Here is a 56,512-nt window from a genome sequence, read left to right as displayed (position 1 = left end):
CGACACGCCGCCATCAACTGCAGTCACGCTGGCTCCGTTACCGATGTGGCAAGTGATAATCTTCAGTTCGCCCAGCGGACGGTCCAGATAATCTGCAGCAGCTTTGCTGACGAAATCATGGGAGGTACCATGCGCGCCGTAGCGGCGGACTTTGTATTTGTTGTACAGCACTCTCGGAATGGCATACATATAAGCCTTCTCAGGCATCGTCTGGTGGAAGGCAGTATCGAATACAACAACCTGAGGCACACCTGGCATATTAATTTCAGTCGCTGTAATCCCCATCATAGCAGCCGGGTTATGCAGCGGCGCAAGGTCAAACAGCTGGCGGATCTTCGTCTTCGCATCTGCATCTACAAGTGCGGAAGCCTTGAAGAATTCTCCCCCGTGTACTACGCGGTGCCCTACGGCATTGATCTCGTCGGTGGAAGCAATTACGCCATGTTCCTTGTCAGTCAGACAAGCAAGCACTTTGCGGATTGCCGTGTTGTGTTCAAGAATTTCGCTTACTTCAGTTACTTCCTGTTTGCCGGTTGGCTTGTGGTTCAGAATGGAGGAATCCATCCCGATACGTTCTACCAGACCTTTGGCCAGTACAGATTCATCTGTCATGTTGTACAGCTGGTATTTCAATGAAGAACTGCCGGAGTTAATAACTAAGATATTCATACACGGTCACCATCCTTGTCATACTTGAAGAAGCCTTCGCCCGATTTCGCACCCAGTTGTCCTGCACGTACCATCTTCTTAAGAATCGTGGAAGGACGGTACTTGAGTTCGCCGTATTCACGGAACATGTTCTCAAGTGCAGCAAGAACAGAATCCAGACCGAAACGGTCTGCCATTTCAAGCGGTCCGTTCTGGAACTGGTAGCCAATGCGCATAGCATCATCAATATCTTCAGGAGAAGCGACACCTTCCTGCAGCACATGCATAGCCTCGTTAATGAACAGGCAAATGAGGCGTGAGGTTACAAATCCCGGGGATTCATAGATCATTACGCCTTTTTTCTCAACGATCTCATCAACAAAGGTTTTGGTATCTTCAAAGGTGCTGTCGGAAGTTTTCAATCCGCGCACGATTTCAACCAGATCAACCTTCGCTACAGGATGTATGAAGTGCATGCCGATTACGCGTTCCGGATACATTGTCGAGCTTGCAAGCTCAGTCAAGCTTAAAGTTGACGTGTTGCTGGCAAGGATAATGTGGCTCGGACACACCTGATCGAGCTGATTGAATACCTTCTGCTTCGCTTCCAGATCTTCAACGATGGTCTCAATGACCATATCGCAGGAGCTCAGTTCAGCAAAATGTGTCACTTTTTGGATACGGCTAAGAATCAGTTTCTTCTCCGCTTGGGTAATGGCCCATTTCTCCAGCTGTTTGTCGAGACTGGTCTCGATCATTTCGTAGGAGTAGTTCAGTCTGTCTGCAGTTTTCTCCACCAGCATTACATCCAGGCCCTTGGCTGCCAGCATTTCAGCAATCCCTTGTCCCATTGTGCCACCGCCGATGACACCGATCTTTTTAAAATTCATTTAAAAGTCTCCATCCTTTCAGGTATCTATACTTTTGTATTGTACCTTGTCTGTCGAAAAAAATATGTAGCCCGACATATAATGATATCTTAGCATGTCTGAAAAGTAAAAAAAAATAACCGGCATAAAGAATTATGCCGGTAAAAGGACACTGTCACGAAATTGACAACGAAATTGCTCCCCGGAGAGAACTTCTTCCTTCATTAAAATGTCAAGAGAGTAATCAAATACATTTCTTTGCTTATTCAGCAGGTCATTCGTGCGGACCATTAGCTCATCCAGTATTTTACTATTCTCTTTCATCAGCTCTTCAGTGGTTACCATTTGCAGATTAGCAATCCCGAGGGAGGTAAGTCCCGATTTCATCATTGTTTCGACAATATTCAGCGCCTGGTCAAAGTCTCCGCGTGAACCGGTACTGCGTCCGCCGTAATACATCTCTTCGGCAGCTGCTCCGCCCAGGGCAATCATAATCTGATTCTCCAGATAATCCTTCGTGTACAGATACTGTTCGGTCTGCGGATTATGTCTTACATACCCGAGAGCCTGTCCGCGCGGAGTCAGGGTAACCTGGCTAACGCTACCCGGACGCAGCAGCTCAGCCATAATAGCATGTCCCAGCTCATGAATCGCTACCCGCTGTTTCTCCTCATGATTCGTTTCCCGGTCGGTCTTCTCACCCATCATGACTTTATCAATCGCCATCGAGAGATGACGCTGCTCTACCTGGGTCAGATTCTCACGCATCATGTAAATCGCTGCTTCATTCATCACGCTTTCCAGCTGTGCACCCGAGAAGCCATAAGCTTCCTCGGCGATTTTATCCAAGCTTACCGTTTCATGCAGCGGTTTGTTCTTGGCATGCAGATCGAGAATCGACCTGCGGCCTTTCTTGTCAGGCATGTCCACCTGGATGTGGCGGTCGAACCGGCCCGGACGCAGCAGTGCGGAGTCCAGCATTTCCTTGCGGTTCGTTGCTGCTACCAGCAGAATGCGCGGGGCTTCATTGTTATAGATCCCGTCCATCTCGGTCAGCAGCTGATTAAGCGTCTGGTCGTATTCACGCTGCTGCCCGCCTTCACGCTTGCCGCCGATGACATCAATCTCATCAATAAATATAATGGCACTTTGCTTATTTTCCTTAAGCGCACGGGTACGGGCATCCTTGAACAAATCGCGGACACGTCCTGCACCGACACCGACATACATTTCCACAAACTCACTGCCTGATGCAGCCACAAATACTGAGTTGGTATAATGTGCCGCAGCCTTGGCCATCAGCGTCTTGCCGGTTCCCGGAGGGCCTGTCAGCAGAATCCCCTTCAGCGGGCGAATCCCGAATTTGCTGATTTCTTCATGCCGGATCAGAAAGTCCAGTGCTTCCCGCAGCTCCTGCTTAGCGTTGTCCTGGCCGCCGATTTCCTCAAAAGTCAGCTTGGACGGCCCATTCTTCTTACGTTTCTTATCTGCACCTGCATTTACCGCCAGACCGCCGCGTGCGTGGGCAATAAACAGGAGGGCAGCGACCATGCCGAAGGCAATAATTACAGGGAAAATGTTAATCCCGACAAAAACCATAAAAATCAGCATGACCGGAACAAATCCGGCCAGGACCTCTTTCCAATACTTAGGCATTGTTCCACACTCCCATCGTAGCCGCCGCACGCGGCAGAATGATGAACTTACTCTCTTTACCGTTGCTCAGACTCACATACACATTCTTGTCATCAATTTCCGTTGTTGCTATAACCCCGCTGTACTTGCTGTCTTGCGTCTTCAGACCATCCAGCTTGGCAGGGATTAATGTATACTTCCGGCTCTCCATCGCCTCTGCAACCGAGAACATGGCTTTATCCCAATACTCATCCAACAAAGCGCTGGAGTTCTGTTCGACATCCAATTTGAGCGTGCGGCCGTTGATAGCTGAGCTGCCCTCTTTGGATACATACTGCACGAGCTCACGTAATTTCGTGCCCGGCTGCAAATCAAGTTTCAAAGTGACCTCATTGCGTTTAATACTAATATGGGAATCCTTCACTCCCTCATAGGATGATACAAGTTTTTGCAGCGGCTCCTGCACAGCGAACTGGCGGTACGAATACCAGCCACCGAATAACAATGCAGCGGACAGCAGAGACGTTAGCAGTACAGGCATAAGACGCAGTTTCAAGAAACGTCCTCCTCTCAAAAATGACCGAACATAAATCTATAATAATGACCAATCTAGCGTGTCTAGCGCCCTTCCGAGACTGACATGCTCTTAAGCATGTCCTGATACAAGTAGTAGTATATCACAGGTGTATATACGATTTTACATAAAAGTGTGAATATATTTAAAATTTTTGATACTAATTTCTGGATGTTTCAGTAGATTATCTTTCTTATCGGCAATAAATGTGTACAGAATTAGCTTTGCCGGTAAGGATATCGAAAAAGAGCACCCTGTAGGCAAATAAATGCCTGCGGTGCTCTCTTTTGTAGGACATGGACTTAGGAGTCGCATTAATTCCTCCAGTTCCAAAGCTGAAGGGGCTTTGCCTCTTTATTAAGGTCGACCCTTCAATATAATCCGCCTTTTGCTGGTCTGCCGCTGGCGCGGACTCAGATTCCGTTAATTAACAAATACACCCCATTTCGGGCTTAAATGAACAAGATAACGGAATCTCAGTCCGCTTCACTCATTGTTAGTTTGAATTTACACCTTGGCTTGGTGCTGTCTGATTTCGCCGGCCATGTATTCTGCAAAATCAATTAATAACTCCGGGTCGTAACTGCTGTCACTCGCCACACCGCTATATTCTTCAAGGCAGTGCTTCAGCAGCCCGTGATAGCTGGACGGCAAATGCTGCAGGCCCCACTCCCCGCCTTCCTTTTTGGAAGACACAACTTCTTCCCGCACAAAATACAGCACACGGCACAAATTCAGTGTGTAGTACACTGGAGAAACTATGATTTGCTGAGCAGCATCTCCGATATCACCAAGGATAGAATCGAGGTAGTATTGGCGGTCTACCGGCAGAAACGCTTCGCGGATAGGCTCGCCGTACAGAATAAATCCCCGCTGATAGACTACGGCAAATTGAGCCGCAAGATCCCTGTCCTCAAACCCGCCACACAGATAATGCTCATCATTTCTGTACCGGTCCAGATGAAAGTCCGAGAAGTGAAACTCAAAGGGCGTCGGATGCACAAAGTTCTTCAAATATTTCTTCAATACAATAGTTAGCTCAACCCCGCGCCGGTTCGGCAGACTGTCGTGATAAGCTATCACTTTCTTGGCCAGTTTCCGGCTGACCTCTACAGGCAGCTTGTCGTGTACGACAATCAGCAGATCAATATCACTTTTATCCGGATGAAAACAGCCCATGGCCAGCGAACCGTGCAGATAAATCCCGGACAAATTTGCCCCCAGCTCCTCTTTGAACAACGTTACCGCCTGATCTAAATAGGCTAGAATTTCCAAATTTATGATCCTCCTGAATGTCAATTATGTATGAAGCAGATGCCGGGAATGAATACTTCCGATATGACAATCCGGTATGCATCATCGTATATACTGATTAATGCTATCCAGCTGTCATGCCATCGAAATGGATTCATCTATTCCTCCCCTATTATTAAGCCATAGCTCCAAGTAGGCCACAAGTCCAAGAATAGTTATTGATTGTTCTCTCCCTTGAAGAACCTTTTAAATTACGGCTTATATTAATATAAAAAGCGGGAGAACAGTTCAACTGTCCTCCCGCTCCTGCTGTAGACCATTCTTGCTGCCGCTTACCGGTTGGGCAGGCTGTACCCTTCACCGATGGCACTGCCGTCTGTGAAGCGATAGAAGCTGTAATAGAACCTGCCGTCCTTTTTGTAGAACAGCTGCCAGGCATATTCTCCGTTATACACTCCCGGCAGCAGCCGCTTAATCGTAATACCCGGAAGCTGGGCAGCTATAATATCACGGATTTGCGCCTCAGAAGTCCCTTTGCTGAGCTCCTCCGCGTATAAATCGTTGTCGCCTCCGGCTGGCTGGCCTTCCTTGGTAAAACGGACCCAAACCATCAGCTCGGTTCCTGCATCATTTTTTCCGGTAAGCACCCAGTATATCGCATTTTCATCCCAGACGGATTTCTGTGCTTTGGTTACCTCAGTTAAGCCGGCCCGCGCTCTGGCAATCTCTTTGGCTTCACTCCGCTCGTTCCACTGATCCTTCATAATGTAGGCATAAAACTGGCTTAGTCCGAACAGAAGGAGCAGAACCAGGGAAATCCCCAGCGGAAGCCATTTTCTCCTCTTCTTCAACATGCAGCTTCCTTTCCCTTTAAACCTGTATTACCGTTTAAGCAGTCCCTCGAACGTTTCCTGCGCTTTGCGGCGGATAGCTTCTTCATCTAGTGTCAGGCATTGTCCGTGCTTCACAACCTGTTTGCCGTTCACCCAGACATGCTCCACATCCTTGGCACTGGCTGAATATACCGCATGGGACAAAAGATCGGTATGCGGCAGCAAATGCGGCTGATCAATATCAATCGCAATGAAGTCGGCCTTCATCCCTGCTGCAAGCCGACCTACCTGGTTCAAGAAAATAGACTGTGCACCATATTCGGTCGCCATCAGCAGCGCCTCTGGAGCCGGTACTGCTGTAGGATCACCGCTTACACCTTTGTGGATCAGCGCGGCCAGCCGCATTTCTTCGAACATATCCAGGTTGTTGTTGCTTGCCGCACCGTCCGTACCCAGGGAGACCTTAACTCCTGCTCTAAGCAGTTCAGGAACACGGGCTACTCCGCTGGCCAGCTTAAGGTTGCTGCCGGGATTATGGGATACACCAACATTGTGGCGGGCCAGAATCTCAATCTCTTCATCGTTCAGATGAACACCATGGGCGATCAGGGACGGCCGGGTGAACATACCCAGCTTCTCCAGATGAGCGACCGGACGCAGGCCGTAATCGGCCACATTCTGCTCCACTTCATGACGCGTTTCGGACATATGCGTGTGCATCGGCAGATCCAGATCATGAGCCGCCTGGACAAACTTCATGAAAAACTCAGGAGGACAGGTGTAAGGCGCATGCGGCGAGAGCATTGCAGTAATTCTGCCGTCAGCCTTGCCATGCCAGTTCCGGGCAAAAGCAATCGCCTCCGCCAGCTTGTGATTCTGCACCTCTTCCGGGCACAGGCCAATAACACCGCGCATAAGTACAGCACGGATGCCTGACTGCTCGGTAACCTCAGCAACCCGGTCCATATGGTCATACATATCGAGGAAGGTCGTAGTGCCGCCCTTCAGCATCTCAAGAACGGACAAAGAGGTTCCCCAGTACACATCATCACCGGTGAATTTCTCTTCCATCGGCCACATTTTTTCCTGCAGCCAAGCCTGCAGTACCATATCATCGCCGTAGCCGCGCAGCAGTGACATCGCCGCATGGCCGTGGGTGTTGACGAGACCCGGCATGAACAGCAGCCGGCTGCCGTCAATAACCTCGGCATCCTCTTCAATTACAGGCTTATCTTCACCTATGTAAGTAATAAGATCATTTTCGATGGTCATATAACCGCTCAGCACCGGCTTATCGCTGCCAGGCACCAGAAAACGCCCGTTTTTAATAATGGTTTTATTGCTGCTCATCTTCAGCTTCGTCCTTTCCGTCATGCAAATAATAAGCCAGACTCTGCAGATCCGTAGTGAAATCGGCGGCATGAATCCGGATATTGGCCGGAGTCTTCAGAATGACAGGCGCAAAATTCAGGATCGCCTCAATGCCCGAATCCACCAGAATGTCAGCAACGTTCTGTGCTTCACTGTCCGGAACGGTAATAATCCCGATGCGGATGCCCTGTGCACGGATGGTATCCCCCAGCTCACTCATCGGCTGAACAGTCAACGAGTTGATCTGCTGGCCTACCTTAGGCTCATAAGCATCAAATACAGCTGTAATCTTCATCGTATCCTTCAAGTAAGCATTGTAATTCGACAAGGCGTGGCCAAGATTACCTGCACCTACCAGAGCTACATTAATCTGCTGGTCCAGCTTGAGAATATGCCTGATCTTCTCAATCAGATAAGAGACATCATAACCAATGCCTTTTCTGCCGAAATCACCAAAATAAGCCAGGTCCTTGCGGATCTGGGCGGGGTTGAGATCAAGCTTCTGTCCCAGCTCCTGAGAAGAAACTGTTGAGATTTCACGTTTTTGGAGATCGTTCAGGAAACGCAGGTACACTGGGAGTCTGCGAACGACGGCCTCCGATATTTTATCCGATTTCATGTTTTCTCCTCCTAAAAGTTTTGATAGCATATGCTGCTTGATTCAACTTCGCAAAACTCGCTTCGTAAGCATTCACTTAGGTTTGATAGCATATGCTGCTTGATAAGCCGGTTATAGGAACCGTGCTCCGGGTACTACTGCCCGTTTGGGCAGCAGCAGTGGAGCACGGGACTTCAGAACAATAATTACTTATACATAATATCAACCGGAGACGGATTATTAAACCCCGCCTTCTTCAAGCCATTCTGCAATCCGCGGAACGATCTGATCCGTCAGCATATGCTCCATCTTGGGACCGGGCAGCGAATACAGGAAATACTTCCCATAATAAGATTCGATTACCCTGGTATCATATACAATAACGATTCCGCGGTCCTGCGCGGTGCGGACCAGCCGCCCGAAGCCTTGCTTGAAGCGGATTACGGCCTGCGGGACGGACAGCTTCATGAACGGATTCTTCTTCTGTGCCTGGAGCAGCTCCGACTTCGCTTCAGCCAGCGGATGATTAGGCGGCTGGAACGGAAGTCTGACAATGGCCAGACAGGTCAAAGCTTCACCGGGAATGTCTACACCTTCCCAGAAGCTGCTCGTACCCAGCAAGACTGACGCTGTACTGTCCTGGAAACGCCGGATCAGCTTGCTCCGGCTGCCGCCTTCTACGCCTTGTCCAAGCACCGCGATATCCTGCGAAGCCAGGGCCTCCTTCAGCGGATCATAGACCTGGCGCAGCATCTTGTAGGAGGTGAAGAGCACCAGCATCCGCCCGCGGGTAGCCACGGCAGTTTCTGCCAGAGAATGGACCAGTGTATCCACAAAGCGGGCATCCCCTATGCTTCCCTTGACACTCGGGAAATCACGGGGAATGACAAGCAGTGCCTGCTCACGGTATTTGAACGGCGACGGAAGCAGGGCTGTCATCAGACGGCCCTGCTCTGCAGCCTCACCAAGACCGAGATTATCTATCATGAACTGGAATGACTTATCCACAGACAAGGTGGCCGAGGTCAGGATGATACTCTTCTTCTTGTCGAAGAACAGCTCCCTGAGCTGGGTGCTCACATCCACCGGAACGGCATACATCTGCAGCGATTTGCCGCGGTAATTGCCGCTCCCCTCCAGCCAGTAGACGATATTCTCGTCATTCAGTCCCATAAAGAAACGGATCTGCTCCCGGATGGAGGCCAGGTCCTTGAACAAACCGCCGATATCCGTCACAAGACTGTCCGAAGAGGACTGGCTGTCCGTATCACGCATCTCACTGAGCATTTTATCACCCTTGCGGATGATATCACTCAAGCTGAGATGGAGTGTATTCTCCAGAGCAGCCAGCTCCTCCCACTCTTTGGGCTTCTTGCCCGGCTGCAGGCGTGCGACAAGCTGGCCAGCTTCACCGGCTCCGGCATCGCTGCGTTCAGGCAGCAGGCCGAAGAGCTTGTCGCTAAGTGTATCCCAGGACTCCTTGACGGTAAGCAGATCCGGATAGATCCGGTCGATAACACCGCTCCATTCCGAAGCCTGCTCACTGCCGGACGACTGCAGGGTCTGGCGCAGGGCAGGCAGCTGTCCGCTCCGGCTGTCCTTGTACAGACGGGTGAGCGTATGCGCCACGGTGAAATATTTCATCTGCATTCCGAGATGTTTGCCGGCAATGTCCTCCAGATGATGCGCCTCATCAATGATGAGATGCTCGTAAGCCGGAAGCAGCTGATGCCCGGCCTTAACATCTGCGAATAACTTGGAGTGGTTAGTCACCACCACATCGGAAATCCCGGCTTCATGCTTGGCCCGGTGATAATAACATTTCCGGAACCACGGGCATGAGCGTCCCAGACAAGAATCGGTATCACTGGCTACGGTCTCCCAGAAATCACCGCCGCGCCCGCTTAAGTTCAGCTCTTCATCGTCGCCGGTCTCCGTCTGGGTCAGCCAGACCATCATCTGCGCGGCCGTAAGCGCTTCTTCCCTGGGACTTGTGAAGTCCCTTTTATTAATTCTATGTTCAAACTTACGGAGACACAAATAGTGTCCTCTTCCCTTAAAGATCGCTGCCTTGAACGGAAAGGGCACAACACTCGTCAAAAGAGGGATGTCGCGCTCACGCAGCTGATCCTGGAGGTTGATCGTATGCGTGCTGACCATGACCTTCTGATTACTGCGGACACTGTGATAAATGGCCGGAAGCAGATAGCCCAGCGATTTGCCGGTGCCGGTTCCTGCTTCAATCAGCAGATGCTTATCCTGATCAAGCGCCGTCATGACCTCCTGGATCATCAGTTCCTGGGCTTCACGGCTCTCATATTGCGGAAGGGTGTCCTTCAGACGTTTGGTTACCTCTTCCATATACTCCCCGAAGGTAATATTCTGCAGCGGGTTGTCAGATCCTTCCTCCCGAGGCGGAGCCAGCTCTGCCCAGTCGCCTACAGCAAGGGCCAGCTGCCGGTAGAAGGTCAGGTCTCCTTCCGGCTGGAAGGTCTCCATTTCGCGCTCACGCTGCAGACCATCGAAATACCAGGCCAGGTCACTGTCTTCATCGGCGAACAGCTCATTGAGCCGCTGGATGGTCAGGAGAGGCAGGCTGTCCAGCTCCTCCAGACATTTCAGCAGCACAAGCGCAGTTGCGAGGGCATCACTGTCCGCCTGATGGGGACGCTCATGCGTAAGGCCGAAATGGCTGCTCACGGACCCAAGCTGATACGTGGTCAGCGAGGGAAAGCATATTTTGAGAAAATCGATAGTATCCAGAATCCGGCCCTGAAACGGCAAATAACCGCAGCGGTCCAGCGCATTCTGCAAGAAATGAAAATCAAACGCTACATTATGTCCAACCAGCACAACATCATCGAGCAGCGGCACCAGTTCCATCATCATCTCATCAAGTTCCGGCGCATCCTGCACATCACTGTCTGTAATTCCGGTCAAGCCCGTAATAAAAGGAGGAATGGGTGCTCCGGGCTTGACATAGGAACCATACACCCGGGAGATGGACCTGTCTTCCTCTATAATGGCAAGGCCAACCTGGATGATCTCTCCCACAGATTGGGTTCCCGTAGTTTCAAAATCAAGCACGGCAAATTTCATTATAAGTTCTATTCCCTTTCACTTGAGACTCTTTATCAGCATAACAGAAGTTACGAAAAAAGGCGATGCACACCCCTGGTGAAGTAGGTTGCATCGCTTAAACGGATGAAAATTAATTATAAAAGCGAGACCAGCTGTTGTCCGAACTGAAGCTTCCCGCCCCGCTTGCGGCAAACCTCCAGGTTAATGTTCGGCTCAGGAAGAGCGGGATCATGCAGCAGAGAAAGGCTGAACAGCTCACTTGCTTCATTAAAACGTTCCTGAGAAGCTCTGATGCAGCCAAGCGCATTATAAATCATCGCCTTCAGCTTCGTTTCACGGATGAGGCCGAGCATATGATTCAGATGCCCCCAAGCCGTCTCCCCTTCACCCTCCTGCAGATAAGCCATAGCCAGATACAGCCGGGCAGCCAGACTGTCCGGGTGCCGGGCAGTGACTTCCTTGAACTGTTCGATACATTTGCGGTACATAAGCAGCTTATAATAACCCTGTCCCCTGACAAAAGCATCCATAGCAAGCTCTGGCGCTTCCTCCTCAGGGATTTCCTGCTCCGGCTGCGGCTGAAAATCTGCCTGATCGCGGAACTGGCTAAGCTTCTCGGCAAAGGCCAGCCATTCATCCATTACATCATCGCTGATCCTGTGGAGCATATTATATTTGGATAAAAGGTCGTTGCGGCGGGCACCCTCCGCAGTAGGATAGTCAGCACTGATCTCCTGCAGCATCTTGTTCATCTCAGCAAATAAATGTTGAAACACCGGACATCCCACCCTTACTGATAATGAATTCAGCTTAAGCTTGCCTGACTTCATTTTTCACAAGTCGGGGTGTCTTCATCCCTGCCATTGATTACATGGCTCAAACAGTGGGTTTTAGGCAATCGTCGCGTGAATCTCATGATCCGCCAGCTTCACCGGCTGATTGTCGGCATCTACAAATACAACGGTCGGCTTATGGTCCGCCAGCTCTTCGGATGACAGCATGGCGTAAGAAATAATGATAACGGTATCCCCCGGCTGCACGAGGCGAGCGGCTGCACCGTTCAGACAGATAACGCCGCTGCCGCGCGGGCCCGGGATTACATAGGTTTCCAGCCGGGAACCATTGTTGTTATCCACGATCTGCACTTTCTCGTTCTCCAGCAAATCCGCGGCTTCCATCAGATTCTCATCTATGGTAATGCTGCCGACATAATTCAAATTGGCTTCGGTGACGGTAGCACGGTGAATTTTGGATTTCATCATATGTCTAAACAAGAGCGTGAGCCTCCTTGGGAATAAATACATTATTGTCGATCAGGCGGGTTCTGCCGAATTTCACGGCAAGTGCCATAATCACCTCTCCGCCGGCAGCACTCAGCTTACCGCCGCCTTCCAGGCTCTCCAGATCCGGGAAAGTCAGGATTTCCGCGTAATCGATGACCGCAAGCGGGGATTCAGCAATAACTGAAACCAGCAGCGCCCGGGCCTCCTCCACCGTTCTCACCTTGCCGTTCTCCAGTGCCTGGCGGACTTCGCGCAGGGAACGGGACAACACCAGTGCCTGTCTGCGCTCTTCAGCGCTCAGATAGACATTGCGTGAGCTGAGGGCCAGTCCGTCTTCTTCCCGCACGATCGGGCAAGCGATAATTTCAACATTCATATTCAGGTCCGCCACCATCCGGCGGAGAACAGCTACCTGCTGGGCATCCTTCAATCCGAAGAAGGCATAATCCGGCTGTACAATATTGAACAGCTTGCTGACCACCGTAGTCACTCCGTCGAAGTGACCCGGACGCGAAGCTCCGCAGAGCTGTGTTGTAAGGGAAGACACCGAAACTCCCGTGCGGATCGGCTGAGGGTACATTTCCTCGACACTAGGGATATACACAATATCCGCACCCTCGCGTTCAGCAAGCGCCAGATCACGCTGCTCATCGCGGGGATAGGAAGCATAATCTTCATTAGGACCAAACTGCAGCGGATTGACAAATATACTCATCACCACTGTGCCGCTCTTCTCACCTGCTGCGCGCAGCAGGCTGGCATGGCCTTCATGCAGATAACCCATGGTAGGTACAAAACCGACCGGCCCATGGCCGCCTTGACGCATATATTCCAGCGCTTCACGCAGCTGTGCAATTGTTCTGATTACTCTCATCTTATTTCGCTCCTTTGCCGGCACCGCCGTATAGGGATTCCAGTACCGTTTCATCCGCGTTAAACACATGTTCCTCCGCCGGGAAGGAGCGGTCTTTCACTTCCCGCACATAGCTGCTGATGCCTTCACGGATCAGACTGCCGACATCGGCATAGGTTTTGACAAACCGTTTCTCCCGGTAAGGGGAGGCATAGCGCAGCACATCATGGAACACCAGCACCTGTCCGTCACAATAGCGGCCCGCACCAATGCCGATGGTCGGAATACTGATTGCCCTGGAGATGGCTGCGGCCACTTCTTCCGTCACCAGTTCAAGCACGATGCCGAAGGCTCCGGCAGCTTCAAGCGCCTTCGCTTCATCGATCAGCCGCTGTGCATCCTTGGCATCCTTGCCCTGGATCCGGTAGCCGCCGATCATATTCACCGATTGCGGAGTCAAGCCGATATGTCCGAGAACAGGCACTCCGGCGGCAACTACAGCGGATACCGCATTGCAGATTTCAAGGCCGCCTTCCATTTTAACGGCATGGGCCTGACCTTCCTGCATCAGCCTGCGCACTCCGCGCAAGGTCTCATCCACACTTCCGTGATAGGTCATAAAAGGCATATCCGCGATGATAAATGTGTTCTGCGCCCCGCGCTTCACCGAACGGGTATGGTAGACCATATCGTCTATGGTAACCGGCAGAGTGGTATCGTAACCAAGCACGACATTCCCGAGCGAGTCGCCTACCAGAATCAGGTCGACGCCTGCCTCCTCAGCCAGGAGGGCCGAAGGATAATCATAAGCGGTCAGCATGCTCAGCGGCACACCTTCCGTTTTCATTTTTTTCATTTTGATAATATTCAGCGGATGTTTCTCAGCCATTAGCTCTCATTCCCCTTTTCCATAAAATACGCGTTACCGCGCAAACAAAAAAACCTTTTAGCATGGTCCGCTAAAAAGGTCCGAAGGGCAAAAAAGAGTCACTCGCGATCGTCCCTTCTGTCTCGGTCCTTACGGCTCAGAGCAGAATCCAACGTAACCGTTACATACAGTTATGAAGGTAAATCCGGTAAAACAACTCTATAAAAGTTCAGTTGCTTAAGTACAGCTCGCCATAGCGATGCCGCCTCTGAAGCTATTATAACAAAATCTGCAGACAATTACACCTAAAAATATGACATAAGGCGGCATGTCTTGACGCTCAGATCATTTCGATTTCCCCTGACAGCACGCTGGTAATCTCACCAGCGCTATTGCGCAGCCGCAGTCCTCCGTTGTCATCCAGACCTACTGCAGTGGCTTCGGTGCGGCCTAGCGGCGTGTTCACACACACCTGGCGGCCCAGCGTTACCGACATCGATTCCCAGAGCTCCCGAATAGGCCGGAAGCCCTGCTCTATGTATTGAAGGTACAGATATTCGAGCTCAGCCAGCACCGCTTCCGCAAGCCCGGTACGGTCAACGGGAATGCCGCCCCCTTCAATCAGCAGGGAGGTTCCCACCTCCTGCAGTTCAGCCGGGTAATCTTCACGGGTCAGATTAACGGCAATGCCGATTCCGGCTATACAGTAATGAAGGCCGCCTTCCCTAAGGGAGGATTCAAGCAGAATGCCGCAAATTTTGCGTCCGCCGGCCAGCAGATCATTAGGCCACTTGATGCCGGCGGGAACCCCGGTAACCTCACGGATCGCCGTGCAGACAGCTACACCTGCCAGCAGAGTCAGCTGCGGGGTCAGGGACAGCGGGAGATTCGGACGCAGCACCAGGCTCATCCAGATTCCCTTGCCGCGCGGGGAATGCCACTTCCGGCCCATTCTGCCCCGGCCGCCGGTCTGCTCCTCGGCCATAATCGCGGTGCCCTCAGGGGCACCGTTCTCGGCCAGCTTCTTGGCTTCCTCTTGTGTAGACGCCACCGAATCCATCCGTACGATTTCGCCAGGCCAGCTTGAAACGAAGTCCTCCCGCTTCATACGGCCGGACGGCAGCGTATCATCACTCTTCATCTCTATCCATCCTTTGTGCTTCCTGCAGCAATAATTGTTTGTCATTTGCAATGCCGCCGGCTGCGGCAGCCAGCAGCAGCTTGTTCAGCAGCACGCCAAGCCATGGCCCGGGCCGCTTCTGCAGCAATTCTGCCAGCTCGTTGCCCGTCACCGCCAGCTCCGCAAGACTGCGGAGCGGCATAGCTGCGGTCCAGGAGCGCAGGATCCGGGCTTGGACCGTGGCGTAAACGGGCTGCTGCCCGGCGGCGGGGCTGAGGACTGGCGGCACGGCGGTGGCAGGACCGAGGGCATCCTCCTCCGCCGCAAGCAGCGTCAGCCACCCTTCGGCGGCTGACTGGCCATGGGCCAGCACGGCGGCGATCCACCGCCGCCGCAGGCCCTCCGTGGCGCCTGGAGCATCCGGCGCCACCGAAGACAGCGCCGCGTCCCAGGCTTCGCGGACGCGCAGTACGGCGACGACGCTGCTGCGCGTCGCCCCCGGGAACGTCCATGCCCGCAGGAGCTCATCCGCCGCAGCGGCGGACGATCCCAGGGCATGCAGCAGGAGCGCCCACCGCAGGCGGGCGTCCTGCAGGTTCCCCAGACCGGCTGTACGGGCGGCGGCTGCCGCCAGGTCACTGCCGGTCCAGGGGAACGGCGCCTTGCCGCGCGGCAGCAGGCCGCTGCGCAGCAAGAGTGCCAGCCCGCGCTGCGGATGCGGGCCCTCTACGATGCGCTCGACCTCCGCGCGCACCCGCTCCACAGCAATATGCGCCAGCTTATTCCGCTGGCGCATCAGGCCGCGCCAGGTATTCTTGGCGATGGCGAAATCCAGCACGGAGGCGAAGCGCACGCAGCGCAGCATCCGCAGCGCATCCTCGCCGAAGCGTTCCTCCGCCAGGCCCACACAGCGGATACGACGGAGCTGAAGATCCCGCTCACCGCCAAAGGGATCAATCAGCACACCATTAAGCCCGGAGCACATGGCGTTGATCGTGAAATCGCGGCGGCGGAGGTCCTCCTTCACATCGCTCACAAAAAAGACGTGCTCCGGACGGCGGTGATCGGCATAGCCGCTCTCTGTCCGGTACGTCGTAACTTCAAAGCTATAACCATTCTGCAGCACAGTAACCGTGCCATGAGCCAGCCCGGTAGGAACACAGCGCGGAAACAGGGCCATAACCTCCTCCGGCAGTGCAGAGGTGGTCAGATCCATGTCATGCACCGGTCTGCCCAGCAGTTCATCGCGCAGGCAGCCGCCCACGAAATAAGCTTCATGCCCGCCCGCCAGCAGACCGGTGATGACGGTGCCGGCGGCTTCCGCCATGCCGGATGATGCCATTGTCCATTCCATGCCTTACTCCTTACCCCCGGATAGGATCCAGTCCGAGTACCTTGCGTCCAAGCACGCGGTAATATATATCTTCGTATTGATTCGTAATCATATCTCTGCTGAAATCATGACAGGCCCGTTCCAGACAGGCGCGTCTGAAGCTCTCTGCCATCGCGTCGTCCGAGAGTAGCTGAACCGCATAATCAGCCATAGTCTGAGTATCGCCTACCGGCGCGAGGAATCCGGTTTTGCCATGCTGAATCAGCTCTGGAATCCCGCCGGTCTGGGACCCGATGGTCGGAACGCCGCAAGCCATCGCCTCCAGGGCAACGAGCCCGAAGCTCTCCTTCTCCGAAGGGAGCAGCAGCAGATCAGCCAGTGAAATCACCTGGGCAATTTCATCCTGCTTACCCAGAAACCGCACTTTGTCCTCCAGGCCCATCTCGCTGATTTTGGCCTGAATCTTCGGCAGATCAGGCCCTTCCCCCACCAGAAGCAGACGTGAAGGCAGATGTTTATTCACCTTCGCGAATACATCCACCACATCACTTACCCTTTTAACCGGACGGAAGTTGCTGATATGCATCAGGATTTTTTCATCCGGAGCAGCGTAGTCACCGCGCAGGTCCGTTACATCGCGTGGATAATACACCCGTTTGTCCACGAAATTATAGGTCAGATCAATTTCCCGTGTAATATCAAGCGCCTTACGTGTTTCCTTGATGAGATCCTGGGAGACGGCAGTCACCGCATCACTCTCATTAATGCCCAGGCGGATCAGATCCTTCAGGGATTCATCCTGGCCCAGTACAGTAATATCTGTGCCATGCAGGGTTGTAACCACTTTAATGTCGTTGCCAAGGATCTGCTTGGCCAGAAAAGCACAGACCGCATGCGGCACCGCATAATGGACGTGGAACAAGTCCAGCTTCTGCATCTTGGCTACCTGGGCCATCTTGGTCGCCAGTGCCAGATCATAAGGCGGATAACGGAACACATAATAATCGTTAACCTCTACCTCATGATAAAATATATTTTTTTGAAACGTTCCCAGCCGGAACGGGATGCTGTGTGTAATAAAGTGGACCTCGTGGCCCTTCTCGGCCAAAAGCTTGCCCAGTTCAGTCGCCACTACGCCCGAGCCGCCAAGAGACGGATAACAAGTGATGCCTATCTTCAGCCGGTCCATAGCTCCGCCCCTTCATTTTACATAAATCTATTACTTCAAGTAATGACATGAATTTATTATAGTTGTTTTTCGGGCTTTTTCAAATCTGAGCCTTATTTACCGGCAGCACCGAAGTAATCCACCGTATGCGGCACCTTGCCGGCGAACCCTTCTGCATAAGGAATGAGCCTCCGCTGTCCGAGCAGCATATCTCTCGAACGGACGCGCTCGATATACCCTTCTGTTAAAGGAGTCTTCACAGCATCCTCACCAGGGAGTATGCCAAATTGCGACCGGTAGCAGGATAACGCCTGCTCTTTGAGCGGATATTGTTCCGTTACATCGACAATCAGATCAGTACGGCCCAGATCGTTAATGAAATAGAAATATAATTGCGGTTCAGGGATAGAAGGCATGTCCGGCATATACTTACGCAGCTTGGCGTTAAATACGGCCTCTTCCACCAGCTTGCTGCACGCGATATGATCCGGGTGCCTGTCCTCCCAGTAAGGGGCGAACACGATGGAAGGGGCATAGCGGCGGATTTCTGCAGTTACTGCCGCCAGATGGTGCTCTGTCATATAGAGCCCCCGGTCAGGAAGTCCCAGATTCGTACGTACCGCAGCCCCCAACATGTCTGCAGCCTGCTGAGCCTCAAGTTTACGAAGCTCCACCGTTCCGTTCGAAGACATTTCCGCCTGTGTCAGATCACACATCCCCACTTTGAAGCCGGCAGCAGTGTGCTTGGCGATGGTTCCCGCCATGCCGATCTCCGCATCATCGGCATGAGCGCCGAATACCAGAATGTCGAGTTTCATTATTCATCCACACCCGGTTTGTATTTATGTACCAGCTCGCGCCAGCCGAAATCTCCGCGGTCGATTGCCTTTACCAGAATTTCAGCTGTGGCAATATTGGTAGCCACCGGGATTCCATATACATCACACAGACGGAGCAGTGCCGTGATATCCGGTTCATGCGGCTGTGCCATAAGCGGATCGCGCAGGAAAATAATCAAATCAAGCTCATCCGTTGCCACCATGGAGCCAATCTGCTGATCTCCGCCCAGCGGGCCGGACATATAGCGGTGAATGACGAGTTTGGTTGCTTCCATGATCCGTTGTCCTGTCGTTCCGGTGGAATATAATTGATGCCCTTCAAAAACATGCTCATAGGCGGTTACGAAATTCACCATCTCATCTTTTTTGCGGTCATGTGCGATAAATGCGATTTTTAACATGTTGCTCTCCCCCGTCTATTCTATAAAATGCTCAAATCCGTAAATCAAACCGGTATACCCCATCACCTTCTGGATTCCCATCTTGACTCCCGGCATATACCCGGCACGCTCGTATGAATCATGGCGGATCTTAAGCGACTGTCCAAACCCGCCGAATACCACTTCCTCCTGGGCAAAAACCCCGGGAAGACGTACGCTATGAATCCGGAACCCGTTGTAGTAACCGCCGCGCGATCCCTCAATAATCTCTTCTTCCCCCGGGTGTCCCTGGCGAAGCTCCTGCCGTGCCTCAGAGATCATCTCTGCCGTTTTAATGGCTGTTCCTGATGGCGCATCCAGCTTCTGGTCTCCATGATACTCGATTATCTCCAGGTGCGGGAAATATTTGGCAGCCTGGGCCGCAAATTTCATTAGAAGAATGGCTCCGATGGAGAAGTTCGGTGCAATGAGTCCGCCGATCTCCTGATCCTGGCATTGCTTGTCCAGCTCGGCGATCTGTTCAGGCGTAAATCCGGTAGTCCCGATCACCGGACGTACGCCATATTTGATGGCCAGTGCAGTATTGCTGTAGGCTGACTGCGGAATGGTAAAGTCCACCAGCACATCTGCAGCAGCTCCTGCAAGAGCTGCCTCCAGGTCCGAAGTAACCCGAACACCACTATCCTCAAGGCCAACCATCCGGCCGGCATCGCTGTCGCCCGCAGAGCGGTCGACAGCGGCTGCCAGCTCCAGTTCATCATCCTGCAGTACCAGCTTCACAACTTCTTTGCCCATTCTTCCTCCGGCTCCGGAGACAATAACCCTGATCTTGTCGCTCAAATTAATTCCTCCCCGCTTTCCCTGGCTCTGATATTATTGTATATATTTTTGCAGCGATTTCTGCAGATCCTTCATCAGCTGACGCAGACCGGTATCATCCGGGTGCAGCGACATCACTTCTTTCAGTACAGCTATCGCCTGCAGATGCTCGTTCATCCGGCTGTGTGCAATAGCCAGCCATACATAAGCATCCCCATATAAGGGGTCCAGCGATACCGCTTCTTTCAGCAAGGTAACCGGATGGTATGGATTCACCGGCACCGCCGCCTCATCCTCCAGCAGCCGTTTTGCTTCCTGCACGAGCTGCAGTGCCTGCAAATGCTGAAGGTGCAGATCATATTCCGGTTTGGAACCATCCAGTTTGCGTGCGGCTACAGCGTGTTCAAGCGCCTTCTCCAGCATTCCGCTGCGGGCATAGGTGATGGAGCAGCGGTACCTTACCTCAGCATCATCCGGACTTGCCGCAATGGCCGCTTCGAACAGAGTGATGGCCTCAGCGAAGTCACTGCGCAGAATAGAGCGGTATGCCGCTTTTACATAGTCGTTATGATTCATATCCTCACCATCCTCACGGCTAAATCCCGTTCGTTTGGTACAGCATATGTAGTAAAGGCCTAATCGGTGTTTTTGAGTGTCCAGCGCCCGGCATCGCGGGTATTGAACTTGTGCATAACCTTGTTATGGGCTTCAGTAAGGTCTATGCCCAGTGAATTGGCGAAACAAACGGTAATGAAGAGAATGTCGCCCAGCTCCAGCTCGATCGAGTTATCGGCTTCATCCGCTTTTTTCGGTTTCTCGCCAAACTGATGGTTTACCTCCCGCGCCAGCTCTCCGACTTCCTCGGACATCCGGGCCAGCATGGACAGCGGGCTGAAATAGCCTTCTTTAAACTGTGAGATATACTGATCAACCTCACGCTGAATGTCACTAAGACTTTTATCCATAAATTGTTGTTTCACCCCCCGTATGTTCTTGCCTTCTGTTTGCCCCTATGTTATCGTAAAGACGTTTTGAAGACAAATCTTTTTTGAAAGTCTTTGTGGATTTGCGGCTGTATCCGTGAGAATAACTACCTATAAACTGCCCATTAGAGGCATACGCGAGGGATTATATGAAATCGTCAATTAAATTCAGCACCATCAGCAAAACCATTGCCCCCATCATGCTGGGAGCTGCAATCTACGCCTTCGGACTTCTGTACTTCATTGTACCCAATCAGCTGATGGAAGGCGGAGTCACCGGGATTACCATCCTGCTCAACTACGCCTTTAGCATACCGATCTTTTTGACCACACTGCTGCTGAATCTCCCGCTCTTCCTGCTTGGCTGGAAGGTGCTGGGGGCGAATCAGATCGTCTACACAGGCGTTGGTATCGGCGCCCTGTCGTTTTTCCTCTGGCTGTTCGAACGAATGATTAATGCAGGCTGGATTGTAACGTTCAGTACGGAGCATGATTTTATTCTTGCTTCATTATATGCCGGGGTAACACTGGGGCTGGGACTGGGGATCGTCTTCCGTTTCGGCGGCACCACAGGCGGGGTAGATATTGTAGCGCGGATTCTCGGACGCAAGTTCGGCTGGAGTATGGGACAGATTATCCTGGCAGTTGATGTGATCATTATTGGCGCTTCCCTGCTCTATATCCCCCGTGAAAAAATATTGTACACCCTGGTCGCCGTCTTCATTGCTTCACGTGTCATTGATTTCATTCAAGAGGGGGCTTACGCCGCCAAAGCGTTCACCATCATCAGTGATGATGCTCCGCAGATTGCCGAGCTGATTACCGCAGAGATGGAACGCGGCGTCACATTGATCCCGGCGATCGGAGCCTATTCCAAACAGGCCAAACATATGGTGTACTGCGTTGTTTCCAGACAGGAAATCCGCCGGCTCAGCCTGCTGGTCAAGTCTGTTGACCCTAAGGCCTTCGTCATTATCAGCGATGTTCATGATGTGCACGGTGAGGGCTTCCGGGAGACCTGATTAGCTGAGGGGAAGCTGTTAACATGAAATCCTGTACATAGTACAACATTCCCCTTATAATCTTGGCCATAATCCGAAATTGTTGTATAAAAGGCAACAATCCGCCTTCTCCAGGCGGATTAGCAGTGGAATTCTTGTATTCCATACAACAATCTTCCCGAATACACTGGTATATTGATATTCAAGTTGTAATATGTACAACATTTTTGTTTACACTGTGCAAACCTGAGGAATTCAGGTTCCGTCAGCAACATTGTACTTACTTCGTTAGTTGCAGTTTCAAATGTACTCAAAAAGCTCCCTTCATCCGCCTCAGCGGGAAGGGAGCTTTTGTGAGTATTGAGGATTCATACACCTGAGGGAAAGAACACCAGCTTCAGCGAATGCCACCCTCCCGGCTATACAGCCTTCCAATCGCCGTTCTGGCCCCGGTACTTGCGGTAAGCGGCGTAGGCCAGCACGGTAAGGATGAACGCGCCTGCCAGCAGCCCCCAGGCCCCGTACTGCTGCGGGGCGAGCGGCAGCGACAAGGCCGGCTCATCGCGCTCTTTGCCGAACATGACCCGGGCTGCATCCTGCCCGTAAGACACAATCTCCAGCAGCCGGGCCCGTTCCACCGGCTGCGCTGAGGTGGCGATCCCCTGGGCATACGAGATCCAGGAATCAAACGTATTGACAGCCTCGGGCGGCCGGGAGATGATCACCGCAGGCCGGATATTATCGTACCGGCTCTGCAGTCTGGCCAGAGCAGCCTTCCAGCTCTTCAGATCATTAGCGGCAGCGCCTTGCTCCATATTATTCAGATCCTCGCGGACCAGCTTGTAATACTGTAGCCACATGGGCTGTCGGGGGTGATTCAGACTGTTCGCGGCGAGCCGGAGCCTGGCTGCAGCAGCTTCCCACCGCTGGGGAGAAGCCTCTACAGCAGCCACTGCAGACTTCATGTCCATAATCACTGTAGAGAGCGCATGGATTCCCTCTACCGATGTCAACCCTTCGAAGGAAGAAGAGATAAAAATCTGCGAGATTTCCTCACTCTCCTGCCTAGCCTTGACCACATCGCCTTCAAGCACATAAGCATATAGGGCTTCGGCTGCCTGCTCCAGCCGCTGCGCCCCGCTTCTGCCGGTGAGGGCAGCGGGATCACTGACTGTGAATCCTGTTGCCTCTATGTATGCTTCAGTTCCAGAATTGGCACCAGCCGCCGCCGCTTCCGCTCCGGCCAGAACCCTACCTCCATTCATGCCAGCCAGCAGCCAGCACAACACAATCCCTGACAGTATGAACCTTCTCCTGCGCGGCATGAGACATCCCTCCCACCTTAATGTATGGCGGAAGGACAAGAGTTAGAACAGCCTGTCAGTGCCTCTCAGCAGGTTTGCCCGGAAGTGCAGGACGCCTTGTCCTGCCGCCGAATAACCACGCGGCAGCTGTGCTGAACAAGGTAAGGCCTATGGTGAAATACTGTACGGCACTGACATCATCATCCAGCACTGATGGCAGCCACGGAAATACGCCTTCAGAATAATCCACCATATCATTCGCGAAAGTCCATAACAGCGCAACGGGCAGCATTCTGCGGAAGGAGAAGTAGCGGGCATAGATCAGTGCTTCAACCGCCATTCCGGTATGAGAAATCATCAGCATCCAGTCTTTCCAGTTGACCGTATCGCCCTGATAACCGCCGGCCACAATCATGCTGACTGCCCAGATGCCGTATTTCACCGATGTGACTACGGCCAGCGCCTCGATCAGCTGACGAACCAAGGTTCCCGTAAGCCCCTTCGGCGGGTAGAGCAGCAGCAATAATGCAATTGTAAAGAACAGGCTGGCCGTAGGACTGTCCGGAACAAAGGGCAAGAGCCAGACAGGATAATTCTCAGCCGTGAACGCAAGCTGATTGCCATACCACATGTATCCGTAAACCGTACCCAGAAGATTCACGATGAACAACAGCCAGATGATCCTTCTGTCCCTGAATAATCTGTCAAACCAATGAACCGGCATATAGACAACTTCCTCCCGACTGTAGCAGCTTCAATGCTAAAACAAGTAGATACGGCCCTGCTGTCCTTTATAGGACGGACTCCGTATCAGCGAGGAATATAAGGATAAAGTATACCGTAAAACATATACTTTCTTATATTCAAGCAAAAACCTGACCGCATGCACGATCAGGTTTGCGTTAATTTTATTTTACTGTTCGCTTTTTTGTTTGGCAAGCCAGCCGGCCAGATCATCAATATCCTGTTCGGACAGCCCCGCTCCCATAGCGGTCTCGTACATCGGAGGCATTTGTCCTTTGCCTTCTTTAATAATAGTAAGAATCGCTGCCTTATCATGCTTATCCCCGACCCCGCGCAGGGAAGGCGGCCCTCCGGTGCCCTTCATATCTACCGCATGGCAGGATACACAGCTGGCTTGCTTATAGAGTGCCATCGCCGGATCATCCTTGTCCACAATGGCAATGTCCTTCGTTTGGACGACAGTTGTGGTAGGCAAGCCAGCTGCCCTGTTCTCGGCCGCTTTCTCCTCACGCTGCACATCCTCCGGAATCTGTCCCGTCTCCGCCATTTCGTGCTTGTATTCCGTCCAGGCGGTATTGGTCAGGTACACAATGGCCGCCAGGGACAGGAACATAAGTGAGGAAGCAATCGGTCTGCGGTAGAACCGGCGCTCACGGCCCGTATCCAGAAAAGGGGCCAGAAGCAGAGATCCAAACGCCACACCGGTCACGCCAAGCGTTCCCAGCACGATATAATCTCCCGATGCATAGGGCAGCTTGAGATACTGATAGAGAAACAGAAAGTACCAGTCCGGGATAGGAATTACCGTCGCTGTGGCATTCGCGGGAAATCCGAGCGGAGCCGGCTCCGATATCGTCAGAACCAGAATACCCACCAGCACCACTACGCCAACCATCCATTCCTTAAGCAGAAAGTTAGGTATAAAAGCTTCAGACTTGCCCGGATAGGCTGAATAGTCAGGCGGAGTAATGAACCCGTTGCCCCTGCGGACCCGGGAATCCCCTACGAATACCACCTTCTCTTTGGAGTCGTCTTTATGCGCCATGACCGTTCCTCCTAAAAGTTTTGTGAGTCTTTGCTTCTCGAACCGCTTCTTACAAAACCCGCTTCGGAAGCATACTCTTAAGTTTTGGTGAGCCTCAATTACAATGGGCCGGAAATTCCTTGTCTGCGGATCATAATGAAGTGTCCGACAAGCAGTATAAGCAGGACCGCCGGGAGGAAGAATACATGGAGGGCGAAGAAGCGGGTCAGCGTCTCGGCGCCAACAATCGTACCGCCCTGCATCAGTTCCTTCAGCACCGGCCCCATAACCGGAACAGAGTTCGCGATCTCCAGGGTAACCTTGGTTGCGAAGTACGCCTTGTTATCCCAAGGGAGCAGGTAGCCGGTTAATCCCAGCCCCAGCATAACGAAGAAGATCAGCATCCCGACGACCCAGTTCATCTCGCGCGGAGCTTTATAGGAGCCGGTGAAGAACACACGCATCGTATGAAGGAACATCATGACAATGACCAGACTCGCTCCCCAGTGATGCATCCCGCGGACAATCTGGCCGAAGGCAACTTTGGTCTGAAGGTACTCCACGCTGGCATAGGCATTTATGATATCGGGTACATAATACATCGTCAGGAACATGCCTGACAGAATCTGAATGACGGTTATGAAAAAGGTAAGTCCGCCGAAGCAATAGACAAAGGCTGAGAAGTGATGGGCCGGATTGACATGCTCGGGAACCTCGTGGTCGGCAACATCTCTCCAGATCGGCGTAATATCCAGACGTTCGTCAATCCAGTTATAGACATTTTTAAACATTGGATTCACGCCTCCTTCTTAGCTTCAGTATTTGGAACGATGTCGCCCAGATACACCCAGCCGCCGTCAATCTTGGTGGTGTACTGGTCAAGCGGCTTCGGGGCTACCGCCAGATTCTTGCCCAGTTTCGTATAACGCGCTCCGTGGCAAGGACAGTGGTATTCATCCGGAAAAGCCTTATCATTGTTCCAGCCTACCGTACAGCCAAGGTGCTTGCAGACCGGTGAAAGCGCATAAATTTCTCCGCTCTCATCTTTACGGATCCACGCCGTCAGCATTGCTGTACTGGCATACCATCCGTCCTGCTGCGGCAGTTCAAAGGTGAACTCCTGGGGCACATCGGTAATCTTGGACGTTTCCGCTACCTTGATAAAGTCTCCTTCGCCTTTTTTATGTAATATCGGGTCTACGGCAAAACGAATCATCGGCAGAATGGCTCCGGCTCCCATAAAAGCGGTGGCACCGCCTAGTGTATAGGCCAAAAACTGTCTACGCGATATATCCTTCCGTTGGGGCTGTTCTTGCGGAAGCGGTTCCTGTTCTTCATTAAGGCTGCTCATACTGTGTGTAACCCCCTTTTCAAAATTTGAGAAGGCACCTGCAGAGTCCGTTCAAAGACAATTCTGGTAATTAATTCGTTTTCAATGAAAAAAATCACATGACATATAAGTTCACCCTAATCATAGCTTAGGCTCCAAAACCCGTCAAGAATATTGTCTAAATTGTGACAGGCATTTGTGGCTGATTTCAGAATAATTGTTGATTTTTCGTCACATTTAACTCATTTTCCATTTAACCATAATCTCTGGATTTCATCCCGTATACGGGAGCTCACCGGAGTATCGGAATTCCTCTTCATTTCAGGCTGGCAAAGGAGTAAATCGCTTTCATAAACCTCTTCTGTTAAAAGCACTTCATTCGCGGATGACACGATGACATACTGGAAACCAATGGATTTGACTTTTTGGCAAAGGGCATTAAGTAAAGCTATACTTTCTGCTCCTGCATATTGTACCGCCGGATAAGTCACCACACGCCCTTGAAAAGGCTTCTCGACTAACTCGAGAAAATCACGCTGACGCTCCAGCGCTGCAACGGTCTCGGGAGGTGTCTCCGTCCCTTGAAGTCCTGTATACGGGATTACACAGGTATCGTAGAAATGTCCATCCGCTTCCCAAGTCTCGCGGTCAAAATCACTGAATTTCATCGGTTGGCCCCCTTCTTGCCGCTCATGCAGCATTTAGAACATCATAATTGTAAAAAAAGAAATGCGCCAGGCGCATTTCCCTATGCCAAACTTTTCAGTTCTTCAGTCAGATTCCGGAAAGCCGCCTCATCTCCGGCAGCCAGCGCCGTGTCAATCTTCCGGTACAAGATGTCGGTACGACGCTTTCTTAACGCTTCATCCCAAACCATTTCTGCAGCAAGCCCCAGCATCACTTCATAAGTAGCCTTCATTTTGTCCATTCGATACACCTCCGCTGTTTAAGAGTTTCCGTATTCCAATGCCTTCTTCACATAGCTTTCACTGGTGCGTGCCATCCTCAGCAGATCCTGTTCGGTCAACTCACGGATCACTTTGGCCGGGGTGCCTAAGGAGAGCGTGTACGGCGGAATGATTTTGTTTTCGGTTACAATGGAGCCGGCTCCTATTAAAGCATATTCACCAATCTCTGCTCCGTTCAATACAATTGCTCCCATTCCGATTAATGTGCCTTTGCCTATCCGGCAGCCGTGGATAATCGCGGAATGGCCAACCGATATATCGTCACCCAGAATTAGCGGTACACCCTCAGCCACATGACCCACCGTACCATCTTGGATATTGCAGCGCTCTCCGATTATCACCGGAGCCAAATCTCCTCTAAGCACGGCATTGAACCAGATACTGGATTGTTTCCCCATCCTTACATCGCCAACGAGCTTAGCGCCTTCCGCCACATAGACTGATTCATCAAGCTGCGGTATGTAACTCCCATAAGCAATCCGCATCTCTCTCCCCCTTACTTGAGCAGCAGCTTCGGTACGGCCGCTTCAATTCCCCAGGGCGTCATCATGACCACCGGTCCTTCGGCACCTTCTCCGAGTCTGATCATGCCCAGATGCAGCATCATCCGCAGAATACGCTGTTCGAGTATGGCGCCGGCGTCATCATAATAGAACGGCTTAATCAGCCAGCCCAGCCCTTCGGATAGCGAAGCCACTGTAACCCATCTGCCTGCACTAAGACTGATCCAATAGACTAGCGACGGCAGGTTTGGAATTGCGCCTTTATACAGTCTTAACCAAAAGGAGAATAACTGCATCAGCTTTTCCGATTTCCCTTCCTCCAGGAATTGTTCCCCTATGGCTGTGAGCTTCAGTCGGTAGCCCTCCTCCGAGATCCAGCGGCGGTGGCGGGCATAATCATACAGCAGGGCAAATCTCGGCGGATAATGCTCACAGGCCCTGCCGTAGCCGAATCTCCACCCGCCTTTGCCCAGCAGGGGCTCAGCAATTTGCAAGGCATTCATCACTCCCTGCTGATTGCGTTTATACAGCGCCCCCTCCTGGCCAAGTTCAGGCTCGTTCTCCTTCACATAGCGCAGGAAGAGCAGCAGATCACCCGCCAGCAGATCGCCCTCGCCCCGGTACATTGCCGGTTCAGGACTGGGAGTAATCCCTTCCTTCAGGTGCTCCCCCATCCTGTCGCGGAAGCGGTTCTTCAGATCCAGCGGGACCTGAAACAGATACCTGCTCTGCTGCGATGCACCGGTAAAGAGCCAGCCGCCGTTTTTGAACCTGCTGACCATATCGCGGTAGCTGCCGCTTTTACCGGAGGGTGTGTCAAAACATGCCTGCCTTGCGGCGGCAAGAAGATCTTCCAGACTGAAATGGCTGCGCTCATCAAAAAGCAAAGTGTTCAGGAACCGCAGTTCCTCCGGGGTACACCCCCGGATATGAGACTCCATAAACTCACGGCTGCCCAAGGTAATGAGAATACTCTGAATCAAATCATGTTTGGAATTCCGTTTGCACTCACATTCATAGCGTCCCGCAATGGCGGTAAGCTGACCAATGTCTGCGTAAGTGAGCATATCCGCCAGATTCATCTTTTATCGCCTCACCGTTTTACTACCATTATGGGAAATACAGCCCTTTTTATTCCTTATTACGCAAAAAAAATAACCCGAAGGGTCGGGTTAACGCTGATTCTGCAAGATATGACGGGTACAGTTGTACAATAACGGATTCCATTCCTGCTCATTTTTCTCCAAAATCGTCAGGGAGAGGTTGCCGAGCCGTTCTGAATACTTGTCTTTGTATAGCGCGGTATACAGCTGTGCAAGAAACCCTCCATGGGAGATGACCAGTACATTCTGATCCGGATAACGGGCTGAGAGATCCTCAAGAAAAGCAAGCCCGCGGACCTGAAGCGCCGCATCGCTCTCCTGCCCCAGTGTTAACTGATTCCAATCCTTGCCCCATTTAGCTTCGCGGGCTGCAGCCGTCATGCCTTCTACCTGGCCATAAGCGCGCTCGCGGATTCGATGATCCGGTTCCAGTAAAGGAATTCCAAGCTTAGCGGCAACGATCCTTCCTGTCTCAGCTGCGCGGGAAAGACTGCTCGTAATGCAATAGTCCCAGTGGTAGGGCTCCTGCAGAAGCCGGTCACCCAGCATCTCAGCCTGCCTGCGGCCTTCGTCGTTAAGCGGAATGTCACTTTGTCCCTGAATCTTACCTTCCGCGTTCCAATCCGTCAGCCCATGGCGTATTAAGCCGATCAGCATTGCCTATCACCTTTCCCTTCCATTTATGTTTGCTTAATAATGTAACACGAATGAAAACAAATGTCTTCTTTTTTAACAAAATTACAGGTCTATTCCTCACTTAAAGCTAATATCCGGATACGAAAAAGCCCTCTTCACTATTTAAGTAAAGGGGCTTTCATTGTCTGCGGTAACGGTTCAGGCGTACCAACAGGAATATAGACAACCCGACGCCAAGCGTCGACAACACCATCCAGTATTGCGGGTGGGAAGGGCCCATATTGGCTACAAGCGGTTCAATAATACCGCCCTCTGACTCGACCGGATAAGAAGATGACCAATCCAGTGTCAGTCCTGCCACACCTGTTTCTACAATCCCGCTCTGGGCCGCAGTAGTATTCGAGGGTGTTTTGAACATGGTGAAATATAAAAAGCTGGAGATGAACACAGCCAGAAAACAGGCGATCCATAGGCTCAGACGGCGGCGGAAAACAGCGGAGCTGCCCGCAGATTTACCGTCTCCGGGCATAAGCCAGGGGCTTTCCAGATAGATCCGCTCCATAACCTTGAGGTTAATCGCTTCTGCGCGTTCATCACTGACTTCAAATCTTGAGTCCTGCATAAGCTCACTTGTCTCCTGCCACAACGCCCATTCGGCACTGCAATAGGAACAAGTCGCGATATGTTTCTCCAGCCTAATCCGTCTGGGATCCGTGGGGGGAGCGTCCCACAAGAGCGGAATGGAATCCTGCGCTTCCCTGCAATTCATTGGCCTTACACCCTCTCAGCCTGCTCATCAAATTCAGGCTCATAGAAATAGGATTCGAGCTGAAGCTTCACACTGCTCCTGGCGCGGAACAATAGTGATTTCACGGAGCTGACACTCTGATCCAGAATCACTGCAATTTCCTGATAATCCATCTGATCATATTCACGCAGAATGAGCGCAGAACGCTGCTTCTCCGGGAGATTGTTAATTGCTTCACGGACCAGATTCATCCGTTCCTTACGTAATGCCGCCTGTTCCGGGGCAACGTCAAGCGGTGCCACAGGAGTATAACCGCTCTCTTCAAGCGATACATTTCCGGCACGGTTCTTGCGCAGCTCACTAAGCACCGTATTACGGGCGATAGTGTACAGCCATGTAGAAAAAGAAGCATCCACTTCACGGAACGAATGAAGACTCCGGAAAGCCTTGTAGAAGGTCTCAGAACAGAGGTCTTCGGCAATCAGCTCCATATGGGAATTCTTAAGCATGTGATACACGAACGCCAGTATCTTGCGTTGATAACGTCGCATCAATTCCGAGTATAATTCTGTATCTCCTTGCTTAATAAGCTGGATCAACTGGGAATCCGTCATGGTGAGTTCGGCCCTCCTCGCCCTTGCACGTGTAATCCCGTCCGGTCCGTATCTATTTATACCGGTCAGGTAAGAAAAAGTTGCGGCATTGCTACAAATTTGCACGATTAAATGAAATACTTCCTATGTATATTCAACCAGCCGTTAATTAAGGCATACTGTATGTAAATACAGAAAGAAATTCGCATCTTTACAAATTTCTATTACTGTTCAGATAGGCATATGGCTCCCTATACTTGGAAGAAATCTATAAACATACTTAACCCAGTATAGCATACATTCTAACAGGATGACATTAATAGACTTTTAGATTCAGCGGGAAGTCGAATATTGAAAGCGGTATTATTTAAGTTTGATAAAGGGGTTGACAGAATGTAACCGTATACATATAATAAAAGTACAGTATGGTTTCTCTCCACTCCTATCCAAACACTGCACGGTTCCAATTCATTGTGAACTGTAACCGCTTATTATGTAAGCGGTCTTTTTTTTGTCCATTTTTACGAACAATTGGGTATTTTACAGGCTGATGGCTGCACAGTGCGTTTCAGCGAAAAATAGAAGGACTAGTAATCATGCAGAGCAAATAAATTCTTAGATATCGAGTAGGAGGGGGCGGCAAGCCCCCGTCCTCTCACACCACCGTACATGCGGGTCCGCATACGGCGGTTCCAAAAGGTTAACAAAGTTCCAGATAGCGTGAAAGTAAACTCTTCAGCCCTTTTGCTTCCCAATAGGAAGTCGAAAGGGCGTTATTCGTGTTCCGGGACATTTCCCACGCGCCTCGCCGCGAGTTGGCCATCTTAAAACAAGCCCACTTTGGAACCCCGAGTGCTCGAAGCTCGCGGATTCGTGTACGTACTCGTTTCCACTGTTTCCACAGACACATTCGAAGTCTCCTCCGAATCCACTGGTCCAGTGTTTGGAAGTGTGTCTTCGCCGAGGCTAGACGGAAATAACCGAGCCAACCCATCAGATAGCGGTTCAGTCGGTAAATCCTTTCTTCCATGGAAATGGACCAGGTACGTTTCGTTAGCTCTCGAATTCTCCCTTTAAAAGCTGCGAGACTCTTCGGAGCAATCCGAATCGTTGCCTGTTTCTGGCTCAGGAAACTGAATCCTAAGAACTTTCGGTGCCAAGGTCTCGCTACCGCACTTTTCTCCCCGTTTACTTTCAGTTTTAGCTTTCCTTCTACAAACCGACTTACCGATTCCATGACACGCTCGCCTGCTCGTTTACTCGCCACAAAGATATTACAGTCGTCCGCGTAGCGTACGAATCGCAAACCTCGCCCGGTCAGTTCCTTGTCCAGATCATCCAATAGAATGTTTGCTAGAAGCGGACTAAGCGGACCGCCTTGTGGCGTTCCCTCCCGGCTACGCTCCCATTTTCCATCCACCATAACTCCGGCGTTTAAGTAAGCACGGATTAGCGTCAGCACTCTTTTGTCCTCCACTTTCCGCGCCACTCTTGCCATTAGCATGTCGTGGTTTACCTTGTCAAAGAATTTCTCCAGATCCAAATCCACGACCCATCTGAGGCCGCCTTGGATATATCTTTGGGCTTGTTTAACGGCGTCATGCGCGCTCTTCCCCGGCCGAAAGCCGTAGCTGTACCACGAGAATTGTGCGTCAAAGATCGGGTTCATGACTTGTAAAAGTGCTTGCTGGAGGAAACGGTCCATCACAGTCGGGATGCCTAGCTGCCGTACACCGCCTCCAGGTTTGGGGATTTCCACCCGTTTGACTGGCGCAGGTCTGTAAGTTCCCGTCAGAAGTTCAGTTTTCACCGATGTCCAGTGCGTATTCAGGTAAACTTGTAGATTCGCTACCGTTACACCGTCCACACCGGGCGCTCCTCCATTTTGCACCACTCGTTTGTAAGCGAGTCGAAGGTTATCTCCTTTGAGCATTTGCTCCAGCAAGTTGTTCTGGTCTTCGCGAGAGGAAGGGACGACTTGTGCCGACGAAGAACTCGGCGCTCCGGCATACCCTGACGGCTTCACCGCTTCTCTTTGCCGCAAGCTCCCTTGCGAGATATTCTGCTGTCGTTGCTCTTCATGCGAACGCATCGCTTTCCTCTCTCCTTTCGGTTCAGCCCTTCCGTAAATTGTTGCAACAGCTTACGTACTATGGCTTCTGCTGACTCCTGCCAGTTCAGCGCAGCCTCTCAGCTACGGTTACAAGTTTTTTTTCTTGCTTATCTGACAGGTCTCCCCAGATAAGAACGTCATCTGTCTGCCCGCGACCACTGGAGTATACCGCGCCAGCCCTTGGCGGCTTTGGATTTCGTCATGTTTAGGTGACTCATCCGACTGACACAGCCTCAAATCCAGTTCGTGTACCTTGGCCCGTGCTTTTGCCTCCGGCTTCCTTCAGATTCCACCTCACGGTGGACACCCTTGCCCTTGGCTAACGGTAGGCGCTCGCCAGCCCCCGTTCGGGACTTTCACCCTAAAGATGACGCCCATGCTGGGCGTACTAAGAAAAAGCCGGGGCATCATGCCCCGGCTCTTCGCTATACATATACCGTATAATCATTCTGCTGCAATACAACCTTAGCCCGCTCCATATCATGCTCCTGGCGGAACGACAGGCGCATGATCCCGGGTACATCCTCCCGGCTCTCAATAATCTGCACGTTGCTAAGGTTGATGCCCTGGTCGCCAAGCTCTGTGGTGATGCGTCCGATAATCCCGGGATGATCGGGAACATCAATATGAAGGTCGAACAACGGGACAATCATTCCTTTGCGGCGTTCAGGCAGCTGGCTGCGGAATTCATTCGCCTCATGGAAGGCCGACTCGATCCCCGCACCATCGCCCTGCTCCAGCAAATGAATGAATGAAGAAACCTCGTCATTCCAGTCTTTGAGCAGACGCAGCATAACCGAGCGGTTATTCAGCAGGATATCGCGCCAGATGATCGGATCACTTGAGGCAATCCGCGTAATATCCCGGAAGCCGCCTGCCGCAAGTGTGCTGTACAAAGAGTCTGAATCATGGTAAGCATGAATCTGATTGACCAGCGCCACCGCAATAATATGCGGCAGGTGGCTGATCGCTCCGACAATCTCATCATGGCGCTCCGGGTCAAGCCGGACAATATGCGCTCTGGTATGTAGAAGCAAGGATTCCAGTGCATGATAAGCTTCCTCCGGAACTCCGGGCGGAGGCGTCAGCACGTAATAGGCATTCTCGAACAGCAAGGAGGAGGCTGCCTCTACACCCGAGCGTTCCGAGCCGGCCATGGGATGGCCGCCGATGAAATGCACACCGGGAAGGTCAAGGGAAACTGCGCAGGCGGCTATGCTGGCCTTGGTGCTGCCGACGTCGGTGATAATACAGCCCGGCTTCAGCGGCAGGCGGCTTAGCTGCTGAAGATAATCCTCTATCATGCCAACAGGCACACACAGAAAAATATAATCGGCGCCAAGCGCCGCTTCTTCAAGCGATAGGGTAGCCTCGTCGACTACACCTCTGCTGACATATTTGATTGCTGATTCAGGACGGTGGGCATGCCCTACTACGGTCAGGCCCTCCTTGCCTTTGAAGCAAAGGGCCAGTGAGCCGCCGATCAGACCGACACCGAAAATTGCTATTTTTGTCGTCATGTTCTTAGAACTACCTGCCTTCTGTGATATCGTCAATCCTACTTCTTCTGATATAGGTTATGCGCGTACTCCCTGTTCTTCAAGCGCCTTCTCCAAAGCAGCGATGAAGGCCGTATTCTGCTCGGCAGAGCCGACAGTAACCCGGATGTAGGTAGGGTAGCGGTGGTGGCCTGCTCTCACGATAATACCTTGCCGCAGCAGGGCATCGAAGACCTCAAAGGCCGGCTTGCGCACATCCACCATGATGAAATTGCCGTGTGCCGGGAAGGACTCAAGGCCTAGGCGCTGGAATTCAGCCTGCAGCTGGACAATACCCGCACTGTTAAGCGACCGGCACTGCTGGACATATTGCTGATCAGCCAATGCAGCCAGCGCCCCTACCTGGGCTAAGCGGGTGGTATTGAACGGTTCCCGCACTTTATTGATCAAGGAGATAATCTGCGGGCTGGCCACGCCGTAACCGATGCGGAGTGCTGCAAGACCGTAGATCTTGGAGAACGTGCGGAGTACAACGAGATTGGGATAAGTATCCAGAAGTTTAATCCCGTCAGAGTAACTCAGATCGGTCACGTATTCGAAATATGCCTCATCCAGTATAACCATAACTCCAGCCGGAACTGCATCCAGGAAAGTAATCAGGGCATCCTCCGGCACAATGGTTCCGGTCGGATTGTTCGGATTGCAGATCCAGATTGCCTTGGTACGGTCCGTAATCTTCGCCAGCATGGCATCCAGATCATGGGTACCATTCTTCAAGGGCACTTCAATAGATACAGCACCTTCTATATCAGCGTTGCTCTTATAGACGGAGAAGGTCTGGTCCGCCATTATGGTCTCGTCACCGGGCAGGAAAAATGCACGCGCGATCAGAGCAATAATCTCGTCAGACCCGCAGCCGAAAATAATGTTGTCACTTGCTACTCCCAGATGCTCGGCCAATGCTGCAGTCAGCTCGGCAGCGGAACCGTCCGGGTATAAATACAGATTATCCAGTTCCGCTACAATAGCGGCTTTTGCGCTTGGTGCTGCCCCGTAAGGGTTCTCGTTGGATGCCAGCTTAATAACATCGCTTAAGCCCAGTTCCTTCTTGACTTCTTCGATCGGTTTCCCCGGCTTGTAGACAGGGAGGTCGACGATATTAGGTTTCGGGTTCATGGCCCATCCTCGCTCTCTAGAAGTAATTGGCTAGTATCAGGTCAGTATGCAGACCGTTATGGTCTTAATTGTGCCACAAATTCACGAATTTGCAACAGTCCGGCACTTCTTGTCTCCGGCTGGGCCAGCAGAGGAATAACATCCTCCACCTTGCGGACAATGGCACTGCCGACGACTACACCATCGCAAATCTTCGCAAACCGGGACACCTGTTCTCCAGTGGAAATCCCGAATCCTACAGCGATCGGCAGGTCTGTAGAGCGGCGGACGGACTGAATGAAGTCATCCACCCCGGTATGAAAGGTAGAACGTTCTCCGGTTACACCAAGCGAAGATACGCAGTAGACGAACCCGCTGGCGCCGGAAACAATCCGTGCAATCCGCTCACTGGAAGTCGGGGCTACCAGCGGAATCAGATTCACTCCGGCTGCACGGCTGCGCTCACGCATGTCCTCCGACTCTTCAACAGGCAGATCGGGAATAATCAGCCCGCTGATTTCATGGGCATCCAGCTCGGCGAAGAAGGTATCCAGTCCCATCTGCATCACCGGATTATAGTAGGTGAACAGGATGAAGGGCAGCTGGCTGCCGGCCTGACGTGCCTTAAGGGCTGTCTCCATGCAGGTGCGGAGATGAATGTTGCTGCGCAGGGCTCTGGAGGAAGCCCGCTGAATGACCGGACCGTCGGCTAACGGGTCGGAATAGGGAACTCCGAGCTCCAGAATGTCCGCACCGGCCGCCTCCAGCTCAGCGATAATATCCAGCGTAGTCTCAAGATCAGGATCGCCTACGGTAAGAAAAGGAATCAGGGCTGCCCGGCCCTCTGCCCGCAGCTTTTTGAAGGTCAGATCCATCCGGTTTGTAGTTTCGGTAGTCATTATTTCCCCGCCCCTTCCGTATACGCCATGATCGATTCCACGTCTTTGTCGCCGCGTCCGGACAGGCAGATGACTACAATATCATCCTTGGTCAGTGTCTTGCCGAGCTTCACCACATGGGCAATCGCATGGGCAGATTCGAGGGCAGGGATGATGCCTTCTGTCTGACAGAGCAGCTTCAGCGCATCCAGCGCCTCGTCATCCGTAACCGGCACATACTGTGCGCGGTGAATATCCTTGAGATAGGAGTGCTCGGGGCCGACACCTGGATAATCCAGTCCGGCCGATATGGAATGGGCTTCGGTCACCTGTCCGTGCTCATCCTGCAGCAGGTAGCTGAGCGATCCCTGGAAGACGCCATGACTCCCCTTACTCATAGTTGCTGCATGGAACGGAGTATCAATTCCCTTACCGGCAGCTTCAACACCAATCATACCAACCTGCTCATCCTCCATAAAAGGATAGAACATGCCGATGGCATTACTGCCTCCGCCTACCGCGGCAACCAGCAGATCCGGCAAGCGTCCTTCAGCCTCCAGAATCTGGCGGCGGGTCTCATCCCCGATAATCCGCTGGAAATTACGGACCATCATCGGATAGGGATGCGGGCCTACCGCAGAGCCAAGAATATAGAAGGTATCCTCAACGTTGCTCACCCAGTAGCGCAGTGCCTCATTACCGGCGTCCTTCAGGGTTCTTGACCCGGAGGTTACAGGAATCACCTCTGCACCAAGCAGCTTCATACGGAAGACGTTCAGTGCCTGGCGGCGGGTATCCTCTTCGCCCATGAATACCTTGCATTCCATACCAAGCAAGGCTGCAACTGTAGCGGTAGCCACGCCGTGCTGGCCGGCTCCTGTTTCGGCAATCACCTTGGTTTTACCCATCATTTTGGCCAGAATGCCTTGTCCGATAGCGTTGTTGATCTTGTGCGCACCTGTATGATTCAGGTCCTCACGCTTCAGATAGATCTTGGCTTCTCCCAGATGCTTGCTTAGCCGCTCCGCATAATACAGCGGGGTCTCGCGTCCGGAATACTGCTTAAGCAGGTAATCTATTTCCTCCTGAAAAGCCGGGTCTGCCGAGAATTTACGGTAGGCCTCCTCCAGCTCAATCAGTGCATTCATCAAGGTTTCAGGAACGAAGCGGCCTCCAAAAGAACCAAAACGTCCGTTCTTGTCCGGTACTTGTATCATGATTGCTTCACCCTTTCCACGAAAGCTGTCATTTTTGCGATATCCTTAAGGCCGTTACTTTCCACTCCGCTGGATACATCCACGCCATATGGAGCGTAGCCGTCCAGCAGCTCATTCACGTTGTCCGGATTCAGTCCTCCGGCTATAAATAAAGGCAGCGCATAGTCCGCAGCCGCTTGCTGGTAGAGCGGAATCTGTTCCCAGTCAAACGTACGTCCGGAGCCTCCGCTGCCCTGCGGATCATAGGTATCCAGGAGCAGCGCATCGATTGTGCCGGCGTAGCTCTCCAGGAGAGCACGAATGTCTATTCCTGCTTCAGGGGCATGGCCTGCTACAGAAAGTGCCTTCCATACTTGAATCTGCGGAAAAGCCTGCTTGACCCCGCTGCAGAACAGCGGGCTCTCTTGCCCATGCAGCTGCACGACGTCCAGCGGTACTGTTCTGAGCAGCTCTGTCAGCTCTGTAAGCTGCGGATCGACGAAGACTCCCGCAACGCGGGGTGCTGTCCCAGTCTCCCACTCCTTCAGCTCTGCAACAAGCTCGGCAGCAGCTTCAGCAGTCACTCTGCGGCGGCTCGGGGCAAATACCAATCCGATATAATCCAGAGGCAAACTCTTCATAGATTTTAGCACTTCAACGTCCTGAAGTCCACAGATTTTTACGAGTGTATCAGCCATGCAGCGCACGGTCCTTCCCTGCGGGAAGCGGTCCGAGCAGCTGATGGACAGCCTGCTCTACATCCGGCTGGCGCATCAGATATTCTCCTACCAGCACGCCGGTAGCCCGGGTCTTGCTTAAGAATGCGATGTCCTCCGGACCGGTAATCCCGCTCTCACTGATGACCGGCAGTCCCTCCGGAAGCAGTGCCGCAAGCTCGGCTGTGGCAGAAAGCGCGGTCTCAAAGGTCTTCAGATTCCGGTTGTTGATGCCAAGCAGCACGCCGGGATGAACAGCCTTGCCTGTGGCCAGCACCATTTCCAGTTCAGCACGGTCATGCACTTCAATCAGGATATCCAGGCCAAGCGCTGCAGCGGTATCGGTGAATGCGCTCAGCTGTTCAGATGTCAGAATAGCGGCAATGAGCAGAATAGCATCTGCTCCCAGCAGGCGCGCTTCGTAGATCTGCTTCTCATCAATGATGAAGTCTTTGCGCAGCAGAGGAAGCTCCACCGCTTCCCTTACCTGCTGCAGATACGATCCGCTGCCCTGAAAATATTCCCGGTCCGTAAGCACAGACAGGCAGTCCGCGCCTCCTGCTGCATAGCCTTTAGCAATCGCAACCGGATCAAAATCGGCACGGATCAGGCCTTTGGAAGGCGAAGCCTTCTTCACCTCGGCGATCAGCCCCATGTCCCGGTTCCGCCGTCCGGTCAGCGCAGCGCGGAACCCTCTCGTTGCAGGCAGAGCAGCGATAGCCCGTTCAGCCTCTTCCAATGAAAATGTCTTATTTAACGCCTCAACCTCTTTCACTTTGGTGGCAACAATCCGGTCAAGATACATAATCAAGCTCCTTCGTCATGGCTTTTAACTGTTCCAGCTTGCGCAGTGCTGCTCCTGAATCCACTACCTCTCTTGCCCGGTCTACGCCTTCCCGCAGTGTATCTGCAAGACCGGCAACATAGATGCATGCCCCTGCATTCGCTAATACGATATCACGGTATGGATTGATTTGTCCTTCCAGCACTGTAGTGATAATTGCCGCATTCTCGGCCGCATCACCTCCGAGCACATCCTCCAGCGGATGCTGGCTCAGCCCGAGCTCCTGCGGTGTAACCTCGTAGGTTGTGACCACACCATTTCTCAGCTCGGAGACCTGGGTCGGCGCCGAAATGCTGATTTCATCCAGACCGTCCAGACTGCTGACAATCATTGCCCGCTTGGAGCCCAGCTCGCCCAGTACTTTGGCCACAGTCTCCGTTTTGTTGCGGTCATAGATGCCCATGAGCTGCCGGTCAGCTCCTGCCGGATTCGTCAGCGGGCCAAGCATATTGAATACAGTACGCACACCCAGCTCACGGCGGGGAGCAGCAGCATGCTTCATTGACGGATGGTAGATTTGTGCGAACAGGAAGCAGATCCCTATGCTGTCCAGACATTGCCGGGCCTGCTCCGCATTCAGATGAATATTGACGCCGAGAGCCTCCAGTACATCGGCGCTGCCCGCTCTGCCGGAAGCCGAACGGTTGCCGTGCTTCGCAACTCTTACAGAGGCGGCTGAGGAGATGATTGCCGAGGCGGTGGAGATATTAAATTTATGGATACCGGAGCCTCCGGTGCCGCAGGTATCGAGCAGCTGGCTACGTTCCGTAAGTACCGGAGTCCCGAAACCGCGCATCGCTTCCGCGAACCCGGTGATTTCCTCTACTGTTTCACCCTTGATACGCAGCGCCGTGAGCAGTGCTCCGATCTGCGCATGTGTTGCCGCCCCCTCCATAATAATCCCCATTACCTCCCGTGCCTGGGTGCGGGTAAGATCCTTTCCTTCGATTAATCCGGCAATTCCTGATTGTATTAACTGGCTTGCTTCCATATTGATTCCCTCCTAAGAGTTTTGTAGGCGGACTTCCTGAATCAGCTTCTTACAAACCGGCTCCGGAAGCATACGCCAAAAATAGTATGGAGCATTCTCTGCTCGTCTTAGCTCATCTCTGCTTATCCCCGGCTCACGGGGTATATTCGTACATATAGTCCTGATTGATAACCTGCTTCTCCTTAACCTCCGCGGGGAACATGGCTTCGGCCATCCGGATCGCCTTCAGCATGCCCTTGGCCTTGTTGAGAGTCTCTTCATATTCCTTCTCCGGAACCGAGTCCCAGACAATTCCCGCTCCAGCCTGCACATAAGCCCGGCCTTTGCGGAAAATAATTGTGCGAATGGTTATGCAGGAATCCATATTCCCGGAGAAGCCGAGATAACCGATGGCGCCGGCATAAGCACCGCGTGCTTCCTTTTCCATTTCGGCAATGATCTCCATCGCCCGCAGCTTCGGTGCCCCCGATACAGTCCCTGCCGGGAGGCAGGAGAGGAAGGCATCGAAGAAATCTTTATCGTCGGCCAGCGTCCCGGACACGTTCGAGACGATATGCATCACATGCGAGTATTTCTCGATCTCCATGAACGAGTCGCATTTCACCGTGCCGAACTTCGACACACGGCCCAGGTCATTACGGCCCAGATCCACTAGCATCAGATGCTCTGCGCGTTCCTTCTCATCCTCCAGCAGTTCAGCGGCGAGCTGGCGGTCCTGCGCCTCGGTCTCCCCGCGCGGCCGGGTTCCGGCAATCGGGCGGGTCTCAACCCTTCCGCTGCTATCCACCTTAACCAGCGCTTCCGGTGAAGTGCCTACAATGATCTCTTCGTCCATTTTCAGATAATACATATAAGGTGAAGGGTTCAGCGTCCGCAGCATCCGGTACACATGCAGTGGAGACACCTCGGTTTCTATATGCAGCCGCTGGGACAGCACCACCTGGAAGATATCACCGGCGCGGATGTACTCTTTGGCCTGCTCCACGTTGCTGATGTATTGTTCCTTGGTCAGGTTGGAGTGAATCTCACCCAGCTCAATGTCCTGAGGGATGCTGCGGCGGTTGACGTTCTCCTTCGGTCCTTCCTTTTGCAGCTCTTCAGCCATATTCTCCAGGCGGCGGCTTAGTTCCTCGTAACCTGCGCGAATCTCGGAATCGGTATTGCCATCCTTGATGTGCAGATTGCCTACCAGCAGAATCTGCTGCTTCACATGATCGAAGACGATGATGCGGTCACAGAACATGAAGCGGATATCATCCATATTCAGATCATCTACGGCATGCGCGGACAGCTTCTCGTAATACTGCAGCAGATCATACCCGAAGAATCCGATAGCACCGCCCGTAAACGGCGGCATCCCGTCCAGCTTGGGACTGCGGTAGGAGCGCAGCAGCGCCTTAAGCTCCTCGACAGGTTTGCCGGGCAGCTGTTTTTTTTCACCGCCCACTTCAACGTGAATCAGGCCTTTTTTGCCTGAAATCATCAGGAACGGATCACTGCCGATAAAGGAATAACGTGCCCATTGACTGCCGCCCTCTACACTCTCCAGCAGGAATGCACGATCCTGCTCCGCAAAACGCTGGAACAAGCGGATGGGTGTTTCCATATCGGCCAGCAGCCTTTTCACTACCGGGATCAGATTATACTTCCGCGACAGCGACACTACTTCTTCAATGCTCGGATTCGTCACTTGGCTAACCTCCTGGGATTCTATAGGTAATGTCCGAAATACAGAAAAACCTCTACCGGAGTAGAGGTTTGTGTTAGCAAGTATGTGAATAAGCGCCTGGGACCGGCAAAAACCAAATCGAGTACAGATCATCCCCTCAGAGGATACACTTATAGCGTATGGGCAGCTGCTGCACAAACTCTATACGGTATGCCAAAAAAAGAATGCTGATAATCAATGGTCTGCTCTTCAAAAAAAGTCCTGCACTCTGCTCAACTATACTCATCTAAACTAAACTATACTCTGCTTCACTCGGCTAACTACACTATACATGATGACGGCAGTTCATGACAACCCCGCATATGTAATTTATTACTTGCCCTGTGAGAGATCCGGACGAAGCCGCTGGGCTTCATTCAGATACACATGGCGGATGTCCCGCTGTGATTTATCCGTATTCACCTGAACCATCAGGCGGATGCACTGCGGCAGGCTGCCTTTGACCGGAATCTCCACCGAACACATCAGCGGCACCATTTCCCAGCCTTCAATCTCACGGATGGCACGCGCCGGAAAAGTGGCGTCCAGGTCTGCGGTCATTGTGATCCAGACACTGCAGATATCCTCGGCGATAACATCGTTGCGCTCAACAATTTCCCTCAGCAGCACAACAGTCTCGCGTAAAATTTCGGTTTCCTCATTCTTCGTTACGGTTGTTGCACCGCGTATCCCCCGGTTCACCATGGGCTTTCCTCCTTCTTGAGCTGGGCGATAACCCCGCGCACATCACTTGCCTGCACATCGCCCACAATACTGACAGCGCCGATGTCGTCCGGCACGATAAAGGTCATTCTGCCTTCCTTGAACTTCTTGTCATGCATCATGGCTTCCATCAGCTCATCCTCACCGTAGTCCGCCGGAAGTCTGACCGGCAGAGACAACGCGGTGAGCATAGATACCGTATCTTCATAGATCGCTCTGTCCCGGCCCAGCTTCGCGGCCAGCAGTGCTGATCCGGCCATTCCAATAGCAATAGCCTCACCATGAAGAAATACGCCGTAGCCGCCTACTGCTTCAATGGCATGTCCAATGGTATGTCCCAGGTTCAGAATCGCACGCTGCCCCTGCTCCGTCTCATCATTGCAAACAACGTCAGCCTTGATCGCACAGCCGCGTTCCAGCGCGTAACCCAGAGCCTCCGGGTCCAGGGCAAGCAGCTCTCCGGCATGCTCACGGCACCAGTAGGCGAACTCTTTGTCAAGGATCAGACCATGCTTCACAACCTCAGCCAGTCCCGAAGCAACCTGGCGTGGAGGAAGTGTAGCAAGGGTGTCCAGATCGTACAGCACCATGGACGGCTGGTAGAAGGCGCCAAGCATATTCTTGGCCAGCGGATGGTTGACCGCAACCTTGCCGCCTACACTGCTGTCGTGGGCGAGAATCGTGGTGGGAATCTGCATGAATCCGATTCCCCGCATATAAGAGGCGGCGACGAATCCGGCCAGATCCCCTACAACCCCCCCGCCAAGCGCCAGCACTGCAGAGCTGCGGTCCAGCCCGCCCTGAATGGCTGTCGTAATGACCTCTTCATAGACGGCCAGAGATTTGGAAGCTTCACCAGCCTGAATCACATGGCTGACCACCGTATATCCGCTGCCGCGCAGGGATGCCTCTACCTGATCCATATAACGCGGAGCCACTTCACTGTCCGTGACAACCAGCAGCGGACTGCGCTGCGGGAAACCGGCTTCTATGCAGCGTTCACCAATATTCTGCAGCAGTCCGCTGCCGATATAAATAGGATAAGAGCGTTCACCCAGAGCTACCGTAATGCTGCGCATCTTAATAGCTCTCCAGCTGCGCCAGGTAATTATTATAGTTGGCTTGGATCTCTTCCATTGAATCGCCGCCGAATTTATCCAGGAAAGCCTTGGCAATCTCCCAGGCCACCACATTCTCCAGTACAACACAGGCTGCCGGAACCGCACAGGCATCCGAACGCTCCACCTGGGCAGTGAATGGTTCTTTCGTATCGATATCCACACTTTGCAGCGGCTTGTACAGGGTCGGAATCGGCTTCATTACTCCGCGGACCACCACCGGCATCCCGTTGGTCATACCGCCTTCAAATCCGCCCAGCCGGTTGCTCGCCCGGTAGTATCCCTGTGAGGCTTCATACATAATCTCGTCATGAACCTGAGAACCGCGCAGCTTACCGGCCTCGAAGCCGATGCCGATCTCCACGCCTTTGAAGGCATTAATCGACATAACAGCTCCGGCGATGGCTCCATCGAGCTTGCGGTCAGACTGCACATGACTGCCAAGGCCGACCGGCAGACCCTCGACAATACATTCCACAATCCCGCCGATGGAGTCGCCTTCTTCCTTGATCTTGTCTATGTAAGCCTCCATCTTCTGTTCCGTCTCTTTGTCGACGACTCTCACAGAGGACTCTTCGGTCTGCACGATCAACTCATCTACCGTGAGCTGGTTGGCAGGTGCTTCGATTTCACCGATGCGGATCACTTGTCCGGCAATCTTCACCCCGAATGCCGCCAGCAGCTGGCGGGCTACTGCGCCTACTGCAACCCGGGCAGCCGTTTCACGGGCGCTGGAGCGCTCAAGTACATTGCGCAGATCCGTAAGGTTATACTTCAAGCCGCCGTTCAGGTCGGCATGTCCGGGACGCGGACGGTTGACCCGGCGCTTCTCCTCATCACTGCCTGGAATCGGCTCGATGTTCATAATGTTCTTCCAGTGCGTCCAGTCCTTGTTCTCCACCACCAGGGCTACAGGGGCACCCGTTGTGGAACCGTGGCGCACGCCGCCTACAATCTCGGCGGTATCCTTCTCAATCTGCATCCGGCGTCCGCGGCCGTAGCCCTTCTGTCTCCGGTGCAGCTGGAAATTAAGCTCTTCGAAATCAAGTGTCAAATTGCTGGGCAATCCCTCAATAATGGCTGTAAGCTGGGGGCCGTGCGTTTCCCCCGCTGTTAAATAGCGTAAACTCATGCTGCGTTCCCCCTTCATACTTTTAGACTGTAAACCGCTAAAATGTTAAATGTCTTTGCTTATTATAGTATAGGCCATCGGCTTTGACAAGAAAGTGATCACCTTAAAGAGCCACTCTATTCCTAAACAAGAACAGCGCCGCTTCTGCTCTTTCGAGCAGAAACGGCGCTGCTGTGCATCCCCGCCCTAAGAGCCTGTCTCCAGCTGCCGGTCACCCGGTGCGGGAGGCAGGCTGCCGGTTCTGCCCTCCTCCGCTGCAAGCAGGCTCTGCAGCTGCAGCTCCTCAATCCCGAGAACCTGTCCGCATTCGCGGACTGTGAGGAAGCCGCGTCGATACGCGGCTATAACCTTGCTTTTGTCCATCTAATATAACGACCTTTCACTTGGCATACGGTTTCTACTCTTCAGTATCACTGAAAAGAAGTTAAAGTATACCTGTAGTGACAGGCCCTGCGGATAAGCAGCAGCTGCCTACTTCTTGCGGTAGAAGAAGGTTTCTGTAGATTCGAAGCCATACTGCGCAGGCGTGAAAATCTGTTCCGTGCTGCCCACGAACAGATAGCCGCCGGGACGCAGGCTGGCCGAGAATTTGTGATACAGCTTATTCTTGGCTTCTTCTGTGAAATAGATCATTACATTCCGGCAGATGATCAGGTCGAAGCCTTCATCAAACTTATCGAGCAGCAGATTCTGCTTGCGGAAATCGATACTCTTCTTCAGTCCTTCACTGACCTTGAACACGGGTCCCTCCGGAGTAAAATACCGGTCAGCCACATCTTTAGGGACATCTTTCAAGGATCGCTCCAGATATAACCCCTGCTTCGCTTTGGCCAAGGCCCCGTCATCAATATCCGTAGCCAGAATACCAGTCTGGGCCAGAATATTCTTGTCTGACAGGATCATCGCCAGTGTATACGGTTCTTCTCCGGTAGAACAGGCGGCACTCCACAGCTTCAGTCTGCGGCCGGAACGCTGAAGATCAGGCAGAATAACATCCCTTAATACTTCCCAGCGGTTCGGATTACGCCAGAATTCGGAGACATTAATGGTCATCCGGTCGAGAAATTCATAGAATAAAGCCTTGTCCTTCATCATTGCTGCATAAAAATCACTAAAAGAATTGTAACCGTTCTTCATGCGGAGCGTCGTAAGACGCCGCTTCATCTGCGCTTCCTTGTACTGGGCGAGATCAATTCCGGTGCTCTGTTTGACATTATGAATAAATCCGGTGTAATCCGGGTCTGGGGTTAATGCGGGTTCTTCACGTTCTGCCATAAATATTCTCCTGTCTTCCGCCGGACCTTACATCCAGACTGAGATGTCTTTGTTATACTGGGCCAGTTCAGACGGAGCAAAGAAATTGGCAATTTCACGTGCTGCGCTTTCCGGCGAGTCTGATCCGTGGATCAAATTAAGCGGGGTGTGGCTGGCATAGTCACCGCGGATCGTTCCCGGCAATGCCTCGCCCACTTTGGTTTTGCCGATCAGCAGACGCGACAACGTCACCACATCATCGCCTTCCCATACCATGGCAAACACAGGACCGGAGGTGATAAAGCCTACCAGTTCCGGGAAGAAATCTTTACCTTCATGCTCTGCGTAGTGCTTCTTGGCTTGTGCTTCCGTAATGGTAATCAGCTTCGCCGCAACCAGCTTGAATCCCTTATCCTCCAGGCGGGCGACAATACGCCCGATCAATCCGCGTTGTACACCGTCCGGTTTGATCATCAGATACGTTTGTTCCATAGAGTCACTCTCCATTTCCCCAATTCTTAATGAATGCTAGGTTTGTCTATACGGGATTGCATAATCAGGTTGTTCATTTTCTGATATTATCAGAAACCTCGTCATCTGTGAACGCTTAATCTGCGGAAGCTGCCAGATTAATAAGCGCGTCCTGTGACAAAAAAGGCGATGTCGCGCAGATTACGTTTGGTCCGGTTGCCCGGGAGCTGCTCCAGCGCCTCAAGCGCCTTGGCGATGTAGCGGGAAGCCAGCTCCTCCGCACGGGCAATTCCGTCCCCGGAAAGGATCAGGTCGATTGCACGGCCAACCCCGCCATTCCCCCCGCGGATCAGTTCCAGCTCTTCCATCAGTCCTTCGCGCAGCCTTGAGTCCTGCAGGCTGTAAATCACCGGCAATGTAATGTTGCCCTGGCGCATATCGCTGCCCGGCGGCTTGCCGATTTGCTTCTCCGTTCCGGAAAGATCGAGCAGATCATCACGGATCTGAAACGCCATCCCCACGTTGTATCCGTAATTATAGAGCAGCCTTGCTGTCTCCGGCTCTGCTTCTGCAGCCAGGGCGCCGAGCTGACAGCTGACGGCTATCAGCAGTGCTGTCTTGCGGCGGATTCTCCGCAGGTAATGACGCACGCTCTGCCCGCTGTTGAAGAAATCACGAATCTGCTCCATCTCTCCGATCGACATCTCCACCATAGCTTTGGAGAGAATCTGATGAATCCGGGGATTCTTCAGCTCCGAAGTCATGACCAGTGCCTTGGCATAGATATAGTCGCCGGTATACATGGCGATCTTGTCGCCCCACTTCGCCTTGACGGTGGGCTCTCCACGCCGGAGTTCAGCATCGTCGATGACATCATCGTGGACAAGTGAAGCGCTATGTATCAGCTCCAGCGGAATCGCTACACGCTTCAGCTTGTCGAGGTCATACTGTCCGAATTTGCCGCCCATGAGGACAAATACCGGACGAAGGCGCTTGCCTCCCGCCTTGAGCAGGTGCAGCGAGGTTTCTGTCAGCAGGTCATCATCACCCTGGACACTGCGGTACAGTTCCTTTTCAATCTGATCCATATCTTTGTTCAGCAAGCCGAATATTTGCATTCGCTTCATTCTTTCACCCGTGTCAGCAGATTGTGGCTCCAAAGCTCCATCTTCACTTCCTGCGGCAGCAGGCCCATTTCATAGGCATAGCGGAAATAGAGGTTCAGACCTTCCTGCTGCCTTTCCCCAAAGTCGTAACATAAATTACGGAAGTAATCATTCCAATAGGATGCAGTACCTCCGATGGTGCAGCAGGCTTCATGTGTAATTGGCGCCAGCTCACGCAGGCCTCGTCTTTTGCTGACCGCAAAGGCTTCCGCTATCTCGGCAATCGCTTCCGGATTACGCAAAGCAGCCCTGCGGTTAACTGCCCAGACGGCAAAAGTCATGCTGAGTCCGGTCCATTCCTTCCATAGCTCACCCAGATCCGTTACGTAATATCCCTGATCCTGCCAGGATGCCCGGATGGCATGATCCCCGATCAGCAGACAGGCATCTGCCTGATCCATCATTTCGTTCAGATCAGGAGGGACACTGATGTATTCAGGGGTGGCACCTATAGCTTTGTCCATCAGAATTTTCAGCAGATTGACAGAAGTGGCCGATGTATTCGTTACGGCGATCCTGCCGCTGCCGATAGACTGCACCGGCATTCTTGAGAAGAGCAGGATCGATTTGACCGGCCCGTCAGCACTGACGGACAAATCCGGAAGCAGCAGAAGCCGGTCGCTGGCCGCTGCGTACGCGAAGGAGGATAATGCGCCTACATGTATGCTCCCGTCGGCCATGCCTAGATTGAGAATGGCGGGTACTTCACTCACCATCTCTGCCGGGAAGCTGAGAGAAGAAGGATGGAAATTATGAAATACCGGCCATGAGTTGGTGTAACTGATTTTACCGATAACGGTGTGCTCTGGATGTGTCATCCTTCATTCCCCCCATCTGCGAAATAAAGTATGTTCAATATTAAAGCTGTCCAGCACTTTGCCTACCATGAAATTAATCAGATCATCGATTGTTGCGGGTCCAAAATAAAACGCCGGCATCGCCGGGATAAGCTTGACTCCCATCCGGGACAGCTTCAGCATATTCTCCAGGTGAATCGCGTGCAGCGGTGTCTCCCGGGGAACAAGCACCAAGGGGCGCCCTTCCTTCAGCATGACATCTGCAGCCCGCGTCATCAGATTGTCAGAACTGCCCTGCGCTACAGCAGACAGTGTTCCCATCGAGCAAGGCATAATGATCATCCCTTCCGTCCGGAAGGAGCCGCTGGCAATCGAAGCACCAATATCTGCGATAGGGTGATACAGAAGAGAACCGGGATAGCTGCTGAACCGCCCGTCCAGAAACCCTTCCCGGTCTGAGGCCGTGAAGCCTAATTCTTCTTTGAAGACGCGCCAGCCAGCATTGCTAACCACCAGATGTACCGTGTAACCGAGCGAGAGCAGGGTTTCTGTCAGCCGGATGCCGTAGATCCCTCCGCTCGCGCCGGTAATGCCAACCACGAAATTTTTAGGCTTAAGCTCGGTCATTTGTAGAACTGCACCACCAGGTCAATCAGAGTAAAGGAAAAGACTACAATACTAAGCACCCCGTTCATTGTGAAAAACGCCGTCTGCAGTTTACTGAGGTCGCTCGGGGATACGATATAATGCTCATAAAATAAAATAATGTAGGCAATCAGCATACCTGCCACATACCACCAGCTCAATTCGGTAATAAAGAGCAGCGATACAAATCCGATTCCCGTAAGCAGATGAAACACCTTGGCAATAAGAAGCGCACGGGCAACTCCGAAGCGGACAGGAATAGAGTAAAGACCTTCCTTAAGATCAAATTCCACATCCTGGCAGGAATAAATAATATCAAAACCCGCTGTCCAGAAGACGATAGTGAAATAGAATACCATGGAGGTCCAGTCTACAGTGCCCGTAACGGCAACCCAGCCTCCGAGCGGCGCAAGCGCGATCGTAAGACCGAGAATCAGGTGGCAAGCCCAGGTGAAGCGTTTCGTGAACGAATAGAACACCAGCAGGAAAACAGCAATCGGGAGCAGCTTCGCTGACAGCGGATTCAGCTTAAAAGCAGCCCAGAACAGCAAAAAGAACGAGAAGGCGATAAATAGCGATACTTCTCCAACCTTCAGCAGTCCTGCAGGAATCGCTCTCCCGGCTGTCCGGGGATTCTTCGCATCGCTGATCCGGTCGATCAGCCGGTTAAGCCCCATAGCCGCGCTGCGTGCACCGAACATGGCAATCACAACCCAGCCGATCTGGCTCCAGGAAGGCAGTTCACCAAACATTACGACCGATCCGAGCAAAGCGCCCATAAAAGCAAAGGGTAATGCAAAAACCGTATGTTCAAATTTAATCATTTGTAGAAAGATGCCGATTTTCTTAAACATTGCTGTTCTCCTTGAGCCCAATATGTAATGCCGCGATGCCGCCGGTCAAGGGGAAGGATTCCACTTTTTGCAAGCCGGTTTCACGGAAGATCACTGCCAGCTGCTCTCTGTCCGGGAACAGGGCGAGTGACTCGGGAAGCCACTTATATTGCTCATACCGCTTGGCAAAAAGCTTGCCGAGCAACGGAAGCACACGCTGGAAATAGAAAAAATAAATCCCCTTGAACGGCTGCTTCATCGGCTTCGAAAGCTCCAGGCATACCACCATACCGCCCGGCTTCACCACACGCTTCATTTCGTTCAGCACTTGAACGGGATCAGGCACATTGCGGAGTCCGAAGCCAATCGTCGCATAATCGAAGGAATTATCACCGAAGGGCAGATCCATCGCATTACCCTGAATCAGGGATATCCGGTCCTGGAGTCCGCGCCCCTCTACCTTGCGCTTGCCGACCTCCAGCATGCCTGCACTGAAATCCAGTCCCATGACACAGCCGGTCTCACTGGCCTCAGCCAGGGCGATGCTCCAGTCGCAGGTCCCGCAGCACAGATCCACTGCCGAATCCCCGCGCTTCATGTTCATCTTGCGCATTGTAAACTTGCGCCACGCTTTGTGGCGGCGGAAGCTTAAGATATCATTCATCAAATCGTATTTGCCGGCAATGCTCTCAAATACGGAATGTACGAATTGTTCTTTCGGCTTGATGCCTTGGTCACCCATAACGGAAGTTTTATCTACAGTCATCCTCTAACCCTCCACGGCAGCTTGTCCGGAAATTTTCATTTGCAGAAGAAGGCGGTCCAGCGCAGCACTCAGCTCACTGATCAGTTCCTCGTCCTTGATACCCTGCAGCAAGCCCTGAATGGACTCAAGCGATGCATGCAGCTTGTCTGTCAGCAGGGCATCACATTTGCTTCTTAGCTTAAGCTTCTTCCAGTCCCTGATATCCAGTTCCTGCTCTCCCAGCAGCTGGCGCTCCTCTTCCGTCGCCGACTCCAGCACCTTCCAGTAGCAGTAGCCTTCCAGAGCACTTACTGGGTCTGCGCCGCGGCGCAGCTCCTGCGTTACGGTTTCGCACTGGCTGAACTCCACCAGCAGCTTCTCCCAGCTATCCCGGAGCGGCTCCTCAATCATCGGTGTAAAAGAAAGAAACAGCCTCATATTGAGCTGTACCGTGTGCTTCAAATATTGTTCGGCTGTGAAAAGCAGCCCTTTCATCTTGCCGTAAAGATTAGCCTTCATCACATTAAAATCAGCGATAGCCGTACTTAGAATACCCACCATCTCAATTTGTTCGTGTTTGGCGAGCAGGTGATAGAACCAGCTGCTGAAGTAATCGCCGGCCAGCACCTTAAGCTGGCGGGAACGCATCATATCACCGCCGGGCTCATCATGATAACGGTCGATGCTCTCATGTGTGTCCAGCCCGAGCTGCACAAGCCCGGTCACCAGAGTGAACAGCTCTCCACTCTGGAATCCGGCACTCCGGCCGTGACCCAGAAAAATATATAACAAATGACCCCGCCCGTCTGAGAACGGCGGCAATTCCGTATGCCGCTGAATCATGTCGTAGTCGGTGTAGGGTTTAGCCAGTTGCGGTATGCGGTACGGTTTCATTTCAGCCTCCGAAGCCATTGACGTTTGACTATTTCTTTGTTCACAATCTTGTCTATTATATCACATGTTTTTTGGTCACGCACGGTCGTGCATTCTAGTTTCTTTTACCCACTTCAGGGATAAATGAACTGTTTTTTCCACAGCTCGCTTTCACTAATGCGGAAGCCGTTCTTCAGCGAATCGGGCAGCGGGGAATTGCCGGCATTCTGCAGCTCATCCTGCAGCCGGGGAGACCATTCCTCCCGGCGGATGTCACCAGCCAGCAGCAGGCGGCGGGTATCCAGCCATTTATCCTCAGCCACCACTCGGAGCAGCAGCTGATTGACATTACCGGTCTCCTGAAAGGCAAAAGCAATCGCCAGCGCCATGTTCTGATACAGCTCCTGCGGTTCGTGGTCATTGCCGGTCACCTTAAGATCCAGGGTTAACACCAGGTCCTTCCAGCCTGCCTTGTCTATAACCAGGCTAAAGGGAATCTCCCCGAGCCTATCTACCAGATTGTCATCGCCCAGAACGGTGCTATCCCGGCTTATAGTCTCCACTGTACCATAGGCGCCCTGGGGGACTGCCCCGAGACTGGCGAGCTGAGGCAGCAGCATGGTAGATGCCGCGGTCAGCAGCAAGACAGTTCCAATCAGCCAGCTACGGTTCATGACAAGCCCCCTTACTCAGAATTTCCGCTGCGCAGCAGGATTATATTGAACCGCAGACAGCCCTATATCTAGTTATATTTTGAAAAAAAGCAGGCTATGCCTGCTTCTCAGCTTTCACTCTCTAATTGTCCGTGTTTGCTCCAGATTTCAGCTTTCCCGCGGATTTTCATTGCTGATGTATGATCTGTGAATTGGGCAATGAGGACTTCGCCTTTATCAAGCTTCTCCGTATGGTGAAAGCGGGTATCCAGGCCCCTTGTCAGTCCGATGACCTGAACTCCGTTCTCTTTGGCTTTGATTACGATATAATCGCTGCCTGATGGTGCAGGATTCACTTCATTGTGCTTCTCAGTCATTTGTGATCCTCCTTAAAGTATGGTAAGCCTAAGCTTCTAAAAAACAAATGCCGCCTTGGAGGGCGGCATAGTTGTTATTCAAAGACTATGGGATAGATATGTAGAAATCTCTATTTGATTCCGTCTTTCAGCGCTTTACCGGGTTTGAATGCCGGTACCTTGCTCGAAGGAATTTCGATTTCTTCACCAGTCTGTGGGTTACGGCCTTTACGTGCGGAACGTTCGCGCACTTCAAAGTTTCCGAATCCAACCAGCTGTACTTTATCTCCGCTTTGCAGTGCACCTGTGATAGCTTCGAAAACGGCATCTACCGCTTTAGTAGCATCTTTCTTGGGAAGTTCAGTTGCTTCTGTAACTACGTTGATCAAATCTGATTTGTTCATGTTTTCTCACCTCCCTGGGCAAATTTCCGGTATCATACACTGTTTCCGTTTCAACGCAAAATATACGTGATAATCCCGTTTATTACTGGATACTGGCGCCTCTCTTCTAGAAGCGCAACAAACTTATAGTAATACAGCCCACCCATAATTTCAAGGCGTTACTCAAAAAAGGAGCAGAAAGTAGCATTTTTCCACATGTTTTCGGGGTTTCGCGCAGTCTATTACTACCAATTATTCCGTAAAATCGGAGTCTTCCCTGGGAGATTCCCCCTTTTGCCCGCCGGTAAGCTATCTTCGAAATCTTAAAAATCAGCAGCAAAAAAGAGCGGAAATTCTTCCGCTCTTATCGCTAGGCCTGCTTACATTTAGAGAATTATGGCAATCAGTCCGCCTGAACCTTCGTTAATAATCCGGCCCAGCGTTTCCTGCAGCTTATAGCGGGCATTATCCGGCATCATGGCAATCTTGCCCTGGATGCCCTCACGGACGATGGAATGCAGGGAACGGCCGAAGATATCCGATTCCCAGATCTTGATCGGGTCATTCTCAAAGTCCTGCATCAGGTAACGCACCAGCTCTTCACTCTGCTTCTCTGTGCCGATAATCGGCGAGAATTCAGATTCGACATCGACCCGGATCATATGGATCGAAGGTGCTGTAGCCTTCAGCCGGACCCCGAAGCGGGAGCCCTGACGGATCAGCTCAGGCTCATCCAGAGCCATCTCAGCCAGGGATGGGGCTGCTATACCATAACCTGTAGTTTTGACCATCTCCAGAGCTTCCGAGAAGCGGTCATACTCACGTTTGGCATGGGAGAAGTCCTGCATCAGCTGGAGCAGATGGTCTTTGCCGCGGATCTCCACGCCGACCACCTCCATGAGAACCTGGTCATACAGCTCTTCAGGAGCGTATAGATCGATCTCCGCTACCCCCTGGCCCATGTTCATGCCGCTGAGGCCAGCCCTGTCGATGAAATCATATTCTGTAAACTGGGAGACGAGCCGGTCCACATCCCGCAGGCGGCGGATATCCTTCACCGTATCGCGGACAGAATTCTCATAGCTGCTGCGCAGCCAGTGATTCTCGCCCAGCACCATAACCCAGCTTGGCAGATTGACATTAACTTCATGTACCGGGAATTCATACAGCACTTCACGGAGTACCCCGGTCACATCATCTTCCGTCATATTGGCGGCGCTGAGTGTCATTACCGGAATATCATATTTGAGTGCGAGCTCGTTGCGCAGCTGCTGTGCTTCCTCACTGCGCGGCCGGGTGGAGTTGATTACAAGCACAAACGGCTTGCCAACCTCCTTCAGCTCAGCGATGACGCGCTCTTCGGAATCCACATACGAGTTCCGGGGAATTTCAGCAATCGTACCGTCGGTTGTCACTACCACACCGAGTGTGGAATGCTCCTGAATCACTTTGCGTGTACCGATCTCAGCCGCTTCCTGGAACGGAATCGGTTCCTCAAACCACGGTGTTGAGATCATACGCGGACCATTCTCATCCTCGTAGCCTTTGGCACCTTCTACCGCATAACCCACACAATCGACCAGCCGGACATTGACTTCCAGACCTTCTGCCACCTTGATCTGCACCGCGTTATTCGGTACAAATTTGGGCTCAGTGGTCATAATTGTTTTGCCCGCCGCACTTTGCGGCAGTTCATCCACTGCTCTTACCCGGTCCGCTTCACTTGTGATGTTCGGAAGAACAATCGTTTCCATGAACCGTTTGATGAATGTCGATTTCCCCGTGCGAACCGCGCCGACGACGCCGAGATAAATGTCTCCGCCGGTACGCTCGGCAATGTCCTTGAAAATATCCACTTTTTCCAAAAGAGATCCCCTCCTCATATTACTCCGAAGAAAAAATGCCTGAAGAGCATCGACTTCGCGTTCCGCCGGCAAACTGACCCTTGCAGGACAACCACCGGACTAAGCTTTGCCCGCCCGAAGCCTAGCTACTGCCTGAGGCGGAACATGTTGCCCCGCGCTAAACTCCGAATGCTCGGACATGCATTTGGACTAGTATCATCATATGTATCCAGAACGGATTTATGACCCTCGTCCGTGCATTTTGCAGTTGAAATTTTGTATGCCCGCTCTAGCACGCCAATGCGTCACGACGCCCGGAAGTCTTCTCATCAATCCTATGAAGCCGGGTTTTCGCCTAGAACCACTATATGGTTTGACTCAGGTATTTTGTTTTGAGTGCACGCTCTAACTGTATTTTGTGCAACTAAAGCGGTCGATTAGCATGCCGCTAGAGCTTTAATTGTATTTTCTACATCTAAAAATCCCCATAACGCGAAAAAAGGGCTTTCCGCTAATTTTAGTTGTACAGAATACAGTTAATCTGAAAAATCCGTTTTTTCACCGTCTTTTAACTGCACGAAATACAACTAAACATCGTGCACTCCAAACTATTTACGCCTTGATCCACCAGGTTGCCGCTGCGGACTGCCAAAATAATCAGTAAATCCGTGGACAACTGCCGGGGGAGCGAATCTAACTGCAGGGCTTACACTGAATAAATTCTGTACAAATACAAAAAAGCACCGAAATTATAATCCGGTGCTGATCTAAAGCTTCTATTCCGTCGGAGCCTGCGGAACCGGCTGGCCGTCAACCCACAAATAAGGCAATGACTTAACGGGCACGTAATACGACGCCTGCTCCAGCTCCAGACGCAAGTCGCGGTCTGCCTCAGGCGCCCCGCCATTCTTATCTATAGCTGAGCTGATATCCGCACCGTAATCGGCATATACCGTACCGTCCTTGTCCATAAGGAACTGCAGGGCCTGGCCGGAATACACACTGTTCAGCTTAATAGACGCTGTTCCCGCCTTCTTGGCATCAATTGCAGAGAGGCCCGGATACACTTCTTCTTCCGCCGGCAGTTCTCCACCATGTGCGGACTTGTAGAGGTTAACCTTGCGCTGTACATCGTTAACCTTCTGCACGGTCACCAGGTCCATCAGCTTCACCTGAGGATCACTTTCTTCGTCCAGAATCAGAAAATACGTGCTGCCGCCCTTCTCAAAAGCCGCTGCCGGTATTTCATCCAGGTACCCTGCCTGCTGCAGTTTATTCAGATCGACCACGAATTTCTCATATCTTGGCGTTGCTTCATCGCTGGTCTTAATCGGAAGCAGGCCTTCCTGCTCCTGATAGTCATCTACCGCTGCCTGCACCCGCTTCACACTCTCGCGGTACCCGCTGCCGGGCTGCCGCTGCTCAGAATCCCCGGGATACATGCAGCCGCCAAGTGACCATAGCAGCAGGGCAACCCAAGGCAGCAGGGCTGCTCTTCTCAGTGATTGCCGGCGTTTCACCTGATACATGGAGTTGATAAATACGCCCCCTTTCTCTGGTTATCTGCTAAGCCTTCCCAGTCACCATAAGTCCTCTGCTTCTCCACGGCGCGCAGCTTCCAGTCTGCGGCGTACGGCCGCCTTAAGCGGGTCCTCGGGAATGTGCACGCTCACATCCTCCCAGACAGCGGCCTGGCAGGCCAGACGGACGCCTTGATCCAGCAGGCTGCCCAGCTTGCGTCTCTCGGCATCTGAAGGAGGTCTCAGCGCTGCTGACTCTCCGGGATCTACTGACACTTTGCACATCAGGCATCCGGCTTTACCGCCGCAGCGGGTGGGCAGAACGATTCCGGCTCTGTGTACCGCCTCAAGCAGCGATACTCCATGTGGCACGGAGACACGCCGGGTGTCGGGCAGGAAAGTGACATTTATTTTTTTATGAGATGCCATGATGTTG

The 56,512-nt window shown here is 52.4% G+C and carries 61 protein-coding genes and 1 pseudogene (1 of these 62 running past the window's edge); 1 reads left to right on the top strand and 61 read right to left on the bottom strand.

What is annotated here, in order from left to right; all coding sequences use genetic code 11:
* From NYE33_RS17865 to NYE33_RS17765, 21 genes are all read right to left on the bottom strand, one after another.
* Positions 1–669, bottom strand: the 5' portion of a protein-coding gene (locus tag NYE33_RS17865) for an acetate/propionate family kinase (protein WP_039308826.1). 540 nt of this gene lie to the left of the window's left edge; 669 of the gene's 1,209 nt are visible here — the first part of the coding sequence; its start codon is at positions 667–669; its stop codon lies beyond the left edge, outside the window.
* Entirely contained in the window at positions 666–1,538 is an 873-nt protein-coding gene (locus tag NYE33_RS17860) for a 3-hydroxyacyl-CoA dehydrogenase family protein (protein WP_042138587.1), read from the bottom strand. Before NYE33_RS17860 ends, NYE33_RS17865 begins: the two co-directional genes overlap by 4 nt.
* A gap of 132 nt (positions 1,539–1,670) precedes the next feature.
* The gene (locus NYE33_RS17855) at positions 1,671–3,173 is read right to left on the bottom strand and encodes an AAA family ATPase (RefSeq protein WP_171716653.1); all 1,503 of its coding nucleotides are present in this window, start codon (positions 3,171–3,173) and stop codon (positions 1,671–1,673) included.
* Complete coding sequence (locus tag NYE33_RS17850; protein WP_042138590.1) at positions 3,166–3,708, bottom strand: hypothetical protein; 543 nt, start codon at positions 3,706–3,708, stop codon at positions 3,166–3,168. The genes NYE33_RS17855 and NYE33_RS17850 overlap by 8 nt, the downstream gene beginning before the upstream one ends.
* 525 nt (positions 3,709–4,233) lie before the next feature.
* The gene (locus tag NYE33_RS17845; RefSeq protein ID WP_341066816.1) at positions 4,234–5,001 is read right to left on the bottom strand and encodes an aminoglycoside adenylyltransferase domain-containing protein; all 768 of its coding nucleotides are present in this window, start codon (positions 4,999–5,001) and stop codon (positions 4,234–4,236) included.
* Between the two features lie 311 nt (positions 5,002–5,312).
* The gene (locus NYE33_RS17840; protein WP_231575172.1) at positions 5,313–5,834 is read right to left on the bottom strand and encodes a cell wall elongation regulator TseB-like domain-containing protein; all 522 of its coding nucleotides are present in this window, start codon (positions 5,832–5,834) and stop codon (positions 5,313–5,315) included.
* A gap of 27 nt (positions 5,835–5,861) precedes the next feature.
* Complete coding sequence (locus tag NYE33_RS17835) at positions 5,862–7,163, bottom strand: amidohydrolase (RefSeq protein ID WP_341068704.1); 1,302 nt, start codon at positions 7,161–7,163, stop codon at positions 5,862–5,864.
* Positions 7,150–7,803 (bottom strand): redox-sensing transcriptional repressor Rex, encoded by a 654-nt coding sequence (locus tag NYE33_RS17830; RefSeq protein ID WP_039308806.1) that lies wholly within the window; start codon positions 7,801–7,803, stop codon positions 7,150–7,152. Before NYE33_RS17830 ends, NYE33_RS17835 begins: the two co-directional genes overlap by 14 nt.
* Positions 7,804–8,022: 219 nt before the next feature.
* Positions 8,023–10,881: an ATP-dependent DNA helicase DinG gene (dinG, locus tag NYE33_RS17825; protein ID WP_042138596.1), complete on the bottom strand. Its 2,859-nt coding sequence runs from the start codon at positions 10,879–10,881 to the stop codon at positions 8,023–8,025.
* A 116-nt stretch (positions 10,882–10,997) separates the two neighbouring features.
* A complete protein-coding gene (locus NYE33_RS17820) occupies positions 10,998–11,639 on the bottom strand; it encodes a hypothetical protein (RefSeq protein ID WP_039308800.1) in 642 nt (213 codons plus the stop codon).
* 114 nt (positions 11,640–11,753) lie between these two features.
* A complete protein-coding gene (gene panD, locus NYE33_RS17815; RefSeq protein WP_039308797.1) occupies positions 11,754–12,137 on the bottom strand; it encodes an aspartate 1-decarboxylase in 384 nt (127 codons plus the stop codon).
* Complete coding sequence (gene panC / locus NYE33_RS17810; protein ID WP_341066814.1) at positions 12,130–13,020, bottom strand: pantoate--beta-alanine ligase; 891 nt, start codon at positions 13,018–13,020, stop codon at positions 12,130–12,132. The genes panD and panC overlap by 8 nt, the downstream gene beginning before the upstream one ends.
* Position 13,021: 1 nt before the next feature.
* Positions 13,022–13,888 (bottom strand): 3-methyl-2-oxobutanoate hydroxymethyltransferase, encoded by an 867-nt coding sequence (gene panB, locus NYE33_RS17805; protein ID WP_341066813.1) that lies wholly within the window; start codon positions 13,886–13,888, stop codon positions 13,022–13,024.
* A gap of 319 nt (positions 13,889–14,207) precedes the next feature.
* Positions 14,208–15,008 (bottom strand): biotin--[acetyl-CoA-carboxylase] ligase, encoded by an 801-nt coding sequence (locus tag NYE33_RS17800; RefSeq protein ID WP_076243336.1) that lies wholly within the window; start codon positions 15,006–15,008, stop codon positions 14,208–14,210.
* Complete coding sequence (locus NYE33_RS17795) at positions 14,998–16,341, bottom strand: CCA tRNA nucleotidyltransferase (RefSeq protein ID WP_341066812.1); 1,344 nt, start codon at positions 16,339–16,341, stop codon at positions 14,998–15,000. The genes NYE33_RS17800 and NYE33_RS17795 overlap by 11 nt, the downstream gene beginning before the upstream one ends.
* 10 nt (positions 16,342–16,351) lie before the next feature.
* The gene (gene bshA, locus NYE33_RS17790) at positions 16,352–17,509 is read right to left on the bottom strand and encodes an N-acetyl-alpha-D-glucosaminyl L-malate synthase BshA (protein WP_042138601.1); all 1,158 of its coding nucleotides are present in this window, start codon (positions 17,507–17,509) and stop codon (positions 16,352–16,354) included.
* Positions 17,510–17,601: 92 nt separating this feature from the next.
* Positions 17,602–18,306: a bacillithiol biosynthesis deacetylase BshB1 gene (gene bshB1 / locus NYE33_RS17785; RefSeq protein WP_042138603.1), complete on the bottom strand. Its 705-nt coding sequence runs from the start codon at positions 18,304–18,306 to the stop codon at positions 17,602–17,604.
* Positions 18,306–18,728: a methylglyoxal synthase gene (gene mgsA / locus NYE33_RS17780; protein ID WP_039309895.1), complete on the bottom strand. Its 423-nt coding sequence runs from the start codon at positions 18,726–18,728 to the stop codon at positions 18,306–18,308. Before mgsA ends, bshB1 begins: the two co-directional genes overlap by 1 nt.
* A gap of 15 nt (positions 18,729–18,743) precedes the next feature.
* On the bottom strand, positions 18,744–19,547 hold the full coding sequence (gene dapB / locus NYE33_RS17775) for a 4-hydroxy-tetrahydrodipicolinate reductase (RefSeq protein ID WP_042138605.1): 804 nt from the start codon (positions 19,545–19,547) through the stop codon (positions 18,744–18,746).
* 33 nt (positions 19,548–19,580) lie between these two features.
* Positions 19,581–20,102, bottom strand: coding sequence for a tetratricopeptide repeat protein (locus tag NYE33_RS17770; protein ID WP_042138606.1), 522 nt, complete (start codon positions 20,100–20,102; stop codon positions 19,581–19,583).
* 59 nt (positions 20,103–20,161) lie between these two features.
* Positions 20,162–20,491 carry a nucleotide pyrophosphohydrolase gene (locus NYE33_RS17765; RefSeq protein WP_039309889.1) on the bottom strand — a complete coding sequence of 110 codons (330 nt, stop codon included), beginning with the start codon at positions 20,489–20,491 and terminating at the stop codon, positions 20,162–20,164.
* 167 nt (positions 20,492–20,658) lie between these two features.
* Here NYE33_RS17765 and NYE33_RS17760 point away from each other — a divergent pair, with 167 nt between their 5' ends.
* A complete protein-coding gene (locus tag NYE33_RS17760; RefSeq protein ID WP_042138607.1) occupies positions 20,659–21,531 on the top strand; it encodes a YitT family protein in 873 nt (290 codons plus the stop codon).
* A gap of 398 nt (positions 21,532–21,929) precedes the next feature.
* Here NYE33_RS17760 and NYE33_RS17755 read toward each other — a convergent pair whose 3' ends face one another.
* From NYE33_RS17755 to NYE33_RS17565, 40 genes and pseudogenes are all read right to left on the bottom strand, one after another.
* The gene (locus NYE33_RS17755; protein WP_052421946.1) at positions 21,930–22,835 is read right to left on the bottom strand and encodes a sporulation protein YpjB; all 906 of its coding nucleotides are present in this window, start codon (positions 22,833–22,835) and stop codon (positions 21,930–21,932) included.
* 55 nt (positions 22,836–22,890) lie between these two features.
* Complete coding sequence (locus NYE33_RS17750) at positions 22,891–23,538, bottom strand: DUF1405 domain-containing protein (RefSeq protein WP_341066811.1); 648 nt, start codon at positions 23,536–23,538, stop codon at positions 22,891–22,893.
* Between the two features lie 189 nt (positions 23,539–23,727).
* Positions 23,728–24,603 (bottom strand): menaquinol-cytochrome c reductase cytochrome b/c subunit, encoded by an 876-nt coding sequence (locus NYE33_RS17745; protein ID WP_042138609.1) that lies wholly within the window; start codon positions 24,601–24,603, stop codon positions 23,728–23,730.
* A 98-nt stretch (positions 24,604–24,701) separates the two neighbouring features.
* Positions 24,702–25,373 (bottom strand): menaquinol-cytochrome c reductase cytochrome b subunit, encoded by a 672-nt coding sequence (qcrB, locus tag NYE33_RS17740; RefSeq protein WP_020427667.1) that lies wholly within the window; start codon positions 25,371–25,373, stop codon positions 24,702–24,704.
* 5 nt (positions 25,374–25,378) lie between these two features.
* Positions 25,379–25,933, bottom strand: coding sequence for a ubiquinol-cytochrome c reductase iron-sulfur subunit (locus tag NYE33_RS17735; RefSeq protein ID WP_042138610.1), 555 nt, complete (start codon positions 25,931–25,933; stop codon positions 25,379–25,381).
* Between the two features lie 221 nt (positions 25,934–26,154).
* The gene (locus NYE33_RS17730; protein WP_042138611.1) at positions 26,155–26,580 is read right to left on the bottom strand and encodes a DUF2487 family protein; all 426 of its coding nucleotides are present in this window, start codon (positions 26,578–26,580) and stop codon (positions 26,155–26,157) included.
* 80 nt (positions 26,581–26,660) lie between these two features.
* On the bottom strand, positions 26,661–26,840 hold the full coding sequence (locus NYE33_RS17725) for an IDEAL domain-containing protein (protein WP_039309877.1): 180 nt from the start codon (positions 26,838–26,840) through the stop codon (positions 26,661–26,663).
* 18 nt (positions 26,841–26,858) lie between these two features.
* Complete coding sequence (locus NYE33_RS17720) at positions 26,859–27,365, bottom strand: gamma carbonic anhydrase family protein (RefSeq protein ID WP_171716670.1); 507 nt, start codon at positions 27,363–27,365, stop codon at positions 26,859–26,861.
* An 11-nt stretch (positions 27,366–27,376) separates the two neighbouring features.
* A complete protein-coding gene (locus tag NYE33_RS17715) occupies positions 27,377–28,465 on the bottom strand; it encodes a hypothetical protein (protein WP_076243340.1) in 1,089 nt (362 codons plus the stop codon).
* A gap of 90 nt (positions 28,466–28,555) precedes the next feature.
* A complete protein-coding gene (locus NYE33_RS17710; RefSeq protein WP_076243341.1) occupies positions 28,556–29,143 on the bottom strand; it encodes a histidine phosphatase family protein in 588 nt (195 codons plus the stop codon).
* Between the two features lie 157 nt (positions 29,144–29,300).
* Positions 29,301–29,744, bottom strand: coding sequence for a hypothetical protein (locus tag NYE33_RS17705; RefSeq protein WP_052416585.1), 444 nt, complete (start codon positions 29,742–29,744; stop codon positions 29,301–29,303).
* A 51-nt stretch (positions 29,745–29,795) separates the two neighbouring features.
* Positions 29,796–29,891, bottom strand: a pseudogene (locus NYE33_RS36545) (anti-sigma factor family protein); the annotation flags it as partial.
* 5 nt (positions 29,892–29,896) lie between these two features.
* Positions 29,897–30,484, bottom strand: a complete 588-nt coding sequence (locus NYE33_RS17700) for an RNA polymerase sigma factor (RefSeq protein ID WP_039309865.1) — start codon at positions 30,482–30,484, stop codon at positions 29,897–29,899.
* A 679-nt stretch (positions 30,485–31,163) separates the two neighbouring features.
* A complete protein-coding gene (gene ltrA / locus NYE33_RS17695) occupies positions 31,164–32,555 on the bottom strand; it encodes a group II intron reverse transcriptase/maturase (RefSeq protein WP_081969805.1) in 1,392 nt (463 codons plus the stop codon).
* Between the two features lie 446 nt (positions 32,556–33,001).
* Positions 33,002–34,096: a prephenate dehydrogenase gene (locus tag NYE33_RS17690; protein WP_039301851.1), complete on the bottom strand. Its 1,095-nt coding sequence runs from the start codon at positions 34,094–34,096 to the stop codon at positions 33,002–33,004.
* A 57-nt stretch (positions 34,097–34,153) separates the two neighbouring features.
* Positions 34,154–35,251: a histidinol-phosphate transaminase gene (hisC, locus tag NYE33_RS17685; RefSeq protein ID WP_341066810.1), complete on the bottom strand. Its 1,098-nt coding sequence runs from the start codon at positions 35,249–35,251 to the stop codon at positions 34,154–34,156.
* Between the two features lie 56 nt (positions 35,252–35,307).
* Entirely contained in the window at positions 35,308–36,129 is an 822-nt protein-coding gene (gene trpA / locus NYE33_RS17680) for a tryptophan synthase subunit alpha (protein WP_039301845.1), read from the bottom strand.
* On the bottom strand, positions 36,129–37,325 hold the full coding sequence (gene trpB / locus NYE33_RS17675) for a tryptophan synthase subunit beta (RefSeq protein WP_039301842.1): 1,197 nt from the start codon (positions 37,323–37,325) through the stop codon (positions 36,129–36,131). Before trpB ends, trpA begins: the two co-directional genes overlap by 1 nt.
* A complete protein-coding gene (locus NYE33_RS17670) occupies positions 37,322–38,002 on the bottom strand; it encodes a phosphoribosylanthranilate isomerase (RefSeq protein ID WP_076243342.1) in 681 nt (226 codons plus the stop codon). The genes trpB and NYE33_RS17670 overlap by 4 nt, the downstream gene beginning before the upstream one ends.
* On the bottom strand, positions 37,995–38,825 hold the full coding sequence (gene trpC, locus NYE33_RS17665) for an indole-3-glycerol phosphate synthase TrpC (protein ID WP_076243343.1): 831 nt from the start codon (positions 38,823–38,825) through the stop codon (positions 37,995–37,997). The genes NYE33_RS17670 and trpC overlap by 8 nt, the downstream gene beginning before the upstream one ends.
* Positions 38,815–39,855 (bottom strand): anthranilate phosphoribosyltransferase, encoded by a 1,041-nt coding sequence (gene trpD, locus NYE33_RS17660; RefSeq protein ID WP_042138619.1) that lies wholly within the window; start codon positions 39,853–39,855, stop codon positions 38,815–38,817. Before trpD ends, trpC begins: the two co-directional genes overlap by 11 nt.
* A 133-nt stretch (positions 39,856–39,988) precedes the next feature.
* Positions 39,989–41,545 (bottom strand): anthranilate synthase component I, encoded by a 1,557-nt coding sequence (gene trpE / locus NYE33_RS17655; RefSeq protein WP_341066807.1) that lies wholly within the window; start codon positions 41,543–41,545, stop codon positions 39,989–39,991.
* A gap of 351 nt (positions 41,546–41,896) precedes the next feature.
* Entirely contained in the window at positions 41,897–42,268 is a 372-nt protein-coding gene (gene aroH / locus NYE33_RS17650) for a chorismate mutase (RefSeq protein WP_042138621.1), read from the bottom strand.
* On the bottom strand, positions 42,262–43,365 hold the full coding sequence (gene aroB / locus NYE33_RS17645) for a 3-dehydroquinate synthase (protein ID WP_341066805.1): 1,104 nt from the start codon (positions 43,363–43,365) through the stop codon (positions 42,262–42,264). Before aroB ends, aroH begins: the two co-directional genes overlap by 7 nt.
* A 1-nt stretch (position 43,366) precedes the next feature.
* The gene (gene aroC / locus NYE33_RS17640; protein ID WP_039301829.1) at positions 43,367–44,536 is read right to left on the bottom strand and encodes a chorismate synthase; all 1,170 of its coding nucleotides are present in this window, start codon (positions 44,534–44,536) and stop codon (positions 43,367–43,369) included.
* A gap of 186 nt (positions 44,537–44,722) precedes the next feature.
* Positions 44,723–44,899, bottom strand: coding sequence for a hypothetical protein (locus NYE33_RS17635; RefSeq protein WP_171716680.1), 177 nt, complete (start codon positions 44,897–44,899; stop codon positions 44,723–44,725).
* Positions 44,900–45,007: 108 nt separating this feature from the next.
* Positions 45,008–45,811: a CheR family methyltransferase gene (locus NYE33_RS17630; protein WP_039301821.1), complete on the bottom strand. Its 804-nt coding sequence runs from the start codon at positions 45,809–45,811 to the stop codon at positions 45,008–45,010.
* A gap of 27 nt (positions 45,812–45,838) precedes the next feature.
* Positions 45,839–46,282, bottom strand: a complete 444-nt coding sequence (ndk, locus tag NYE33_RS17625) for a nucleoside-diphosphate kinase (protein ID WP_039301819.1) — start codon at positions 46,280–46,282, stop codon at positions 45,839–45,841.
* A gap of 137 nt (positions 46,283–46,419) precedes the next feature.
* Entirely contained in the window at positions 46,420–47,388 is a 969-nt protein-coding gene (locus NYE33_RS17620; RefSeq protein WP_039301818.1) for a polyprenyl synthetase family protein, read from the bottom strand.
* Positions 47,385–48,245, bottom strand: a complete 861-nt coding sequence (locus NYE33_RS17615; protein WP_341066803.1) for a menaquinone biosynthetic enzyme MqnA/MqnD family protein — start codon at positions 48,243–48,245, stop codon at positions 47,385–47,387. Before NYE33_RS17615 ends, NYE33_RS17620 begins: the two co-directional genes overlap by 4 nt.
* A gap of 3 nt (positions 48,246–48,248) precedes the next feature.
* A complete protein-coding gene (locus NYE33_RS17610) occupies positions 48,249–48,851 on the bottom strand; it encodes a UbiX family flavin prenyltransferase (protein ID WP_076243346.1) in 603 nt (200 codons plus the stop codon).
* Positions 48,848–49,723 (bottom strand): UbiA-like polyprenyltransferase, encoded by an 876-nt coding sequence (locus NYE33_RS17605; RefSeq protein WP_039301813.1) that lies wholly within the window; start codon positions 49,721–49,723, stop codon positions 48,848–48,850. Before NYE33_RS17605 ends, NYE33_RS17610 begins: the two co-directional genes overlap by 4 nt.
* Positions 49,716–50,444, bottom strand: coding sequence for a demethylmenaquinone methyltransferase (locus NYE33_RS17600; RefSeq protein WP_039301884.1), 729 nt, complete (start codon positions 50,442–50,444; stop codon positions 49,716–49,718). Before NYE33_RS17600 ends, NYE33_RS17605 begins: the two co-directional genes overlap by 8 nt.
* A 27-nt stretch (positions 50,445–50,471) precedes the next feature.
* Positions 50,472–51,341 carry a heptaprenyl diphosphate synthase component 1 gene (locus NYE33_RS17595; protein ID WP_341066801.1) on the bottom strand — a complete coding sequence of 290 codons (870 nt, stop codon included), beginning with the start codon at positions 51,339–51,341 and terminating at the stop codon, positions 50,472–50,474.
* Positions 51,342–51,454: 113 nt separating this feature from the next.
* On the bottom strand, positions 51,455–51,994 hold the full coding sequence (locus NYE33_RS17590) for a hypothetical protein (RefSeq protein ID WP_042138626.1): 540 nt from the start codon (positions 51,992–51,994) through the stop codon (positions 51,455–51,457).
* Between the two features lie 107 nt (positions 51,995–52,101).
* Positions 52,102–52,350: a trp RNA-binding attenuation protein MtrB gene (gene mtrB / locus NYE33_RS17585; protein ID WP_042138627.1), complete on the bottom strand. Its 249-nt coding sequence runs from the start codon at positions 52,348–52,350 to the stop codon at positions 52,102–52,104.
* Positions 52,351–52,460: 110 nt separating this feature from the next.
* Positions 52,461–52,733, bottom strand: coding sequence for an HU family DNA-binding protein (locus tag NYE33_RS17580; protein ID WP_019909963.1), 273 nt, complete (start codon positions 52,731–52,733; stop codon positions 52,461–52,463).
* Between the two features lie 365 nt (positions 52,734–53,098).
* Entirely contained in the window at positions 53,099–54,577 is a 1,479-nt protein-coding gene (gene spoIVA / locus NYE33_RS17575) for a stage IV sporulation protein A (RefSeq protein ID WP_039301803.1), read from the bottom strand.
* A gap of 755 nt (positions 54,578–55,332) precedes the next feature.
* A complete protein-coding gene (locus NYE33_RS17570; protein WP_445669784.1) occupies positions 55,333–56,085 on the bottom strand; it encodes a hypothetical protein in 753 nt (250 codons plus the stop codon).
* A gap of 51 nt (positions 56,086–56,136) precedes the next feature.
* On the bottom strand, positions 56,137–56,505 hold the full coding sequence (locus tag NYE33_RS17565) for a 2Fe-2S iron-sulfur cluster-binding protein (protein WP_042138629.1): 369 nt from the start codon (positions 56,503–56,505) through the stop codon (positions 56,137–56,139).
* Positions 56,506–56,512: the final 7 nt, after the last annotated feature.

Source organism: Paenibacillus sp. FSL R10-2199, from assembly GCF_038000235.1.
Lineage (GTDB): Bacteria > Bacillota > Bacilli > Paenibacillales > Paenibacillaceae > Paenibacillus_AQ > Paenibacillus_AQ phytohabitans.
The sequence above is the reverse complement of the archived record's forward strand: the minus strand, read 5'-3'. Positions and strand labels throughout refer to the sequence as shown.

What these genes read in the sequence shown, in the direction of transcription:
- NYE33_RS17860 (WP_042138587.1), bottom strand. Translation starts at nt 1,538, where the DNA reads ATGAATTTTAAAAAGATCGGTGTCATCGGCGGTGGCACAATGGGACAA.
- NYE33_RS17855 (WP_171716653.1), bottom strand. Translation starts at nt 3,173, where the DNA reads ATGCCTAAGTATTGGAAAGAGGTCCTGGCCGGATTTGTTCCGGTCATG.
- NYE33_RS17840 (WP_231575172.1), bottom strand. Translation starts at nt 5,834, where the DNA reads ATGTTGAAGAAGAGGAGAAAATGGCTTCCGCTGGGGATTTCCCTGGTT.
- NYE33_RS17835 (WP_341068704.1), bottom strand. Translation starts at nt 7,163, where the DNA reads ATGAGCAGCAATAAAACCATTATTAAAAACGGGCGTTTTCTGGTGCCT.
- NYE33_RS17830 (WP_039308806.1), bottom strand. Translation starts at nt 7,803, where the DNA reads ATGAAATCGGATAAAATATCGGAGGCCGTCGTTCGCAGACTCCCAGTG.
- dinG (WP_042138596.1), bottom strand. Translation starts at nt 10,881, where the DNA reads ATGAAATTTGCCGTGCTTGATTTTGAAACTACGGGAACCCAATCTGTG.
- panC (WP_341066814.1), bottom strand. Translation starts at nt 13,020, where the DNA reads ATGAGAGTAATCAGAACAATTGCACAGCTGCGTGAAGCGCTGGAATAT.
- panB (WP_341066813.1), bottom strand. Translation starts at nt 13,888, where the DNA reads ATGGCTGAGAAACATCCGCTGAATATTATCAAAATGAAAAAAATGAAA.
- NYE33_RS17800 (WP_076243336.1), bottom strand. Translation starts at nt 15,008, where the DNA reads ATGAAGAGTGATGATACGCTGCCGTCCGGCCGTATGAAGCGGGAGGAC.
- NYE33_RS17795 (WP_341066812.1), bottom strand. Translation starts at nt 16,341, where the DNA reads ATGGAATGGACAATGGCATCATCCGGCATGGCGGAAGCCGCCGGCACC.
- bshA (WP_042138601.1), bottom strand. Translation starts at nt 17,509, where the DNA reads ATGGACCGGCTGAAGATAGGCATCACTTGTTATCCGTCTCTTGGCGGC.
- bshB1 (WP_042138603.1), bottom strand. Translation starts at nt 18,306, where the DNA reads ATGAAACTCGACATTCTGGTATTCGGCGCTCATGCCGATGATGCGGAG.
- mgsA (WP_039309895.1), bottom strand. Translation starts at nt 18,728, where the DNA reads ATGTTAAAAATCGCATTTATCGCACATGACCGCAAAAAAGATGAGATG.
- NYE33_RS17770 (WP_042138606.1), bottom strand. Translation starts at nt 20,102, where the DNA reads ATGAATCATAACGACTATGTAAAAGCGGCATACCGCTCTATTCTGCGC.
- NYE33_RS17765 (WP_039309889.1), bottom strand. Translation starts at nt 20,491, where the DNA reads ATGGATAAAAGTCTTAGTGACATTCAGCGTGAGGTTGATCAGTATATC.
- NYE33_RS17760 (WP_042138607.1), top strand. Translation starts at nt 20,659, where the DNA reads ATGAAATCGTCAATTAAATTCAGCACCATCAGCAAAACCATTGCCCCC.
- NYE33_RS17755 (WP_052421946.1), bottom strand. Translation starts at nt 22,835, where the DNA reads ATGCCGCGCAGGAGAAGGTTCATACTGTCAGGGATTGTGTTGTGCTGG.
- NYE33_RS17750 (WP_341066811.1), bottom strand. Translation starts at nt 23,538, where the DNA reads ATGCCGGTTCATTGGTTTGACAGATTATTCAGGGACAGAAGGATCATC.
- NYE33_RS17745 (WP_042138609.1), bottom strand. Translation starts at nt 24,603, where the DNA reads ATGGCGCATAAAGACGACTCCAAAGAGAAGGTGGTATTCGTAGGGGAT.
- qcrB (WP_020427667.1), bottom strand. Translation starts at nt 25,373, where the DNA reads ATGTTTAAAAATGTCTATAACTGGATTGACGAACGTCTGGATATTACG.
- NYE33_RS17735 (WP_042138610.1), bottom strand. Translation starts at nt 25,933, where the DNA reads ATGAGCAGCCTTAATGAAGAACAGGAACCGCTTCCGCAAGAACAGCCC.
- NYE33_RS17730 (WP_042138611.1), bottom strand. Translation starts at nt 26,580, where the DNA reads ATGAAATTCAGTGATTTTGACCGCGAGACTTGGGAAGCGGATGGACAT.
- NYE33_RS17725 (WP_039309877.1), bottom strand. Translation starts at nt 26,840, where the DNA reads ATGGACAAAATGAAGGCTACTTATGAAGTGATGCTGGGGCTTGCTGCA.
- NYE33_RS17720 (WP_171716670.1), bottom strand. Translation starts at nt 27,365, where the DNA reads ATGCGGATTGCTTATGGGAGTTACATACCGCAGCTTGATGAATCAGTC.
- NYE33_RS17715 (WP_076243340.1), bottom strand. Translation starts at nt 28,465, where the DNA reads ATGAATCTGGCGGATATGCTCACTTACGCAGACATTGGTCAGCTTACC.
- NYE33_RS17710 (WP_076243341.1), bottom strand. Translation starts at nt 29,143, where the DNA reads ATGCTGATCGGCTTAATACGCCATGGGCTGACGGATTGGAACGCGGAA.
- NYE33_RS17705 (WP_052416585.1), bottom strand. Translation starts at nt 29,744, where the DNA reads ATGCAGGACTCAAGATTTGAAGTCAGTGATGAACGCGCAGAAGCGATT.
- NYE33_RS17700 (WP_039309865.1), bottom strand. Translation starts at nt 30,484, where the DNA reads ATGACGGATTCCCAGTTGATCCAGCTTATTAAGCAAGGAGATACAGAA.
- ltrA (WP_081969805.1), bottom strand. Translation starts at nt 32,555, where the DNA reads ATGCGTTCGCATGAAGAGCAACGACAGCAGAATATCTCGCAAGGGAGC.
- NYE33_RS17690 (WP_039301851.1), bottom strand. Translation starts at nt 34,096, where the DNA reads ATGACGACAAAAATAGCAATTTTCGGTGTCGGTCTGATCGGCGGCTCA.
- hisC (WP_341066810.1), bottom strand. Translation starts at nt 35,251, where the DNA reads ATGAACCCGAAACCTAATATCGTCGACCTCCCTGTCTACAAGCCGGGG.
- trpA (WP_039301845.1), bottom strand. Translation starts at nt 36,129, where the DNA reads ATGACTACCGAAACTACAAACCGGATGGATCTGACCTTCAAAAAGCTG.
- trpB (WP_039301842.1), bottom strand. Translation starts at nt 37,325, where the DNA reads ATGATACAAGTACCGGACAAGAACGGACGTTTTGGTTCTTTTGGAGGC.
- NYE33_RS17670 (WP_076243342.1), bottom strand. Translation starts at nt 38,002, where the DNA reads ATGGCTGATACACTCGTAAAAATCTGTGGACTTCAGGACGTTGAAGTG.
- trpC (WP_076243343.1), bottom strand. Translation starts at nt 38,825, where the DNA reads ATGTATCTTGACCGGATTGTTGCCACCAAAGTGAAAGAGGTTGAGGCG.
- trpD (WP_042138619.1), bottom strand. Translation starts at nt 39,855, where the DNA reads ATGGAAGCAAGCCAGTTAATACAATCAGGAATTGCCGGATTAATCGAA.
- aroH (WP_042138621.1), bottom strand. Translation starts at nt 42,268, where the DNA reads ATGGTGAACCGGGGGATACGCGGTGCAACAACCGTAACGAAGAATGAG.
- aroB (WP_341066805.1), bottom strand. Translation starts at nt 43,365, where the DNA reads ATGCGCAGCATTACGGTAGCTCTGGGTGAACGCTCTTATCCTATTTAT.
- aroC (WP_039301829.1), bottom strand. Translation starts at nt 44,536, where the DNA reads ATGAGTTTACGCTATTTAACAGCGGGGGAAACGCACGGCCCCCAGCTT.
- NYE33_RS17635 (WP_171716680.1), bottom strand. Translation starts at nt 44,899, where the DNA reads ATGGACAAAAGCAAGGTTATAGCCGCGTATCGACGCGGCTTCCTCACA.
- NYE33_RS17630 (WP_039301821.1), bottom strand. Translation starts at nt 45,811, where the DNA reads ATGGCAGAACGTGAAGAACCCGCATTAACCCCAGACCCGGATTACACC.
- ndk (WP_039301819.1), bottom strand. Translation starts at nt 46,282, where the DNA reads ATGGAACAAACGTATCTGATGATCAAACCGGACGGTGTACAACGCGGA.
- NYE33_RS17620 (WP_039301818.1), bottom strand. Translation starts at nt 47,388, where the DNA reads ATGAAGCGAATGCAAATATTCGGCTTGCTGAACAAAGATATGGATCAG.
- NYE33_RS17615 (WP_341066803.1), bottom strand. Translation starts at nt 48,245, where the DNA reads ATGACACATCCAGAGCACACCGTTATCGGTAAAATCAGTTACACCAAC.
- NYE33_RS17610 (WP_076243346.1), bottom strand. Translation starts at nt 48,851, where the DNA reads ATGACCGAGCTTAAGCCTAAAAATTTCGTGGTTGGCATTACCGGCGCG.
- NYE33_RS17605 (WP_039301813.1), bottom strand. Translation starts at nt 49,723, where the DNA reads ATGTTTAAGAAAATCGGCATCTTTCTACAAATGATTAAATTTGAACAT.
- NYE33_RS17600 (WP_039301884.1), bottom strand. Translation starts at nt 50,444, where the DNA reads ATGGGTGACCAAGGCATCAAGCCGAAAGAACAATTCGTACATTCCGTA.
- NYE33_RS17595 (WP_341066801.1), bottom strand. Translation starts at nt 51,341, where the DNA reads ATGAAACCGTACCGCATACCGCAACTGGCTAAACCCTACACCGACTAC.
- NYE33_RS17590 (WP_042138626.1), bottom strand. Translation starts at nt 51,994, where the DNA reads ATGAACCGTAGCTGGCTGATTGGAACTGTCTTGCTGCTGACCGCGGCA.
- mtrB (WP_042138627.1), bottom strand. Translation starts at nt 52,350, where the DNA reads ATGACTGAGAAGCACAATGAAGTGAATCCTGCACCATCAGGCAGCGAT.
- NYE33_RS17580 (WP_019909963.1), bottom strand. Translation starts at nt 52,733, where the DNA reads ATGAACAAATCAGATTTGATCAACGTAGTTACAGAAGCAACTGAACTT.
- NYE33_RS17570 (WP_445669784.1), bottom strand. Translation starts at nt 56,085, where the DNA reads ATGTATCAGGTGAAACGCCGGCAATCACTGAGAAGAGCAGCCCTGCTG.
- NYE33_RS17565 (WP_042138629.1), bottom strand. Translation starts at nt 56,505, where the DNA reads ATGGCATCTCATAAAAAAATAAATGTCACTTTCCTGCCCGACACCCGG.